This window comes from Mitsuaria sp. BK037, assembly GCF_014193045.1.
Classification (GTDB): domain Bacteria; phylum Pseudomonadota; class Gammaproteobacteria; order Burkholderiales; family Burkholderiaceae_C; genus Roseateles.
The window spans coordinates 1,075,159-1,131,590 of sequence record NZ_JACHYS010000001.1; the positions used below are offsets into that span (position 1 = coordinate 1,075,159).

Genomic DNA, 56,432 nt, shown 5'->3' on the forward strand with positions numbered 1-56,432 from the left:
TCCAGCGCCCGCGCGATTTCCGCCGCCACCGGCACGCCACCGCGCGGCAGCGCCAGCACCGTCACGTCGTCCCGGTGCGCATAAGCGGCCAGCCGCAGCGCCAGTTCGCGTCCCGCGTCGCGCCGGTCAGCGAAGCGACGCCCCGCGGCCGCCGACGGCGAGGCATGCGTCGCCGCATCGGGCATCTCGGGGGACGGGCGGACAGGCAGCATGGCGTGGGTCTCCGGGGTCATGTTGGTCTCGCAGGGACGCTGTTTCCATCCCCAGTTCAGAGCAAGCCGGGTGCCCGCCGCGGCCCGCCGGCTCGGGCGCGTCATTTGCCGCTCCGGCATTCCCAGGACGCTGCCCCGCCGAGGTCCCCATGCCGTCTCGAAGCTCTTCCTCCACGACCCGCACCACTCGCAAGGCGCCGCCGCGTGCGTCCGGTCGCTCCGGCGCGGGCGCGCGCCGCACGCGTGCCTCCAATGCCGACCATGCCGCGCACGGCAAGTCCTCGGGACGCGGCGCGGCGCGCGGCGACAGCGACGACGCGCCGGCCGCCCGGCGAGCGATCTGGAAGGGCGCCATCAGCTTCGGCCTGCTGCACGTGCCGGTGTCGCTGTATCCCGCCTCGCGCGACCAGCGCGTCGACTTCGACTGGCTGGACAAGCGCAGCATGGATCCGGTCGGCTACAAGCGCATCAACAAGCGCACCGGCAAGGACATCGACAAGACGCAGATCGTCAAGGGCGTGAAGCAGGACAACGGCGATTACGTCCTGGTCTCCGACGACGAGATCCGCAAGGCCTATCCCACCACCACGCAGACCATCGAGATCGAGACCTTCGTGCCGGCCACGCAGGTGTCCTTCGTCTACCTGGAGAAGCCGTACTACCTCGAGCCCATCGGCAAGTCCGGCAAGGTCTACGCGCTGCTGCGCGAGGCGATGTCGGACGCCGGCCTGATCGCGATCGCGCGGCTGGTGATCCACAGCAAGGAGCACCTGGCCGCGCTGCTGCCCGCCGGACCGGCGCTGATGATCGGCATGCTGCGCTGGGCCAACGAGATCCGCCCCTGCGACGACCTGAACCTGCCCGCCGAAGGCAAGTCCGCGCACGGCTTCAAGCCCAGCGAGCTGCAGATGGCCCGGCAGCTGATCGACGAGATGAGCAGCGACTGGCATCCCGAGGACTACCACGACGAGTTCACCGCCGCGATCCGCGAGCTGATCGCGCGCAAGGTGGAGGAGGGCGAGACCGAGACCGTCACGCCGCTCGAAGCCGCGCCCGAGGCCGGCGAGGAGGGCGGCAACGTCGTCGACCTGACCGAGCTGCTCAAGCGCAGCCTGGGTGGCAAGTCCAGGAAGAAGTCGGCCTGAGGCCGGCGCTGATCCGCCATGCCGAGCGCCACCCGCCAGGACCCGCTGTCCCGCTACCGCCAGAAGCGGGACTTCCGCATCACGCCCGAGCCGGACGACACCCCGGACGACGCCCCGGCCGCGTCCGCGCGTGCCGCCCGCGGCCGGCGAAGCGGCACCGCCCCGCGCCGCGCGGCGCGACCGCAGGCGCTGTCCTTCGTCATCCAGAAGCACTGGGCCAGTCACCTGCATTACGACTTCCGGCTGGAGCTCGACGGCGTGCTGCTGAGCTGGGCCGTGCCCAAGGGACCGTCCTACGACCCCAAGGAGCGCCGCATGGCGATCCATGTCGAGGACCATCCGCTGTCCTACGGCGGCTTCGAGGGCACCATCCCGCCGCGGCAGTACGGCGCCGGCGAGGTCATCGTCTGGGACAACGGCACCTGGGAGCCCGAGGGCGATCCGGCGCAGGGCCTGCGCGAAGGCAAGCTGGTCTTCCGCCTGCATGGACAGAAGCTGGCGGGGCTGTGGCAGCTGGTGCGGACCTCCCGCGATGCCGCCAAGCGCGAGCAATGGCTGCTGATCAAGAAGCACGACGGCCGCGAGCGCGCGCATGCCGATTACGACGTCACCCTCGCGCTGCCCGACAGCGTGATCCAGCATCCACTGGGGCTGATCGAGGAGCGCGAGGCCGGTGAAGCGGACGCGACCGCCGCCACCCCGGACCTGAGCCGCGCGCGCAAGGCGCGGCTGCCGGCCGAGCTGCCGCCGCAGCTCGCGACGCTGGTGAGCGCCACGCCGCCGGGCGAGTGGATCGCCGAGGCCAAGTTCGACGGCTATCGCCTGATGGCGCGGGTCGACAAGGGCAAGGTGCGCCTGATCACCCGCGGCGGCAACGACTGGACCGATCGCCTGGGCACGCTGGCCGAGGCCGTCGCCGGCCTGGGTCTGGACAACGGCTGGCTCGACGGCGAGATCGTCGTGCTGCGCGACGACGGCGCCCCCGACTTCAACCTGCTGCAGAACGCGATCGGCCATCCGAAGCGCCGCGCGCAGGCGGACCTCGTCTACTTCCTCTTCGACGTGCCCTTCCTCAACGGTCACGACCTGCGCGAGGTGCCGCTGCGGGACCGCCGCGCGGTGCTGCGCGCGCTGATGGCCGGGCAGGAGGACGGGCCGCTGCGCTTCAGCGAGGACTTCGCGGTGCCGCCCGAGGAGATGCTGGCCGCGGCCTGCCAGATGCGGCTCGAGGGGCTGATCCTGAAGCGCCCCGACAGCAGCTACGTCTCCGCGCGCAGCGATGCCTGGATCAAGCTGAAGTGCCAGCAGCGGCAGGAGTTCGTCGTCGTCGGCTTCACCGACCGGTCCGACGGCGCGAAGGCCCTGGGCAGCCTGCTGCTGGGCTACTACGAGGGCCGCGCGCTGCGGTATGCGGGCCGCGTGGGCACGGGCTGGTCGCTCAAGCTCGCCGGCGAGCTGCACGGGCAGCTGGCGGCGCTCGAGGTCAAGCAGCCGCATTTCGACGAGGCCACGATCGCCCGCAGCCATTGGGCCAAGCTCAGCGGCCGCAGCGGCGGCGTGGCCCGGTGGGTGAAACCGACGGTGGTGGTCGAGGTCGCCTTCGCCGAGTGGACGCCGGACGGGCATGTCCGTCACGCCTCGTTCCAGGGCGTGCGCGTGGACAAGGCGCCGCGCGACGTGGGTCGCGAATCGGCGAAGCCCGCCGAGGAGGTCAAGCCCGCGAAGGAGGCCAAGCGCGCGTCCCCAACAGCGAAGGACAAGCGGTCGGCCACCGCCGCCGCCGCGCCGTCGGGCCAGCTGCGCATCACGCATCCGGACCGGGTGATCGATCCGTCCACCGGCCACACGAAGATCGAGCTGGTCCGCTACTACGAGAGCGTCATCGAATGGATGCGGCCGCATCTGGGCCGCCGGCCGGTGGCGATCGTGCGGGCGCCGGACGGCATCGAGGGCCAGCTGTTCTTCCAGAAGCACGTCGAGGGCGACGAGCTCATCGTGATCCCCGACGCCGCGGCGCTGATGCAGATGACGCAGATGAACGCGATCGAGTTCCACACCTGGAACGCGCAGGACGACCGGCTCGACCGCGCGGACCGGCTCATCGTCGACCTCGATCCCGGCGAGGGCGTGGCTTTCGGCGCGGTGGTGGAAGCGGCGCGCATCACCCGCGCGCTGCTCAAGGAACTGGGCCTGCTGAGCTGGCTCAAGACCAGCGGCGGCAAGGGCCTGCACGTGGTGGTGCCGCTCGACCGTCGCCACGACCACGCCACGGTGAAGGCCTTCAGCCAGGCCGTCGTGCGTCACCTGGCCGAGACCTTCCCGAAGAAGTTCTCGGCCAAGAGCGGCCCGCGCAACCGCGTCGGCAAGATCTTTCCCGACTACCTGCGCAACGGGGAAGGGCAGACCACCGCCTGCGCCTTCTCGGCCCGCGCGCGGCCCGGCCTGGGCGTGTCGATGCCGATCGCCTGGGACGAGCTGGGCGAGCTCAAGCGCGCCGACCACTGGACCATCGCCAATGCGCGCGACCGGCTCAGCTTCCAGAAGCAGGATCCCTGGCAGGACTACTGGGGCACGCGGCAGACGCTGACGCGCGGCCTCAAGCTGCTGGGACTGCCCTGAGCGCCCGGGCGTCCATCAGCGGCAGGCGCAGCTCGAAGCGGGCGCCGGTGCCGCTGCCCTCGCTGTGCACGCCGACCTGGCCGCCGTGCATGCCGATCAGCTGCTTGACGAGCGACAGGCCGATGCCCAGGCCGCCCTGCGAGCGATCGAGGGTGCGGTCGCCCTGGACGAACAGGTCGAACATGGTGAGCTGCAGGCTGGGCGGGATGCCGATGCCGTCGTCGCTGACGGTGATCAGCGCCTGGCCCGGGGCGCCGTCGCGGCCGCGCTCCTCGCGCAGCGAGAGCTCGATGCGGCCCAGCGGGTCGGTGTACTTGGCCGCGTTGGTCAGCAGGTTCGCCACGCACTGGATCAAGCGGGCCTGGTCGCCCCAGACTCGCAGCGGCGGGCCGCCGAGCGTCACCGAGAACCGGTGCTGGCGCTCCCGCATCAGCGGCTCGACCGTCTCCACCGCCTGGGCGATGACCTCGGGCAGCAGCACCGGCCCGAGCTGCAGTTCCACCCGGCCCTGGGTGATGCGCGACACGTCGAGCAGGTCGTCGACCAGCCGGGTCAGCGTCTCGACCTGCCGCCGGATGATGTCGACCATCTTGCGCGAGCGCTCGTCCGGCAGGCCCAACCGGCTCAGCACGTCGCCGGCGCTGCGGATCGGCGCGATCGGGTTGCGCAGCTCATGGGCCAGCATCGCCAGGAACTGGTCCTTCTGGCGGTCCGCCGCCTCCAGCCGCCGCCGCGCCCTCAGGTGGGCGGAGATCTCGCGGTAGTAGCAGACGACGCCCGGCGCGCCGCTGGCCAGCGGGATGCGGCTGATCTGCCACTCGTAGGCCTCGGTCACGCCCAGGTCGCTGCGCTCCTGCACGAACTCCGGCGTGTGGTAGGGCTCGCCGGTCTCCAGGGTGCGCTGGAACAGCGCCAGGATCTGGTCGGCCAGCGGGTGGCCCCACTGGCGCTCGACCTGCGCATCGAAGCGCGAGCCGATCAGGTCCGGCGGATCGCCGAAGGTGGCGCGCGCGGTCGGATTGGCCTCGCGGATGCGCAGCGCGGTGCCGTCGTGCTCGACCAGGAAGACGCCCATCGGCGCCTCGTTGAGCAGGGTCTCGAACTGCGCCGTCCGCAGCCGGAAGGCCGCTTCCGCCGCCTGCCGCATCCGGCGCAGTTCCAGCAGCGCGCCCAGCCGCGCGAGCAACTCGCGGGCCGAGAAGGGTTTGATCATGTAGTCGTCGGCGCCGGCATCCAGGCCCTCGATGCGGGCGTCCTCGCCGGCCCGGGCCGACAGCAGCACCACCGGCACGCCGCCCAGCCGCGCGTCGCCGCGCAGCGCGGCCAGCAGCGCCAGGCCGTCGAGCTTCGGCATCATGACGTCGCTGAGGACCAGGTCCGGCGACTCGCGTCGCGCCGCCTCCAGCGCCTCCAGGCCGTCGGCCGCCAGTTCCACCGCGTAGCAGGGCGACAGCAGGTCGCGCAGGTAGGCCCGCATGTCGGCGTTGTCGTCGGCCACGATCACCCGCGCGCCGAAGGTCGCCGCGAAACGTGGGTCGGCCGAGGCCCAACCGCCCGCCTGGATGCGGCCGGGCTCGCCGTCGCTCACCGGCTCGGGCGCCGGGAGCCAGCGCAGCGCCTCTTCCACGAAAGCGCGAGCGCCAGTCGTGGTGGCCGCGCCCGTGGTAATGGCGGTGGCAGCAGCGGCTGCAGTGGTGGCGGCATTGGCGGTGGCATTGGCGCCGGTCGTGGTGGCCGCCGCGGCGACGGGGAGCGGCGCCGATCCACCCGATCGCGCCGGCGACGCGGGCTGCCGGCCCAGCGGCAGCAGCACGCGGAACAGCGAGCCTTCGCCCTGCACGCTGGAGGCCTCGATCCGTCCGCCGTGCAGCTTGACCAGCTCCTGCACCAGCGCCAGGCCGATGCCGGAGCCCTCGTGGGTGCGGCCCTCGGCGCCGGCGACGCGATGGAAGCGCTCGAAGACCCGCGGCAGTTCCTCCGCGGGAATGCCGGCGCCGGTGTCCGCGACCTCCAGCACCGCGAGCCGCGGGTCATGGCCCTGGCCGCGCAGGCGCACCGTGACCTGCCCGCGCAGGGTGAACTTGAAGGCGTTGGACAGCAGGTTCAGGACGATCTTTTCCCACATCTCGCGGTCGACCCAGGCCGCCTGGTCCAGCGGCGCGCAGTCGACCTCGAAGTCCAGCCCGGCGCGTTCCATCGCGGAGCGGAAGGTGCTCGCCAGGTCGCGCGTCAGCGCCGCCAGGTCGGTGGCCTCGAAGCGCGCCAGCGCGCGGCCGGCCTCGATCCGCGAGAAGTCCAGCAGCGTGTTCACCAGGCGCTGCAGGCGCGACGCGTTGCGCAGCACCAGGGCCAGGCGCTCGCGCTGGGGGCCGCTCAGGTCGGGCGCGGTCACCAGGTCCTCGAGCGGGCCCAGCATCAGCGTCAGCGGCGTGCGGAACTCATGGCTGATGTTGGAGAAGAAGGCCGTCTTGGCGCGGTCCAGCTGGGCGAGCTCCTCGGCGCGGCGCCGCTCGGCCTCGTAGGCCGAGGCGTCGGCCAGCGCCGCGGCGAGCTGGCCCGCGACCAGGTTGAGGAAGCTGCGGTAGGCCTCGTCGAGCGGCCGGCGCGGGCTCACGCCGGCCAGCAGGAAACCGGCCGGCTCGCGGCCGGCGCTCTTGAGCGGCAGCAGGACCGCGCGCTCGAGCGGCTCCGGCCACTCCGGCAGCCGCAGCGACACGCCCAGGGCCGCCATCGACGGCAGGTCCTGCGCCGGCGCGCCGTCCACCAGCGCGCGCAGCGGCCAGCCGTCGGGCGGATCGACCAGGTCGAGCCGCTCGGGCAAGGCCTCGGCGGCGCCGCGATGCGACGCCTCGCCGGCCGCGTCGTGGGCGAGCGGTCCGGTGCAGCCGGCGCGACGCGCCCACTGTCCGCCGGGCTCGGTCAGGTACAGCGCGGTGAAGGGCAGGTCCAGCGGGTAGTCGGACAGGACCTCGCAGGTGCGCCGCGCGACGTCGTCCTGCTGCTCCACGCCGACGGTGCGCGTGGCCAGGTCCTTCAGCACCCGCAAGCGGCGCTCGCCGATCACGCGGTCGGTGACCTCGGTAACCACGCACCACATGCCGTTGACGCGCAGTTCGTCGTCGTGGACCGGGCTGTAGGAGAAGGTGTGATAAGTCTCCTCCGGGAAGCCGCTGCGCTCCAGGAACAGCAGCAGGCCTTCGTCCCAGGTCGCCTCGCCGGTGCTCAGCACATGGTGGATGCGGCTGTAGGCGGCATCCCAGACTTCGGCCCAGACCCGCTCGGAGCGCGCGCCCAGCGCCCACTCGCGCTTCAGGCCCAGCGTCGGCAGGTAGGCGTCGTTGCAGAAGAAGGTCATCTCCGGGCCCCACGCCAGCCACATCGCGTAGCGGGAGTCCAGCATCATCCGCAGCACCGTCTTGAGCGAGCGCGGCCAGCCGTCCGGCGGACCGAGCGGCGTGCGGGTCCAGTCCAGGGCCCGCATGCGCGCGCCCATCTCGCCGCCGCCGTCCAGGAAGTGCTCGCGGCGCGGCGCGGCCGGTGCACCGGGCTGCGGCGGGGAGGAGGGCACCAGTGCGGCCGCGTCGTTGCGGCCCTCGGGGGGCATACCGGCGGGACCGGCGGGCAGAACAGGCATCGGCAGGAATTCCCTTGTCGGGACAGGGGCAGTCGAGTCTAGGCGTCGCCTAGCAAGCGGCGCACCCGCATCGGCCCTGCCTGGACGGCGGGGAGCGCCACGGCGATGGGGGACGCGAACCGGCGGTGCTGGGAGCGGCGCTTGCCGCTGCCATCCATCCGCATCCGCATCCGATCCGCACCCGCACCCTGCGCTGGAGAGCCCCGCCCGATGGCCGATTCGATGGACCTGATCCTGTGGCGCCACGCCGAGGCCGCCGACGCCGCGCCCGGTATGGACGACCTGTCGCGGGTGCTGACCGGCCGCGGCGAACGCCAGGCCCGCGAGATGGCGCACTGGCTGGACCGGCACCTGCCGCGCGACACCCGTGTGCTGGTCAGCCCGGCGGTGCGCACGCGCCAGACGGTCCAGGACCTGCGCCGCAAGGTCCTATCCAGCGACGCGCTCGCGCCCAAACGGGACGTGCGGGCGCTGCTCGAGGCCGCCGGCTGGGCCGAGGCGACGGCCCCGGTGATGGTCGTGGGTCACCAGCCGACGCTGGGACTGGCGCTCGCCCACCTGGTCGGCGGCGTGCCGCTGGACCGGCTCGCGGACACGACGCCCTGGCGGCTGCGCAAGGGCGGCGTCTGGTGGCTGCGCTGCGAGCGCGACGCCCGCGACCGGCCTGGCGTGCTGGTGGTGGCGGTGCGTTCGCCGGACCTGCCGTGATGCGCCGCAGGCCCTCGTCGCCGCGCCTTCGCGCCGGGGCGCCGGGGCAGGGGCGCCCGCTACACTGGCGGCTTGCCCACTGCGAAAGCTGCCTTGAGTTCCAGCCTGTTCCTCATCTTCCTGCTGATCGCCGCCAGCGCGTTCTTCTCGATGGCGGAGTTGTCGCTGGCCGCGTCGCGGCGGCTCAAGCTCAGGCAGATGGCGGACGAGGGCGACCCGCGGGCCGCGCAGGTGCTGAAGGTGCAGGAGCAACCCGGCCACTACTTCACCGTGGTGCAGATCGGCGTCAACACGCTGGCCATCCTGGCCGGCGTGGTCGGAGAGGGCGCGCTGACGCCCCACTTCGAATCGCTGCTGCGGCCGCTGATCGACGTCGACACCGCGCAGCGCGTGGCCTTCGCGCTGTCCTTCGGCTGCGTCACGACGCTGTTCGTGGTGTTGGCGGACCTGCTGCCCAAGCGGCTCTCGATGAACGAACCCGAGCGCGTCGCGCTGGCGCTGATCCGGCCGATGCTGTTCCTGACCGTGCTGCTGCGGCCGGTCGCCTGGGCGCTGGGCCTGGTCACGGACGGCCTGCTGCGGTTGCTCGGCCGGCCGATGACGCCGGACAACACCATCACCCATGACGACATCCTCGCCATGGCCGCCGCGGGCCAGCAGGCCGGCGTCGTCGCGGCCGCGGAGCAGCAGGTGATCGAGAACGTGCTCGAGCTCGAGACCCGCACCGTGGAGTCGTCGATGACCTCGCGGGAGCGCGTCGTCTATTTCTCGCTCGACGACGACGAGGCGCTGGTGCGCACGCGGATCGCGGACTCGCCGCACTCGACCTACCTGGTCTGCGATGGCGAGATCGACCAGGTGGTCGGCTACGTCGACGCGACCGACCTGTTCCAGCGCGTGCTGCGCGGCGAGGTGATCTCGCTGCGCGCCGAGCCGGCGCTGGTCAAGAAGGTGCTGATCGTGCCGGACCGGCTGACGCTGGCCGAGGTGCTGACCCAGTTCCGCCAGGCACATGAGGACTTCGCGGTCATCGTCAACGAGTACTCGCTGGTGGTGGGCGTGATCACGCTGAACGACGTGATGAGCACGGTGATGGGCTCGCTGGTCTCCACCGACGAGGAGGAGCAGCAGATCATCCGCCGCGACGACGGCAGCTTCCTGGCCGACGGCATCACGCCGATCCCGGACGTGCAGCGCGCGCTGGGCGTGGACGACTTCCCGCACCCGGGCCAGTACGACACGCTGGCCGGTTTCCTGATGGTGATGCTGCGGCGCATCCCCAAGCGGACCGACGTCGTGGAATGGCACGGCTGGCGCTTCGAGGTCGTCGACGTCGACAGCCACCGCGTCGACCAGGTCATGATCGCCCGCGCGGCACCGCCGGCGACCGACACGGGCGCCTGACCCCCGGCCGCCGGCCCTCCGGCAGCGTGTCCAGGGACGGCCTGACCAACGGCCGCGCGACCGGCCTGCGCCACAATGCGCGGATGACTGCCCAGCCCGCTTCCACTGCCTCCGCGGCTTCGCTTCCCCTCGACCAGGCCGCCGTCCGCGCCGCCGAACTCCGTGACCAGCTGCACCATCACGCCCACCTGTACTACGTGCTGGACGCGCCCGCGCTGCCCGATGCCGAGTACGACCGGCTGTTCCAGGAACTGCAGGCGATCGAGGCCGCGCATCCATCGCTGCTGACGCCCGATTCGCCGACGCAGCGGGTCGGCGGCGCGGTGCTGGAAGGCTTCGAGCCGGTGCGGCATGTGGTGCCGATGCTGTCCATCCGCACCGAGACCGACACCGAGGCCAGCGGCGCCGAGAACTTCGACGCGCGCGTGCGTCGGGAACTGGACCTGGGCGAGCAGGCTGCGCCCGTCGAGTACGCGGCCGAGCTCAAGTTCGACGGCCTGGCGATCAGCCTGCGCTACGAGCGCGGCGTGCTGGTGCAGGCCGCCACGCGCGGCAATGGCGAGACGGGCGAGGACGTGACGCAGAACGTGCGCACGATCCAGCAGATCCCGCTGCGACTGCGGGGCGACGGCGCCAAGGCCGAGGTGCTGGAGGTGCGCGGCGAGGCCTACATGCGCCGCGACGATTTCGAAAAGCTCAACGAGCGGCAGCGCGCCAACAACGAGAAGACCTTCGTGAATCCGCGCAACACGGCCGCGGGGGCGATCCGCCAGCTCGATCCGGCGCTGGTGCGGCAGCGGCCGCTGAGCTTCTTCGCCTACGGCATCGGCGAGACGCGCGGCTGGGACATCCCCGCCACGCACAGCGCGATGCTGGACGCGCTGCAGTCCTACGGGCTGCCGGTCAACGCCGACCGCGCGGTGGTGCGCGGCGCCGAAGGGCTGGTGAAGTTCCACCGCGAGATCGGCGAGAAGCGCGACGCGCTGCCCTTCGACATCGACGGCGTCGTCTACAAGGTCAACAGCCGCGAGCTGCAGCGGCGGCTCGGTTTCGTGTCGCGCGAGCCGCGCTGGGCGGTCGCGCACAAGTACCCGGCGCAGGAGCAGGTCACCAGGCTGGACCGCATCGAGATCCAGGTCGGGCGCACCGGCAAGCTGACGCCGGTGGCCAAGCTGGAGCCGGTCTTCGTCGGCGGCACGACGGTCAGCAACGCGACGCTGCACAACCTCTTCGAGATGCGTCGCAAGGGCATCCGCGTCGGCGACCAGGTGATCATCCGGCGCGCCGGCGATGTGATCCCGGAGGTCGTCGGCAAGGTGGACGCCAGGCGCGCGCACTACGTGCCCAACTTCCGCATGCCCAGGCACTGCCCGATCTGCGGCAGCGACGTGGTGCGCGAGAAGGGCGGCATCGACCACCGCTGCAGCGGCGGCATCTTCTGCCCGGCGCAGCGCAAGCAGGCGATGCTGCACTTCGCCGGCCGTCGCGCGATGGACATCGAGGGCCTGGGCGACAAGCTGGTCGACCAGCTCGTCGACGGCGGCCTCGTGACGAGCCTGCCGGGGCTCTACAAGCTCGGCGTGACCAAGCTCACCGCGCTGGAGCGCATGGGCGATCGCAGTGCGCTGAACCTGATCGACGCGCTCGAGAAGAGCAAGCACACGACGCTGGCGCGCTTCCTCTTCGCGCTGGGCATCCGGCAGGTGGGCGAGACCACGGCCAAGGACCTGGCGAAGCACTTCGGCAACATGGATGCGCTGATGAACGCGACGGAGGAGCAGCTGCTCGCGGTGAAGGACGTCGGGCCGATCGTCGCCAGGAGCATCGCGGCCTTCTTCGCCGAGGCGCACAACCGGGAGGTCGTCGCGCAGCTGATCGCCGCGGGTGTGAGCTTCCCCGAGAGCGATGGCGCCGTCGCCGCGCCGGCGGGACCGCAGCCGCTGGCGGGCAAGACGCTGGTGCTGACGGGGACGCTGCCGACGCTGTCGCGCGACGAGGCCAAGGAGCTGATCGAGGCCGCGGGGGGCAAGGTCAGCGGGTCGGTGTCGAAGAAGACCAGCTACGTGATCGCGGGCGAGGAGGCGGGGTCCAAGCTCGACAAGGCGCGCGAGCTCGGCGTGACCATCCTCGACGAGGCAGGGCTGCAGGCGCTGCTGGCCGGGGAGGGGTGAGGGCCATCAGCCTGCCGCAGTCCGGCGCCGGATCGTCATCGCCATGCCCGCCGCCAGAAGGCAGGCGGCGCCCGCCACGTAGAGCGCGGGCGCATAGCTCAGCAGCAGGCTGCGGCTGAGTCCCGCGCCGTACGCGGCCACCGCGGCGCCGATCTGGTGGCCGGCGAAGATCCACCCGAACACCATGCCGACCTTCGCCGCGCCGAAGCGCTCGGCGGTCAGGCGCACCGTCGGCGGCACGGTGGCGATCCAGTCCAGCCCGTAGAACACCGCGAACAGCGACAACCCGTACAGCGTGAACTCCGCGCTCGGCAGCCACAGCAGCGACAGCCCGCGCAGCGCGTAATACCAGCACAGCAGCTTGCGGGCGTCGTAGCGGTCGCTCAGCCAGCCCGAGGCGATGGTGCCGATGAAGTCGAACACGCCCATCATCGCGAGCACCGATGCCGCCGGCACCGCCGCCAGGCCGTAGTCGCCGCACAGCGAGATGAAATGCGTCTGCACCAGGCCGTTGGTCGACAGCCCGCAGATGAAGAAGGTGCCGAAGAGCAGCCAGAAGGTCGGCTGCGTCGACGCCTCGCGCAGCGCGACGAACGGCGTGCGCCAGGTCACCGCGGCCGCGGCGGTGGCGGCCGGTGCCGGCGTCGACGAGGCCGGCTCGGCGCCATAGGGCGCCAGGCCCAGGTCCGACGGCCGGTCACGCATGAACAGCAGCACCAGCGCCATCACGCCCAGGCACAGCACGGCCAGCGGCAGCAGCGGCGCGCGCCAGCCCCAGCGCTCGATCATCCAGGCGGCGACCGGCAGGCAGATCAGCTGGCCGGTCGCCGCGCTCGCGGTCAGGATCCCCATGACCAGCCCCCGGCGGGACGCGAACCAGCGATTGGAGACGACCGCGCCCAGCACCAGCGCGGTCATCCCGCTGCCCAGTCCCAGCACCACGCCCCACAGCACGACCAGATGCCAGAGCTGCGTGACCAGCCCGGCCATCAGCATCCCGCCGCCGACCAGCGCCAGCGCCACGCTGACCACGGCCCGCACGCCGAAGCGCTCCATCAGCACCGCCGCGAACGGCCCCATCAGGCCGAACAGCGCGAAGCGCAGCGCCAGGGCCGACGAGATCTGGCTGGTGGACCAGCCGAATTCCTGCGCCAGCGGCTGCAGCATCGCGCCGGGCAGGCCCAGCGCGGCCGACATGAACAGCATCGTCAGGAAGGTCAGCCCGGCGATCACCCAGCTGAAATGGAGACCGCGATGGGTCAGGCGGTGGGACAGGGCGGCGGCGGGCATGCGGTTCCTTCGGGTGCCGGCGTCCGCGCCGGGCCGCCATGCGGCGCCGTCGGGACGGTTTTTGATGATGGCCGACATGGTATCGGCCTTGCCGAAGTCGAGCGCAGATTTAATGATGCCCCTACTTAAAATCGAGGATTCCGGCGTGCCGTCGCCGCGCTGGCCGAGCGCGCTTCCTACAATGCCGAGCATCATGAAAGTCACCAAAGAGCAATCGGCCGCCAACCGCCAGGCGCTGGTCGACGCGGCGTCCAAGCTATATCGCGAGCGCGGCATCGCCGGCGTCGGCCTGGCGGAGATCTCGCGCGAGGCCGGCTTCACCCACGGCGGCTTCTACGGGCGCTTTGCGTCGAAGGAAGAGCTCGCGGCCGAGGCCTGCGACCAGGCCTTTGAGGCCTCGCTGTCCCGGCTGGCGACGCAGCTCGAGAAGCACGATGGCGACCTGGGGCCGCTCCTGAAGCGCTACTTCAGCGCCGCGCACCGCGATGCGCCGGGCGGTGGATGCCCGATGGCGGCGCTGGGCGTGGACGCGGCGCGCGAGGGCGGTCTGCTGCGCGAGTCCATGAGCGCCGGCATCGGTGCTTATGTTCACGAACTGGCGACCCACCGGCCCGACGGCACGGTGGTCGAGACGCCGACCGCCGAGGATGAGGCCCGCGCGATCGGCCTGCTGGCCACCATGGTCGGCGGGCTGATCCTGGCGCGGGCCTGCGCGGGCGCGGCGCCGGGGCTGTCGGAGCGGATCCTCAGGACGTCGCTGGCGGCGTCGTCGAAGGCAGCCTGAGCACGCCCACCGCCAGCGCGGTGCCCAGCAGCACCACCAGGCAACCGGCGGCCATGCTGGCGCTCAGGGTCTCGCCCAGGAAGATCCAGCCCCACAGCAGCCCGAAGACCGGGATCAGGAAAGTCACCGAGATCGTGTTGGTCGGCCCCACCCGCTTCATCAGGCGGAAGAACAGGATGTAGGCGACGCCGGTGCACAGCAGCGCCAGCAGCGCGACCGCGCCCCAGGCGTGCGCGCTGGGCATCGCGGCCGGTCGCATCGACCAGGCCGGCGCGGCCAGCAGCAGGGCGGCGGCGAACTGGCTGCCGGTGGCCACGGCCAGCGGGCTGGCGCCGGTGAGGTAGCGCTTGGTGGCGCTGGCGGCGACGCCGTAGCTGAGCGCGGCGATCAGGCAGGCGACGATCGCGAAGCCGCTGCCGCCCGGCTTGAACGAGGCCTTGTCCCAGGCCAGCAGGACCACGCCGGCGAAGCCCAGCGCCAGGCCCAGCATCCGCGAGCCGTCCAGGCGCTGCCCGAACCAGGCCCAGGCCACCAGCGCGCCCCACATCGGCGTGGTGGCGTTGAGGATGCTCGACAGGCCGGCGTTGATCGACAGCGCGGCATAGCTGAACAGCGCGAACGGGAAGGCACTGTTGAGCACGCCCACCAGCAGCAGGCCCTTCCAGTGGGTACGCAGGTCGCCGAGGCCCTCGCGCAGGCCCAGCAGCGGCAGCAGGAACAGCGACGCGCCGGCGACGCGCACCGCCGCGGTGGCCACGGCGCCGAACTCCGGCGCGGCCAGCCGCATGAACAGGAAGGACGCGCCCCAGATGGCGGCCAGGACGAGCAGTTCGATCAGATCGCTTCGCTTCACGCGGATACCCCTGGTGTGTTGTTGTCGTGGCGCCGTGCCGGCGGGCCGGACGGCGAGGGGCGAAGCGTAGCCGGAAGACCGCCCTCGATTGTCAGTAGGGCCTCCTTGCGATGCAGCCCGCCCGCGTAGCCGGTCAGGCTGCCGTCGGCGCCCAGCACGCGGTGGCACGGGATCAGCACCGACACCGGATTGCGCCCGACCGCCGCCGCGACCGCGCGCACCGCCTCCGGCCGGCCCAGGCGCGCGGCCAGCTCGCCATAGGTCACGGTGAGGCCCGACGGGATGTCCAGCAGCGCGCGCCAGACGGCTTGCTGGAACGCGGTGCCGGCCGGTGCCATCGGCGGCAGCGACGGCGGCGTCGAGGCTTCGTCGCGACCGGCGAAATAGGCCGTCATCGCGGCCACGGTCTCGCGCAGCAGCGGATCGGCGTCGTCGCGCGGCGCGTCGATCGTGCCGGGGTGGTACTTCTGGTCCTCGAACCAGAGGCCCGACAGCCCCTGGGCGTTGCGGGCGATCAGCAGCCGGCCCAGCGGGGTGTCGGCCTCGGTCCAGGCGGTGTGCGTGACGGCGGACGTCTTCATGGCGTGGTTCCTTTGCGGGGTTTGAGCGCGGCTTCCCGCCACAGTTGCAACACGGCGTAGCTGCGGTAGGGGGCGAAATGCTCGGCGGCGGCGACCAGCTCGCGCGGCCGCAGCGGCTGCCCGGCGCGTTGCTCCAGGCATTGCTTGAGCACCACGTCGCCCGGCAGAAAGGCATCCGGCCAGCTCCAGCCTCGCATCAGCATGTAGTGCGCGGTCCAGGGGCCCAGGCCGGGCAGGGCGGCCAGCTCGGCGATGGCGTCCTCCACCGTGCCGCGGCCCTGCGCGAAGGCCAGCGTCGGCCAGTGACGCGCCAGGTCGATCAGCGCCTGCGCGCGCCGTCCGGGCATGCCCAGGGTGGCGATCTCGTCCACCGTCGCGGCGGCCAGCGTGGCGGGCGTCGGGAAGGCATGCGTCACGCCGGGCGGCGCATCGGCGGCCTCGGGCAGGGGCTCGCCGAAACGCGCGATCAGGCGGGTCGCCAGGGTGCGCGCCGCGGCGACCGTCACCTGCTGGCCCAGCACCGCGCGGATCGCCAGCTCGAAACGGTCCAGCGAGCCCGGCAGCCGCAGGCCTTCGGCGGCCGGGCCCAGGGTCTCGCCGAGCGCCGCGGCGATCGCCTGCGGGTCGGCGTCCAGGTCCAGCCAGCGGCGCAGCCGCGGCATCAGCGTCGCGATCGCCGGCCACAGCGAGGGGCTCAGCGACACCCGCACCTGCGGGCGCTCGGCGCCGTCCGGGCTCAGGCGCAGCGCCACCCAGCCCAGCAGGTCGGGCTGGCCCGCCCGCGTCAGCCGCACGCTGCGCGCCAGCGACAGGCCGGCCACGTCGACCTGCTCCACGCCAGGCACCGCGCGGGCGGCCAGGAAGCGCAGCAGCTCGGTGCCGAGCAGCGGCGGCCGCAGGTCCAGGCGCAGTTCGGTGGTCTCCGCCGCGCGCTCGGGCCGGGCGCCCTCGGCCTCGGCGCCGCCCTTGCGCAGCGCGGTCGGGCTCAGGCGGTAATGCTCCTGGAAGGCGGCGTTGAAGCGGCGCAGGCTCGAGAAACCGGCCGCCAGGGCGACTTCGGCGATCGGCAGCCGGGTGTCGGTCAGCAGCTGCTTGGCCAGCAGCAGCCGGCGCGTCTGCAGGTACTGCAGCGGCGCCACGCCGTGCACGGCGGTGAAGACGCGCCGCACATGCCGTTCGCTGACGCCCAGGCGGGCGGCCAGCGCGGGCAGCGAGGCCTCTTCCGGCGCGCATTCGTCGAGCCAGCGCGCCGCTTCCCGGGCCAGCACCTCGGCGGCGTCCATCGTGCTCCAGGGGCGTGCGGCGGGCGCCAGTTCGGGGCGGCACTTCAGGCAGGGGCGAAAGCGCGCGGCCTCGGCCAGCGTGGCGCTCGGGAAGAAGCGGCAGTTTTCCCGGCGCGGCGTGCGCACCCGGCAGATCGGCCGGCAGTACACGCCGGTCGAGGTCACGCCGACGAACCACTGGCCGTCGAAGCGCGCATCCCGCGCCAGCAGCGCGGGGTAGCAGTGGTCGGGGTCGAGGAGGAAGTCCATGGCCAGGATGATAGGAGTCGGCCTGCGCCGGATCTGGCCGTTTTCGGACATGTCCCTGCGGGCCGCCGGGGCCCGGCCGCGCGCCCCTTGGTCCGCGAATTGCCTGCGTGCACCGGGTTACACGAACGCCGCATGGGGCCTGCCTACAATGCGCCCCAGTTTTTGAACCATCACCCATTCCTCCAAGGACGCACATGCAAGTTCACGCATCCATCTTCAAGGCCTATGACATCCGTGGTGTCGTGGGCACGACGCTGGACGAGGCGCTGGCCGAGCACCTCGGCAAGGCCTTCGGCACCGAGGCGCTCAAGCTCGGCGAGAAGGCGGTCGCCGTCGGCCGTGATGGCCGCCTGTCCGGCCCGTCGCTGGTGGATGCGCTGATCCGCGGCTTGAAGTCGACCGGGCTGGATGTCGTCGACATCGGCGCCGTCACCACGCCGATGCTGTACTACGTCGCCGCCACGCGCGGCAAGCATGGCTGCAACTCCGGCATCCAGGTCACCGGCAGCCACAACCCGAAGGACTACAACGGCTTCAAGATGGTCCTCAAGGGCGCCGCCGTCTACGGCGAGCAGATCCAGGACCTGAAGCGCCGCATCGAGGCCGAGGACTACGCCACCGGCAAGGGCCGCGTCGCCGCGATGGACATCATCGCCGAGTACACCCAGCGCATCGTCCGCGATGCCAAGCTGGCGCGTCCGATGAAGATCGTCGTCGACAGCGGCAACGGCATTCCGGGCGCGACCGCCCCGGCCATCCTGCGCGCGCTGGGCTGCGAGGTCATCGACATCTTCTCCAAGGTGGATGGCGACTTCCCCAACCACCATCCGGATCCGTCGCGTCCCGAGAACCTCGAGGACCTCAAGCGCGTCGTGCACGCCACCGATGCCGAGCTGGGCCTGGCCTTCGACGGCGACGGCGACCGCCTGGGCATCGTCACCAAGGACGGCACGATGATCATGCCGGACCGCCAGATCATGCTGATCGCCGCGGACATCCTCAAGCGCCTGCCGGGCTCGGAGATCATCTTCGACGTCAAGTGCACCCAGCGCCTGGCCCCGTGGATCCGCGAGCACGGCGGCAAGCCGCTGATGTGGATGACCGGCCACTCGCTGGCCAAGGCCAAGCTCAAGGAAACCGGCGCGCCGCTGGCCGGCGAGCTCTCCGGCCACATCTTCTTCGCCGAGCGCTGGTACGGCTTCGACGACGCGATGTACACGGCGGCGCGCATGCTGGAGATCCTCTCGCGCAGCGAGGACCCGTCCAAGGTCCTGCACGACCTGCCCAACAGCGTCAACACGCCCGAGCTCAACGTCCCCTGCAAGGAAGGCGAGCACCACGAGGTCGTGGCCAAGCTCAAGGAAATCGCCGAGTTCCCGAATGCCAAGGAGATCGTCACGATCGACGGCATCCGCGTCGAGTACGACGACGGCTTCGGCCTGGTGCGCGCGTCCAACACCACGCCGGTGCTGGTGCTGCGCTTCGAGGGCCACACCCAGGAGGCGCTCGAGCGCATCCAGAAGGAAGTCCTGGCGCAGCTCACGCGCGTGAAGCCGGACATCACCTTCACCTCGGGCCATTGAGCGGCGCTCGCTGCCGGTGACGCCGGACTCGTTCAAGGAGCGCATGGCGCGCGGCGTCTTCAGCACGGTGCTGAGGCTCGCCGCGCCGGCGTACTTCCTGCGCCTGTTCCTGCGCGGCCGCCAGGAGCCGCTCTACGCGGTGCATCCGGCCGAACGCTTCGGCTTCGGCGCGGCGATCGAACCCGGCTCGATCTGGGTCCATGCGGTCTCGCTGGGCGAGACACGCGCCGCCGCGGCGCTCATCGAGCAGCTGCGGCGGGAGCGGCCCGGCCTGCGGCTGCTGCTCACCCACACCACGGCGACCGGCCGGGAAGCCGGCCGCGCGCTGCTGCGCGACGGCGACACGCAGCGCTGGCTGCCCTTCGACACGCCGGGCGCGGTGCGGCGATTCCTGCGGCGCACCCGGCCCGCGGTCGGCGTGCTGATGGAAACCGAGATCTGGCCCAACGTCCAGCACGAGGCGCTGAAGGCCGGCGTGCCAATGGTCCTGGCCAATGCGCGGCTCTCCGCGCGCAGCCTGCGCCGCGGCGAGAAGTTCAAGGCGCTGCTGGCGCCCGCGGCGCGCAGCCTGCGCCTGGCGCTGGCGCAGACCGCCGAGGACGCCGACCGGCTGCGCCAGGCCGGCGTCGCCGAGGTGCGTGTCAGCGGCAACCTGAAATTCGACCTGCAGCCCGACGAGGCCCTGCTCGCGCGCGGACGCGCCTGGCGCGTCGGCCTGAACCGGCCGGTGGTGATGCTGGCGGTCTCCCGCGAGGGCGAGGAGGCCGCGATGCTCGCGGCCTGGAAGTCGGCACGGGCGGCGAGGGCGCAAGCGGGTTCACCGCTGCTGCTGATCGTGCCGCGTCATCCGCAGCGCTTCGACGAGATCGCCGCGATGGTCACGGACGCCGGCCTGACGCTCGCGCGCCGCAGCGCCTTCGGCACCAGCGACATCGCGACGCCGCCCCTGAGCGCGGGCGTGGCGGACGTGTGGCTGGGCGACTCGATGCGCGAGATGGCGCTGTACTACGGCCTGGCCGATGTCGCGCTGCTGGGCGGCAGCTTCGAGAAGCTGGGCGGCCAGAACCTCATCGAGACGGCCGCCTGCGGCGTTCCGCTCTTCATGGGCCCGCACACCTTCAACTTCGCCGAGGCAGCGGAGCTGTCGCTGCAGGCCGGCGCCGCGCGCCGCGTAGCCACGCTGACCGAGGGCCTGTCGCAGGCGCTCGCGCTGCTGACGCAGCCCAGCGAGCGGCAAGAGATGGCGGACGCTGCGAGGGCCTTCGCGGCCGCGCATCGCGGCGCTGCGGCGCGAATGGCCGCACCCATCCTGAAACTGGCTGCAGCCTGATCCGGCGTCCTCGGTCGCAAATCCGTCGAAGGACGGTGCTGATCGGGGACGGGATGGCTTGAGGTTTTGGCGCTTGCCGCCAAGGGCGAACCCGACCGAGCTCAGTCCGGTGGACTGAGCGACGCGGGAGAGCGCTGGAGGACCAACGGTCCGACAGCCCCATGCCATCGCGGCCAACGCCCGGGCCGTTGCAGGCGTCTTCTACTGGTTGCTGGTCGACCGCACCTCACCGAGCGTCGTGACCCCCTGCAGCACCTTCGCGATGCCATCCTGACGCAGTGTCCGCATGCCCTCGGCCATGGCCAGGTGCATCAGCTCCTCCGCCCGCCCACCGGTCTGGATCAACCGACGGATCGGCCGCGAGACGGTCAGCAACTCATGCAGCCCCGCGCGGCCCTTGAAGCCGGTGTGGTCGCACTTGTCGCACCCGGGCGAGTGGTAATGCAGCAGGTTGGGCTGGCCGAACTGGCCTTTCCACTCGGCCAGCACCGACTCACGCGCCGGCCGGTTCTCGGCCGAGAACACATGCAGGTAGTCGTCGAGCAGCTCGTTGAGCGTCGCCTCGGGCATCGGCTCGGACTTGCGGCAGGCCGGGCAGATGCGGCGCACCAGCCGCTGGGCCAGCACCGCGAGCAGCGAGTCGGCGAAGTTGAACGGGTCCATGCCCATGTCCAGCAGGCGCGTGACGGTTTCCGGCGCGCTGTTGGTATGCAGCGTGGACAGCACCAGGTGGCCGGTCAGCGAGGCCTCGACCGCGATCTCGGCGGTTTCCTCGTCGCGGATCTCGCCGACCATGATCACGTCCGGGTCCGCGCGCAGGAAGGCGCGCAGCGCCTTCGCGAAGGTCCAGTCGATCTTCGGATTGACCTGCACCTGCCTCAGCCCCGCCTGCGTGATTTCGACCGGATCCTCGGCCGTCCAGATTTTGCGCTCCGGCGTGTTGATGTTGGCCAGCACCGAGTGCAGCGTCGTCGTCTTGCCCGAGCCCGTCGGGCCCACGCACAGCACCATGCCGTAGGGCCGCTCCGACGCCGCCTTGAGCTCGCGCAGGTTGTGTTCCGAGAAGCCCAGCTTCTCCATCGGGATCGGCTTGGCCGAGGCCAGGATCCGCATCACCACGTCCTCGAGCCCGTTGTTGGTCGGGATCGTGGCCACGCGCAATTCGATCTTGTGGCGCTCCGAGAACTTGGCGAAGTTGATCTTGCCGTCCTGCGGCTTGCGACGCTCGGAGATGTCGAGGTCGCACATGATCTTGATGCGCGCGATCATCGCGCTGCGGTAGGTGTGCGGCAGTTCCAGGTGGGGCTGCAGCACGCCGTCCTTGCGGAAGCGGATTTTGACCTTCTCCTTGCCCGGATAGGTCTCGATGTGGATGTCCGACACGTTCTGGTTGTGCGCGTCGATGATCATGGTGTTGATCAGCCGGACCAGCGAGTTGTCGCTCTGCTCGATCTGGCGGTCCTTCTCCTCCTCGCGCGCGGCCTCGCGGGCGACCTGCTCCTGGCCTTCGCGCTCCAGCGTCTCGATCAGCTTGTCGGAGCTGTCGAGCTCGAAGTCCATCGTCAGCGGCGGCAGACCGCCGTCGCGGTTGGCGACCGGCTGGCCGCCGAAGCGTTCGTAGGAGGTCGGGATCGCGAACTGCAGCGAGCCCAGCCGCGCGAGCGCCGGCACGACCTTGAGCTGGGTGATGAACTCGACCTCGTCGATGCAGTCGCGCCGCGTCGGGTCTTCCATCGCGACGATCAGGCGGCCGTCGCGCAGCACCAGCGGCAGCACCTCCAGCCGCTTGGCCACCGAGAACGGCAGCTTGCGCACCGCGTCCGGCTCGATCGCGAAGTTGTCCGCGTCCACCAGCGGATAGCCCATCTTGCGGGCCAGCGCCGATTGCAGCTGCGCGCGCGTGACGATGCCCTTGCGCACCAGCAGCTCGCCCAGCGGCACCGAGCGGTCCTGCTTCTGTTGCGCCAGCGCCTCGTCGAGTTGCGCCTGCGTGACCAGGTCCAACGCGAGCAGCGCTTCGCCGATGCGCACCATCGGCATTTTGGCCTGCTGCTCGATCGCGAGCATCAGCTGCTCGGCCGAGACGATGTGCTGCGCCACCAGGATGTCGCCGACGCGGCGGTCGCGCAGGTCGCGCTGCTCGCCGGCGGCGGCATCGACCTGTTCCTGCGTCGCCACCTGCTGGCGCACCAGCAGGTCGCCGATGCGCTCGCCGACCTCGAAGCTGACCAGCACCTCGCGCGGCACGAACATGCAGCGCACCCAGTCGCTGGTGTCGCTGACCGGCGGGAACAGGAACAGGCCGAGGTCGGTCTCGTGGTGGCCGATGGTCGTGCCCTTCTGCTCCTCGCCGCCCTGGTAGACCAGCTTGAACTCGCTGCGCGGGCGCTGGTCCAGCGACAGCGGGTCGTTGGCGGTGGCCGGATCGCGCGGTGGAACCTCGATCGCGTGCAGCAGCTTGAGCGCCTTGAACTGCGAGAACTTCAGCGGCATCGCGTTGCGCGCCGGCGGCACCACGACTTGCGCCAGGCGTTCGCCCGGCACCATCAGGATCACCTTGCCGACGGTGCGGCTGCCGTTCAGGCCGAGGATCTCGCAGGCCTGCGGCTCGCGCTGGGTGCGCGGCCGGGGATAGGCGGCGAAGGGAGGCGTCGGCCACTCGAACAGCGGTGCCGCCTCAGCCGCCGGCGAGGCGGACGGCTGGGCTTGAGGCCATTGCAGCGGCACGGACGGGTCGGTCATCAGGCGGTCTCCGCGGAGTTCTGTGTCTAGGCAGATATAGGGCGGGAGAGTAACTCGTTTGTGGTGGGCCCACTACTCGGATAAGCAGGTGGCGTGCCTGCCTATCCGGCCTGGCTCGTCGCTGGCCCCAGCCGTCCGCCCGGCTAGACTCGCCGACCATGAACAACCTGCTGGTGACCGGGTTCGAGCCGTTCGGCGGCGAGACCATCAACCCCTCCTGGGAACTGGTCCGGGCGCTCAACGGTGAGGTGATCGGCGGCGCGCGCGTGGTGGCGGTCCAGTTGCCTTGCGTCTTCGGCGAGGCGCTGACGCGGCTGGACGAGGCGCTGGCGCGGGTGAAGCCGTCGGTGGTGCTGGCGATCGGCCAGGCCGGCGGGCGCTGCGACCTGTCGCTGGAGCGGGTGGCCATCAACGTCGACGACGCCCGCATCCCCGACAACGCCGGCGCCCAGCCCATCGACGAACCGGTCGTCCCGGGCGGGCCCGCTGCCTACTTCTCGACGCTGCCGATCAAGGCGATCGTGGCGGGGCTGCGGGAAGCGGGATTTCCGGCGTCGGTGTCGCAGACCGCCGGCACCTTCGTCTGCAATCACCTGTTCTACGGGCTGCAGCATCTGGTGAAGGAACGCCCTGTTCGCAGCGGCTTCATGCACATTCCCTACCTGCCCGAGCAGGCGGCGCGCCATCCCGGCGCGCCCAGCCTGCCCCTGCCGACGCTGGTCGCGGCCACGCGCCTGGCCCTCGAACTGGCCGTGACGGCCGAGGAAGCCCGCCTCGGCGGTGGCCAGCTCGACTGAGCGGCTGGCTCAGTCGGCAGCCGGCGCCTGGCCGGCAAGGGTCAGGAGTTGCCTCGCATGCGATGCGATCTCGCGCGCGAGCGCATCGGGCTCCAGGATGCGGAACGGAAAGGGCAGGGCGGCGAATGACAGCGCCATCCAGGGCAGTTCATCCGCCTGGCAGCGCAGCAGCACGCCGTCCTCCTGCTGCTCCAGGCTGCTGATCGCGGCCAGCGGCTGGCGCGTGAGCGCCTCCAGCGGCGCCTGGACCAGCGCCCGCACCGCATGGGCGCGTGGCATCTCGACCAGCGAGGCGTTCAGGTGCGCGAGCACGTCGAAGCCTTCCGGGCGGCCGAAGCTCTGCGGCAGCGGATCGGCCGATTCGATCCGGTCCAGCCGGAACGAGCGCAGCGCCCGCCGCAGCCCGCAATGGCCCACCGCATACCAGCGCCCGCCGCGGTAGCCCAGTCCATAGGGATCGAACGGCCGCTCGCTGAGCCGGCCTTGCATGTCGCGGTAGCGCATCGCCACGCGCTGCTGGGCCAGGGCCGCCGCGCCCAGCGTCGACAGCGCCGCGGGGTTCGCGGGCACGGCCGGCTGCAGGTCGAGGGCCACGCGCTCGGCGATGCCGCGCTGGCGCTGCTTGAGCGCCGCGGGCAGCACGCGTTCGAGCTTGGCCTGCGCGCTGGCGACCGCCGGCGCGGTGTCGGCCAGTCCCAGTTGCCGCGCGGCGAGCAGTCCCAGGCCCAGGGCCAGCGCCTCGTCCTCGCTGAACATCAGCGGCGGCAAGCGGAAGCCGGTCGCCAGGCGGTAGCCGCCGAAGCGGCCCCGCTCGCGGTCGACGGGGATGCCCAGCGCCTCCAGCGCCACGATGTAGCGCCGCACGGTGCGGCGCTCGACCTGCAGTTCGGCGGCGATGGCGGCGCCGTCGAGCTGCCCGCGCGACTGCAGCAGTTCGAGCAGGGCCAGGATCCGGGAGGCGGGGAGCGACATGCCAGCGAGTCTACGGTGCCTGCGTTCGATATAGGGCTGGATCCGTCCTATATCGGCCCTAGGCTGCGTGCCATTCGCGCCTCGTGCGCAGCCTGGGCGTCACAGCCGCCCTCCAACCAGGAGACCCTCGAATGAATCCCGCCGACCTGACGCTCTACTTCGCCCTGGTGCTCGGCATCGTGCTGATCCCGGGCATGGACATGGCCTTCGTCGTCGGGCACAGCCTGACGGGTGGGCTGCGCGCGGGCCTGGCGGCGCTGGGCGGCGTCGTCGCGGGGGCGTTCTGCCACCTTGCGATGGGCGCGATGGGCCTAGCCCTGCTGCTGCAGACGCTGCCCGGCGCGTTCACGATCATGCTGATCGCGGGCGCGATCTACCTCGGCTGGCTGGGCTGGGGCCTGATGCGCGCCGAACCCAGCGCCACACAGGCGCGGCCGGCGGACGGGCCGCGCGCGCACTCGGCCTTCTTCGGCGCGATGCTGACCAACCTGCTCAATCCCAAGGCCTACCTCTTCAGCCTGGCGGTGCTGCCGCAGTTCGTGCATCCCGAGCGCGGCGAGCTGGCCCTGCAGCTTGGCGCGATCGGCATCGTCACCGCCGCGACGCAGATCGGCGTCTACGGCGGGCTGGCCTGGCTGGCCGCGGGCGGGCGTCGCCGGCTCGGCACCGCCGACGCCGCCGGGCTGCGGCGCCAGCGCCTGCTGCTGCGCGGCGTGGGGCTGCTGCTGTGGGTCACGGCGCTCTATACCGCGTGGCAGGCCTGGCACCAGGCGGGGATGGCCGCGCTGGGCTGAGGCCGTCGGCGACGGGCGCGGACGGCGTGTCGCAGCGTGTCGTCGGCGTGGGGCGAGGGCGTCAATGCGCTTGATCCTTGTCAATGAACTCCGACCCGACGCCAAACGCGCGGGAGAGGTCGACAACTGAGGGCCCCGGCGCGTGGCCGGCGGATCGACGAGATCCGGCGACGCGCCGATCCATCCACCCTCGCGGGGCCAGGCCCCGTCCCATCGGAGTTGTTCATGACCACACGCCACATCATCCTCGCCGCGCTGACGGCCGCGCTGGCGGCGGGCACCTCGGCCCATGCGCCTGACGGTCGCGACACCAAGAGGTGGTATGGCCTCATCAAGGCAAGTCAGAACAATCATGAAGATCTGTCAGTCGAGGCGGCGATCGGTCAACTGCCGAGCGACTGGCAATACCTCCCCGCAGCACCGGCCCGCGTGACGAGCGGGATCGGCCCCGGGTCCATCGGCGCCGAGGGCCGTGGCGGCGCGAAGGCGGCATCGTGAGGTCCGGCGCCCCCTTGTGGCCGGTCGCCGTGGGCGTCGCGTGGCGGCAGCCTCATTACCAGGAGGTGATGGTCCGCGGCGCGCCCGGCATCGATTTCCTCGAGGTCCTCACCGAGGACTTCCTGTCGCCCGGCGGCGCCGCCCGCCAGCTGCTGCTAGACGCCGCGCGCCGGTTCCCGGTGAGCCTGCACGGCGCGGGTCTGGGGCTGGGCTCGGCGGTCGGCATCGACGGCGGCCACCTGCGGCAGGTGAGGGAGCTGGTCGACGCGGTGCGGCCGGGCGCGGTGTCCGAATACGCCTGCTTCAACCGCGTGCATCGACCCGGAGCGCCCATCCACCTGCATGCGCGGCTGCCGATCCCCTTCAGCGAACGCAGCCTGTCGCTGCTGGCCGACCATGTCGACACCGCGCAGGAAGCGCTGGGGCGGCAGATCCTGATCGAGCCGATCGCGGCCTGCCTCGCGTGGGACGAGGACACGCTGAGCGAGCCCGCGTTCTTCAATGCGCTGGCGCGGCGCACCGGTTGCGGGGTGCTGGTCAACCTGGACAGCGTGGTCGTCACTGCGATCAACCGCGGTCATCGGGACGAGGCGATCGTGCGGGCCGGCATCGCCTGGCTGGACGAGATCGATCCGGCCGTCGTGGGCCAGTACCACCTGGCCGGCCATGCGCGGGCGCAGGGCGTGGCCTTCGGCGGGCAGGGCGATCCGGTCGGCGAGGACGTCTGGTCGCTCTACCGCTACGCGCTGGGCCGCATCGGCGCCCGCCCGACGGTGATCGACCGCGGTCGCCCGGCGCCGCCGCTGGCGACGCTGACGGAGGAGGTCGCGCGGGCGCGCCGCGAGCAGCAGGCCTTCGACCGCGAGGTGATCGCGCCGCCGCCACCCCGGCAGGACCGGCGCGGCCGGGACAGCTACCCCATCCAGTTCCAGGAGTCCGACGATGACGCGGCATGAGAGCGACGAACAGAACGGGCAGCGCAAGCTGATCGAACGCCAGGGCCGGCTGGCCGACACCCTGCTCGCGGCCTCCGAGGGCGAGGCGCTGGCCCTGGCGCCGGCCGGCCTGCATGCGCTGCCGGCGCTCCCGGGCGGCCTGGCCCAGGCGCTGCGGCTGTATCGCGTCCAGGCCGGCATCCGCGCCGAGCGCGTGCTGGCCGGGGTCTATCCGCGCCTGCGCGAGCGCATGGAGGCCCACCAGGCAGGCAGCTTCGCCTCGCTGGCCTGGACCTGCTGGCGCCGTCATCCGCCGGTCCAGGGCGACCTCGGCACCTGGGGCGAGGCGCTCATCGGCCTGCTCGCCGAGGCCGAGGCGGTCGGGCTGCCCCCGCTGTGGACCGCGCTGGCGCGCCTCGAATGGAACCTGCATCAGGTCGAGCGCCTGCCGGAGCCGGGGCGGGATCCGGGCTCGCTGGTGCTGCTGGGACGACTGCCCGCCGCGGCGGTGCGGCTGGTGCTGGCGGACCATGTGGCGCTGCATCGCTGCCACGCGCCCTTGCTGCGCGGGCTGCTCGAGCTGCCGACGGAGAGCTTCGGCATCGGCGCGCGCGAGGCGGTGGTCGTCTGGCGCGACGGCTGGCAGGGCCGCGCGATGGCGATCGACGCCGCCGCGCTGCGCTGGTTCGAGGCGCTCCTGGCCGGTCATGACCTCGAGTGCGCGCTCCAGCTGGCCGGCGCCGCCTTCGACTTCAGCGCCTGGCTGCCGGTGGCGATGACGCGCGGCTGGATGGCGCGGGTCGAGACGGTCGAGCAGGGCGGGGGCGCCGACGCCTATGGCGTCGCGTTCCCCCTGCGGTTCACTCGCGGGGTCGGAAGGTGATGATCATCACCCGCGGCACGGTGCCGTCGGTGTCCGTCGGCAGCTTCTCCGTCTTGTCGAGCGCGCGCAGCACCGCGCCGTCGAAGTCGGGCAGGCCGCTGGACTTGACGATCTTGCGCGCCACGATCGTGCCGTCCGGGCCGGCGCGGACCTCGACCTCGGCCTCGGGGTTGGACGGACCGCCCGGGTCGGCGTAGATGATGTTGGGCCGCACGCGGGCCTTGATCCGGCCCGCGTAGTTGGCCGACGGGCCGGAGCTCTTCAGCGCCGTGCCGGTCGAGGTCGGTCCGCCGCTGGCGCCGGCCATGCCCTGGATGCGCCGCAGGTTCTCCTGGCGCTGCGCCTCGGCGCGGGCTTCCGCGTCCTTGCGGGCCTTCTCGGTCTTGGCCTTGTCGGCCTTCTCCTTGGCCTCGTCCTTCTTCGCCTGCTCTTCCTTGGCCTTGCGGTCGCGCTCCTTCTGCTCGGCCTCGTCCTTGCGGCGCTGGTCCTGTTTGCGCTTTTCCTCGGCCTCGCGCTGCTCCTGCTCTTCCTTCTGCTTGCGCTCCCTGGCCTTGGCGATCGCGATGTCCGCGTCGCGCTGCGCCTGGACCTCCTGGGGCGTGGGCTGCTGCGGCTTCGGCGACTCGGGCTGCGGCTTGGGCGGCTCGGGTTGAGGGTCGGTCGGCAGCTGTTCCTTGGGCGCGGCGGCCTGGGGCACGGCCGACCACAGCTCCGCCTCGAGCGCCGGCACCGGCGTCGAGCGCCAGCTCACGCCGAAGCTCAGCGCCACCACCAGCAGCACGTGCGCGACGACCGCGAAGCTGAAGCCGCGGCCCAGGCCCGGCGCCGGCGGAGGACGCAGCGGATCGCGTTCGGGGTGGAATCGGGAGGCGATGTCCATCGCGTTGCTCATCGTCTGGGGCCGCTTCCCGATCTCAGCGATCGGCCGGGGCGCCGTTCTTCACGGCCAGCCCGACCCGCTGGATGCCCGCGCGCTGCAGCACGTCCATCGTCTTGACGACGGCCTCGTACTTCACGTTGCGGTCGGCGGAGATCACGACCGGCGTGGCCGCGTCGCCCTTCTGCGCGTCCCGGACGCGCGCGGCCAGCGCCTTGAGCGGCACCGGCGACGGATCCTGGTCGCCGTCGAGCTTGATCTTGAGCTGCTCGTCGGTGCCCACGATCACCTGGATCACGTGCTGCGGCTGGGTCTTGGCGGTGCCGACGCTGGGCAGGTCGACGACGCCGGTGGTGATGAGGGGCGCGCTGACCATGAAGATGATCAGCAGCACCAGCATGACGTCGATGAAGGGGACCATGTTGATCTCGTTCATCGTGCGGCGGCGCGAGCCGCCGCGGGAGGACATCGCGGGCATGGCCGTTCCTCCGGATCAGCGCTGCGCGGCCGGCGCCGGCTGGCCGGCGTTGCGCTGCAGGATGTTGGAGAACTCCTCGATGAAGGTCTCCAGCGTGATGGCGTTGCGGTCGATCTGGCGGGCGAAGCGGTTGTAGGCCAGCACCGCCGGGATGGCGGCGAACAGGCCGATGGCGGTGGCGACCAGCGCCTCGGCGATGCCCGGGGCGACGGTGGCCAGCGTGACCTGGGTCAGGTTGGACAGCCCCACGAAGGCGTGCATGATCCCCCAGATGGTGCCGAACAGGCCCACGTAGGGCGAGACCGAGCCTACCGACGCCAGGAAGGACAGGTGCGACTCCATCGCGTCGAGCTCACGCTGGAAGCTGGCGCGCATGGCGCGACGGGCGCCGTCCAGCAGCGCGCCGGAATCGACGACGCGCTTCTCGCGCAGCTTCAGGAATTCGCGCATGCCCGAGGCGAAGATGCGCTCCAGCGGCGCGCCGTCCGGGCGGTTGGACACGCTGGTGTAGAGGTCGTTGAGGTTCTTGCCGGACCAGAACTCCTGCTCGAAGCCCTCGTTGCGCGCCTTGACGCGTCCCAGCGCGATCAGCTTGCTGAAGATCACGCTCCAGCTCGCGAGCGACACCAGCAGCAGCGCGGCGATCACCAACTGCACCGTCAGGCTGGCATGGGCGATCAGGGAAATGATGGAGAGGTCTTGGTTCATGAGGTCAACGAAGGGTGATCGCGGGACGGCACCCGGCGCGAAGGCGCGCGGAGGCCGGCGGTGAGCGGTGGCCGGTCGAGGGTCGGGTCGAGATCGAAAGGGGGAATTGTGACAAGACTGGCGGCCTCCTTGGCAAACGGCGAACCAGCCACATGCAAAGAAGCGTGTCAGTGGTGCGAGGGGGAGACCATGCGCACCTGAACGCCGCGACCGTCGGCCTCGGACTACGCGCGCGGCCGCGCCCGCGGCCGGGGCACGCCCGCCGCGTCCGGCAGGGCGCCCAGCAAGCGCGCGACGCATTCGGCGTTGAGCGTCGCGCCCGCCTCGTTGGTGTGGGTGTTGGCGTCGGCGAAGAGCCGGTCCACCTCGGCCCGGCCGAGCGCGCGGTAGGCCTCGGTGACGGCCCCCGTCAGGTCGATGAACCACCCGCCCTCGCGCCGCGCCACCTCCCGGCCCCAGGCGCCGATGTCGGCGAAGTCCACGTCATCCCGCCAGTGATCCCGGTGCGGCACCGGGGAGACGACGACGGGCACCGCGCCGGCGGCCCGCGCGTCGCGCAGGTACGCCGTCAGATAGGCGCCGAAGCTGCGGACCGGCTCGACGCCGCCGTCGGACAGCGCTTCCTCCACGGTCTCGTCGCCGATCCCCGGCAGCACGCCGCGCTGCTTGGCGGCGGGATCGCCGACGCGGCCGAGGTCGTTGTGGCCGAACTGGATCAGCACCGCGTCGCCCGGCTTCAGCAGCGAGCGCACCTCGGCCCAGCGTCCTTCGCGCAGGAAGCTGCGGCTGCTGCGGCCGGCCATCGCGTGATTGGCCACCGTCACCTTGCGGGGGTCGAACCACGGCGCGAGCCGTTCGCCCCAGCCCCATTGGCCATGGCGTCCGGCGCTCCGCACGGTGGAGTCGCCGACGATGAACAGGGTCCTGCCACGATCCATCGGCGCGGGCCCGGCGGCCGGTGTCGCGGCGAAACCGGCCGACGCGTCCGCCCGGCCCGCGCGCCACGACGCCGCTCCCAGCCCCGCCGCCAGCGCCAGCAGTGCGCGGCGGCTTGGCCCGCGAGGCTCCGCGCTCATTGGGCGAAATCGATCGCGTCGACCGCGAACGACGGGCTCAGGTAGCCGGTGGCCGAGCCGCCGCCGGCGACGTTGATCGTCAGCGTGTTGGTGCCGACGACCAGCGCGCTCGCGGGAATCGCGAAGCGGTAGGTGGTGTTGTTGCCGCGATAGGTCCCGACCGTGAGCGTGCGCGTCGTGGGCTGCGTCGAGGCCGCCGGCGTGTCCGAACTCCAGGTGTTGACGCTGATCGACGGCCGGCCGTTGGCCCTGGCCGTCGTGATGCCGATGCGCAGCGTCGCGTCCTTGACCTGGGCGCTGGTCAGGGTGAAGCGCACGACCTGGCCGCTGTTCACGTCGCGCCAGAGATACGCCGGGAAGGCCGTGTCGGCCGAACTGCCCACGGTGAAGGCGCCTGGCGACCAACTGGCCAGGCGCACGTCGGACGGGTGCATCGTCGTGACCTGGGCGCCGTTGCGCAGCTCGGTGGGCGCGCCGTCCCAGCGGCCGATGCGCCAGAGGGCGGGCGTTGCCTCCGGATCGCCGTCGATGGCGATGGTGTTCAGCGAGGCGGTGGTGCCCGCGGTGACCTGCACGCCGGTGCTGTAGACCGCCAGTTCGTTCTTGTAGACGGTCAGCGTGTAGGCGCCGGGCAGCATGCCGGTGGACTTGAAGAAGCCGCGGTTGGCCAGGTCGGCCGAGGCCCAGTACTGCGCCTGGTCGTTGGCGAAGCCGACGGTGTAGGCGTTGCCCGCGACGGTGCCGGTCAAGGCCACGCCGGCGATGCCGCCGCGACCGGACGGCGGCACGTAGCCCTGCAGGCCCGCCACGGAGAACCAGCTGGTGTCGGGCGCGGCCGGGGCGCTGCCGTCGGTGAAGATCAGCGTGTAGGCGTTGAGCACGCCGAGCCGGAAGGGCTCGGTCTGGCCCTCGCTGTAGTTGACGATATAGGTCAGCTCGTTGGTCGTGGTTGTGATCTGGTTGAGCAGGCTGCGATAGAACGGCCCGCCCGAGCCGCCCTCCTGGCCATCGCGGTAGAGCCACAAGCCGACGGTGCCGGCGCTGTTGCGGCCGCCGAAGTACTGCCAGTCCTTGAGCCGCTGGTTGGCGTAGTGCTTGGAGCGCGTCTGCCCCGCGAAGGCGCTGCTCGCGGAGAAGCCGAACACGTCGCCCGACTCCACCGTGGTGTCGGTGCCGCGCAGGTCCTGCGGCCAGGTGCCCGCGCTGGTCTGCCCACCGGGCACGCCCGCCGGCGGGCCGCTGGACAGCGCGCCGATGGGCACGCGCACGATGTAGCGCACCATGTTCAGCGTGTCGGGCTCCTCGGTGAAATAGGTGGCCATGTAGACGCGGGGCTCGCCCGCCTTGATCAGGTAGTAGTGCTTGAGCAGCCCGCCCTTGCCGCTGTTGCTGGTGACCGTGATCTTGATGTAGGCCCCGCCGGTGAGCGCGCCGTTCTGCGCCGTCGAGGCCGGCGTCGACGCGCCGCTGGCAGACAGCATCTCCGCCGAGACGCTCACCGCCGAGACATTGCTGTACAGCCCGTCGAAGCCCGAGTTGAGCTGGGAGCCGCGCGCCGGGTCCTGGTACTGGACGCCGTTGTAGACGAGGCTGGAGATGTCGCCCGCGGACTGCGTGCTGGCGCCGTTGTCATAGGCCATGACGCGCAGGACCAGGCCCGCGTTGGTGTCCACCTCGTACTGGACCTTGGACGCGCTGCCGCTGTCCCAGCGGGTGGTGAGGCTGAACGCGGCCATCGCCGCATGGGGCAGGGCGAGCGCGCTCGCGACGACGGCGGCCTGCGCCAGCCAGGCGCGCCAGGATCGGGGATTCAACATGCTTGCTCCTCGTGGATGAAGGCCGCCCGAGCGATGTCGAGGCGTCGGCCGGGGACGGGAAAGCGCCTCAGGGAGACGCCTCGGGAAGGGCATCGCCGATGAGGGCGAGGTTCTGGATCGCCGCCAGCGCCCATTGCGCGGCGTCGTTGGTGCTCAGGCCGGGCGCCTCGATCACCGGGCGGAGCACGGCGGGACCATCGACGCGCCGCGTCGCCAGCGGCCCGGAGCGGGGATCGCTCAGGAACTCGCGCCAGGCGCGTTGCGCCAGGGCCGGATCGCGGCGGCGCCACGCCGCGTAGGCGGTCAGGCGCGAGTGCCCCACGTACAGCGCCCGGGCCCCGCCGTGCGGCGCGCCCAGCGCGCGGCGCTGTTCCTCGACCGGCGCGTTGAAGAGCGCGCAGTACTGCAGCCAGGCGTCCTCGAAGCCCGGCACGTCGACCAGCGCGATGAGATCGGCCACCATCTCCGTCAGCCCGAACACCGCGCTCAGATGGCTCGCGCCGACGCGCCCGCCCGAGACATCGATCAGCGCGCCGGTCTCGAGTTCATAACCCGCGGTGGCGGCGCTGAAGAAGCCATGCGGCATCGCGGCGACGCTCTGCATGCCGCGTCGGATGCGGTCGCGCCAGCGCGGGTCGCCGCTGCGTTCCCACTCGGTCAGCCAGTTGGCCAGCAGCGCGCCCCAGTCGGTGCCGACGCCGAGCAGCCCGTCGCCGGCACCGCTCGGCCGCGCGCCCAGCTTGCGTCCCGGATCGAGCGTGATCAGCGTGCGGTCCGCGTCGCGCAGCGCGTGCAGCAAGTCGCCGATGCGTTCGTCGGCGGTGAGGTAGTGGTAGTGGCGACGGTAGGCGGCGGTGCTGATGCGCAGCTGCTTGGCGCTGTCGCTCCAGTGCAGCACGCCGTGCCGCGTGCCCAGGCCCTGGAAGCGGCCGAGGTGGTAGGTGTCGACCTCGCTGGTGTGGCGCACCATCGCCTCCGCGAAGCGGAAGATGTCCGCCCGCCCGCTGCGCAGGAAGGCGGACCAGAGCCACAGGTCGGGCGAGAGCTCCGAGTTGTCCCAGGCGAAGCCGCCCACGTCGTAGCGCCACTCGTGGCGGTCCTCGTCGTAGGTGTGGCGGATGTCGCCGTGATCCCAGAAGCCGGTCCAGCGACGTTGCTCCGCCTCGCGGCGGTAGAAGTCGAAGAGGCTGTCGAGCCGGTCCTCGATCGCGGCCTTGGCCGGCGTGCCGCGGTCGGGCAGCGACCACAGCGGGCCGAAGACCTGCGTGTCGAGGTAGCGGCGCGGCGCGGCCACGAGCCGCGGCGGCGTCTGCACCAGCCGCGCCAGCTGCAGCAGGCGCTCGCGCGATGGCGTCGCGGCCAGCGCGAAGAGCGTGATCTCGTGGCTGCGGCCGACGCCCACCGCGGTGTCGAAGCCCGGCTCGTAGTCCTCGTAGGTCAGCTCGAGGCCCTGGCGCTGCTGCTCGAAGGTGTCTTGCCCGAGGCCGTCGTGGTAAGGCCGCAGGTCCATCGCCGGCGCGTCGGGGCTGTGCCACCACAGCCGCACCTGCGCCGTGTCGGTGTGGGCGCCGCGCACCTCCAGCTGCGCCGGATGGCGCTGCCAGAAGTCGCGCAGTCCGAAGGCCAGGCCACCGCCCGGGCCGCCCACGTAGCCCAGGCCGGCGGCGCGCGCGCCGTCGGCGGCATGGATCCAGGTGTGGCCCGGCCGCGTGCGCTTGCGGATCTGGAAGGCATCCGGCGAGTGCTGGGTGAGGCTGAAGTCGCCCCAGGCGGGGATGTGATCCTGGAGCTCGCGCACCGTCCGCTGCCAGGTGCTGTCGGGCGGGCAGGCGCGGCCCTCGAGCTGCGCGGCGCGGACCTCGGCGCCGGGGTCGCGGCGCAGCCCGGTGAGGCCGCGCACGGCCTCGGCCCACAGGCCCGCGTCCGGGCCCTCGGCCGCGCCGGCGAAACGCAGGTGACGGTCATGCAGCGGGTCGCGCAGCGGCACGTCGGCGATGAGGCCGAGGCCGCGCGGGAAGTCGCGCTGCGGATCGCCGTCGAAGACCCAGCTGTGCATGATGCGCAGCGCGTCGCCGCCGGCGTACAGGTAGAGCCGCAGGTCGAAGGGCAGCCACGCGCGCGCGGCGGCATCGGCAGCGGAGCCGGTGGCCGTGGTGCTGGTGGCTGTGGCCGTTGCGGTATCGGTGGCAGTGTCCGGGAGCACGCGATGGCGGCCGCGCAAGCGCAGCACCGCGCGGTGCGGCCCGCGCTGCTCGATGTCGACGGTCTCCACCTCGCCGCAGCTGCGCCGCGTGCGGCGCCTCGGCCCTTCGTCATCGGGCGCGTCGTCGGCATCGGCCACCAGGCGCAGCTCGCGCAGGAGGTCGACGCCGCCGCGCGTGATCGAGGCCACCAGCGTGGCGCCGCGCCGCGGCACGGTGCAGCGGATGACGCCGGTGTCGACGATCACCGCATCGGCCGTCTCTTCCACGCGCAGCGGCGTGATGGGCGAGGGCGCCGCCTTGCCGGGTGGCAGCGCAACGATGCGCCAGGCTTTGGTGGCCTCGCCCGGCGGCGTCAAGGCGGGCGGCAGCGCATGGCCGGACCACTTCACCGAGCCGTCAGGCCACCAGGCCAGCGGCCAGCCTTGCAGCGCGTGCAGCCGACCCTCGCTGTCCCGCAGCGCGAAGGCCTGGCCGCGCCGCACCTCGCCGCGCGGCCATGGCCAGCCCCAGTCCGTGCCGGCATGCCCGGTCGGCGCCGCGCCGTCCAGCCAGCGCAGCGCTTGCGGGTCGAGGTCGTGCGGCAGCGGCGTCGGTGCCGCCGGGGCAGAGGGGAGGTCTCCCGCGTCGGACGGGGGCCGGGGGAGCGCGCGGGGTGGGGCGGGCAGGGCAGTCCCGCCGGTACCGGCTGGCGTGCTTGCCGCGGTGGCGGCTGTCGCGGCCGCGGCGGCGCTGGACAGCGCCAGCAGGGCAGGCCCCCGCAGCAGATGGCGTCGGCTGATCGGCATGGCTCAGCGGAAGGCGTAGCCGAGGGTGATGCCGACGGTGCGCGGGTCGCCGACGTAACCGATCACCGTGCTGCCGCCATTCAGACGGGTGTAGTACAGCTTGTTGAAGGCGTTCGTGATCCAGAGTGCCGCGTCCCAGTCGCCGCCGGCGCCGGGGCGCTTCACGCCGAGCGTGAAGGCCGCCAGGCCGTAGCCCGGCACGCGCGCGGACGCGGCGTTGTCGACCGAGCCGTAGGTCCAGCCGCGGTAGGTGTAGCGCGCGGAGGCGTAGGGCTTGAAGTCGCCCTGCGACCAGTTGTAGCGCGCCGACAGCGCGAGCACCTGCTTGGGCGCGTTGAACACGCGCTGGCCGGTGAGGTCGCAGAAGGTGGCGGTGATCTCGGGCGGGCACAGCGCGCGGCGGTAATCCGTGTAGCGTGCATCGTTGACGATGCCGCTCAGCACCACGTCCAGCCGCTCCAGCGGCTGCGCCCGCAGCGCCACTTCCACGCCCTGGCTGCGGTAGTCGCCGGCGTTCATCAGGTAGCTGGTGGCGTTGGCATCGTCATAGGCCTGCGTCTGGAAGTCGCTCACCTGCGTGCGGAACACGTCGGCCTGCAGCGTCAGCCGGTCCGGCACCAGCGCGCCGATCACGCCGATCTCCACGTTGCGCGTGGTCTCGGGCTTGAGCAGCAGCGTGTCGAGGCCGGCCTTCTTGGCGGCGCCCGCGGACACATTGATCCCGCCGGCCTTGCGGCCGTAGCCGTAGGACAGGTAGCTGCTCCAGTCGTCGTCGATCTGGAATTTCAGGCTGGCCGACGCGGACGGCAGCACCTTGTGCACGCGCAGGTCGCCGGAATCGAAGGCGGCGCGGTTGAGCCGGACGAAGCTCGCGTCGCGATTGTTGTAGGTGGCGCGCGCGCCGAGCTGCAGGTCCAGCCGATCGCTCAGGTGGAAGGTGCCGCGGCCGTAGGCCGAGCTCATCTCGTCTTCCAGGTGCCCGTTGCGGACGATGTCCAGGCCCTTGAAGCCGTTGCCCGCGTAGGTGTTGACGATGTCCGTGCTGGCGTAGCGGGTGTGGGCCTCGGTGTCCTGGTTGTCGCGGAAGTAGCTCAGGCCCACGACGTAGTCGAAGAACTCGCCGCGCGGCGACTCCAGGCGCAGGTCCTGGGTGAAGGTCGAGTCGTCCACCGCCGTGCCGCTGTTGGCGTAGATGCGCACGCTGAGCTCGTCGGCGAACTGCGGGACATAGCGGTAATGGCGCCAGGCCGTGACCGAGCGGAACTTGTAGCCGCCGTCCAGCTTCCAGTTGGCCTCGGCGGACACGCCGCCCTGCTCGGCGGCGGTGGTGGTGACGTCGTCGACGATGGTCTCGCGGCCGCCGGCCACGTAGCTCGCGCCGATCTTGCGCGCCGTCGCCGGGAAGCTGTCCGCCACCGACTTGTAGACGCGGGCTGGCGTGGCCGATTCGGCGCCGTAGTCCGCGGTCAGCTTCAGCTCGAAGCTGGCGCTGGGCCGCAGCAGCACCTGCGCGCGCAGGCCCTTGCGCTCGTAGCCGTTGAGGTGGCCGCCGTCGGCGAGGTTCTTCACCGAGCCGTCGCTGTGCGCGTACAGCGCCGTGACGCGGTAGGCGGCGCTGTCGCTGAGCGGTCCCGACAGGGCCGCCGTCAGCTTGGACGTGTTGCGCTCCGCATACGAGACGCTGACCGCGCCTTCGCGCTGGAAGGCGGGGCCCTTGGTGTGGATGTCGATCGCGCCGCCGGTCGCGTTCTGGCCGAACACGGTGCCGCTCGGGCCCTTGAACACGTCGACGTAATCGATGTCGGTCAGCGAGCGGATGATGCCCGGCCGCGGGAAGTAGACGTTGTCGACATAGGTCGCGACGCTGCTAGGCATGCCGATGTTCTGGTCGCCGCTGGTCTGCCCGCCGCCGTCGCCCACGCCGCGGATCGTGAGCTGCGTGTCGTTCGAGTCCGTGCTTTGGATGTAGAGGCCCGGCACCACGTACTGCAGGTCCTGGATGTCCTCGACATGCAGCTCCGCCAGCGACTCGCCGCGCACGCGCGAGACGGCCGACGCCGGGCGCTGCGGATGCTGCTCCTTCTTCGCGCGGCCGGTGACCTGCACCGCGTCGAGTTCGGTGACGTTGGACGTGGCTCTGGCGGTGTTGCTGTCGTTGACGGTGGTGTTCAGCTTGGCGCTGGCATTCGCACCGGCAGTGGCGTTGGCGTTGGTGTTGACGTTGTCGCTTGACGCGGCGGCCTGTGCCGCATGGGCGCCCAGCAGGAGGCCGGCGGCGCACAGGGCCGCGACGAGCGGAGGACGCGAAAGGGACGGAACGGGAATCGACATGAGGGACCTGGGTTCTTGTTGTGGAAAGAGACGAAAGAGATGAATGAGACGAGGGGCGACAACGTTGTCACGACGGCGCGAAGGATTCGTGGAAGCGGCGTCGCGACGGCGCGGGCGGGAGGACTGTTCAGAGCCGCAGGACGCGGAAGTCCTTGATCCGCAGATGGCTGGCCGTCGTGCGCAGCGCGAGCCAGCCGTGGCGGTACGGCGCGGGATCCGTCCACGCGAACACCAGTTGCTCATCGGCGAGAACACGGAGCTCGGCCGCCTGGCCCGGCGACGCGCGCGACTGGATGCGCAGACGCACCGCCTCGCCGTCCTTCAAGCGCGCGAACGCGGGCGGCGCGCCGAGCTGGTCGTCGGCGGTGGCCAGCGACGGTTCGGCGTAGCCGGCGACTTGCGGCCGGGCGGCGCTGCCGTCATAGCGGCGCAGCCGGGTGCTGCGGTTGCCGTTGGCGCCGAAGCCGAGGTAGTAGAGGCGCAGCGCGTCGTAGCTGGCGAGCGCGCCATCGGCTCGCCTCGCGCCGGGATCGCCGCCCTCGGCGGTGGTGGCGTTCCAGAACAGGTTGAGGTCGGAGACCCGGTCCGGCAGGCCCGGGAACGACGCCTTGAGCGGCGTCGCGGTGAGCTGGATTTCGTAATCGCCGCTGAAGGGCTGGCGATACCAGAGCGTCAGTCCGGCGCTCGCCTGCAGGTCCAGCACGCCGTCCTCGGCGCGCACGAGGCTGTCGGGCGACTGCCGCTCGATGCGCCAGGCGCCGGTGCCGTGGCGGAAGTCGTCCGACGCCAGGACCGTGCCGGGCGCTTCCTGGCCGTGGGCGGCCAGGCTCGCGAGTCCCAGCAGCCATGCGACAGCGCGGGACGGGCGGTGGATCTCTTCCTGGTGCGGCGCATGCGCAGGGGCCGGGCCGCGGCCCTTCGCGCTCAACGGGTGCATCGGTGATTCAAGGCGTGGTGACAGGACAGGGCGCGACTATGTTGGCCGGCCTCCCGCCCCGGCAAATGCGAAATCCCGCCAGCCACATGCCGATTTCGTGCTTGCCCATCGACGGGCGTGACCGCTCGCGCCCAACGACGCGCGCCCATGCGCCGCGGCCTGCGTCTCCTCGCGCGATCCGATATCGATATGCGGGAATCTTGGTTCGCGCCACCGGTCCGCCTGCCTAGGCTTCGCGCCAACTCGTCATGACAGGTTGGACCTGGATGAAACCGAACACGGCCGAACTCATCGCGCTGCCCAGCGCGCCCCTGCATGCGCAGGTCAAGAACACCCTGCGCGCCCGGATCCTGGACGGCACCTACGCGCCGCTGTCCCAACTGCCGTCCGAGAGCGAACTCGGCGCCGCCTTCGGCGTCAGCCGCATCACGCTGCGCCAGGCGCTGGGTGCGCTGCAGCGCGAAGGGCTGATCTACACGCTGCAGGGCAAGGGCAGCTTCGTCTCCCGGCCCAAGGCCTTCCAGAACGTCAGCAGCCTGATGGGCTTCGCCGAGTCCATGTCGGCCCAGGGCCATGAGGTGCTCAACCAGCTGCGCGGGCTGCGCTTCATCGCGGCCGAGCGCGAGGTCGCCCGGCGCCTCGGCCTGGAGGACGGCGCGCCGGTGGCCGAGATCCGGCGCGTGCGGCTGCTCGACCGTGCGCCGGTGTCGCTGGAGCTCACCTACGTGCCGGCCGCGATCGGTCGCAAGCTTGCCCAGGCCGACCTGGTCACCCGCGACATCTTCCTGATCCTCGAGAACGAATGCGGGCTGCCGCTGGGCCACGCCGACATGAAGATCGACGCGACGCTCGCCGACGCCGAGCTGGCCGAGGCGCTCGGCATGAGCGAAGGCGCGCCGGTGCTGCGCATCGAGCGGCTCACCCACGACGCGCAGGGACGCCCGATCGACTTCGAATACCTCCACTTCCGGGCCGACGCCTTCCAGTACCGGCTGCGCGTCGACCGTCACCGCCAGGAGCGCTGAGATGCAGACCTTCGAACATGAATACGACGTGGTCGTCATCGGCGGCGGCACCGCCGGACCGATGGCGGCCGTCAAGGCCAAGCAGGCGAATCCGGCGCTGCGCGTGCTGCTGCTGGAGAAGGCCAACGTCAAGCGCAGCGGCGCGATCTCCATGGGCATGGACGGCCTCAACAACGCCGTCATTCCCGGCCACGCCACGCCGGAGCAGTACGTGCGCGAGATCACCATCGCCAACGACGGCATCGTCAACCAGAAGACGGTGATGGCCTACGCGCAGGGCAGCTTCGCGATGATCGAGGAGCTGGACCGCTGGGGCGTGCGTTTCGAGAAGGACGAGACCGGCGACTACGCCGTCAGGAAGGTGCACCACATGGGCAGCTACGTGCTGCCGATGCCGGAAGGGCACGACATCAAGAAGGTGCTGTACCGGCAGCTCAAGCGCGCCCGCGTGGAGATCACCAACCGCGTCGTGGCGACGCGGCTGCTCACCGCCGAGGACGGCCGCATCGCCGGCGTGATGGGCTTCGATTGCCGCACCGCCGACTTCCACGTGATCCGCGCCAGGTCCGTCGTGCTGAGCTGCGGCGCGGCGGGACGGCTGGGGCTGCCCGCGTCGGGGTATCTCTTCGGCACCTACGAGAACCCGACCAACGCGGGCGACGGCTACGCGATGGCGTACCACGCGGGCGCGGAGCTGTCGGGCCTGGAGTGCTTCCAGATCAACCCGCTCATCAAGGACTACAACGGCCCGGCCTGCGCCTACGTCACCGGTCCCTTCGGCGGCTACACCACCAACGCCGAGGGCCAGCGCTTCATCGAATGCGATTACTGGAGCGGCCAGATGATGTGGGAGTTCCACCGTGAGCTGCAGGGCGGCAAGGGCCCGGTGTTCCTGAAGCTGGACCACCTGGCCGAGGAGACCATCTCCGCCATCGAGACCATCCTGCACACCAACGAGCGGCCCAGCCGCGGCCGCTTCCACGCCGGCCGCGGCACCGACTACCGCGAGCGCATGGTCGAGATGCACATCTCCGAGATCGGCCTGTGCAGCGGCCATTCGGCCTCCGGCGTGTGGGTGGACGAGCACGCGCGCACCACCGTGCCCGGCCTGCACGCCGCCGGCGACATGGCCTGCGTGCCGCACAACTACATGCTGGGCGCCTTCGTCTACGGCAAGCTGGCGGGCGAGAGCAGCGCCCGCTTCAGCGCGGAGCACGGCCTGGCCGCGGTCGACGCGGGCCAGGTCGAGGACGAGCGCCGCCGCGTCTGGGCGCCGCTGCTGCGCGAGGACGGCCTGCCGCCCAACCAGGTCGAATACAAGCTGCGCCGCATGGTCAACGACTACCTGCAGCCGCCCAAGGTGACCCGCAAGATGGAGATCGGCCTGGAGCGCTTCGAGGCCATCCGCGAGGACCTGGACCGGCTCAAGGCGCGCGAGCCCCACGAGCTGATGCGGGCGCTGGAGGTGCACGCCATCCGCGACTGCGCCGAGATGGCCGCCCGCGCCTCGCTCTACCGCACCGAGAGCCGCTGGGGCCTGTACCACGCGCGCGTCGACTTCCCCGATCGCGACGACGCGCAGTGGTTCTGCCACGCCCAGCTGATGAAGGACGGGCAGGGCCGGATGGTCAGCTTCAAGCGCGCCATCGAGCCCTACCTCGTCCCCATCGCCGACGCCGACCGCAATGCCTACCGGCAGCTGCGCATCGCCACGCCCATCGAGGCTCCCACCGAGGCCCTTCCCGCATGACCACCATCGCCCCGCTTGCCTTCCATCCCAGCGCCGTTCCGGTGACCGTCGACGCCGACAAGTGCATCGCCGACAAGGGCTGCACCGTCTGCGTGGACGTGTGTCCGCTCGACGTCCTGGCCATCGACCTGGTCAAGGGCTCGGCCTACATGAAGTTCGACGAGTGCTGGTACTGCATGCCCTGCGAGAAGGACTGCCCGACCGGCGCGGTGCGCGTCGACATCCCCTACCTGCTGCGTTGACACCGGAGAACCCGAGATGCCTTTCAAGCCCTTGAGCGTCCTGCCGACCGCGGCGCTGACGGTCGCACTGACCACCGCGTTGACCGTCGCACTGGCCGGCGCGCCCGCCAGCGCCCGCGCCGAGACCATCCGCGTGGCCATCGGCACGCAGGACACCACGATCAACTGCGCCACCGGCGGCCTGCTGATCCGCGAGCTGAAGCTGCTGGAGAAGTACCTGCCGCGCGACGGCCGCTACAAGGAGGTCCGCTACGACATCCAGTGGAAGAACTTCACCTCCGGCGCGCCGCTCACCAGCGAGATGGTCGCCGACAAGCTGGACATCGGCTCCATGGCCGATTTCCCCGGCTCCAACAACGGTGCGGCCTTCCTCAAGGCTGGCAAGCGCAGCGTGTTCATCACGGTGCTGTCGGGCAGCACGCTGGGCAGCGGCAACGGCATCGTGGTGCCGCGCGACTCCAAGGTCACGCTGCTGTCGGAACTCAAGGGCCACACCATCTCGGTGCCGTTCGCCTCCACCGCCCACGGCATGCTGCTGCGCGCGGTGGCCGCGCAGGGCTGGGATCCGCAGAAGGACGTGACCATCATCACGCAGGCCCCCGAGGTCGCCGGCCCCGCGCTGCAGGCCGGCAGGATCGAGGCGCATGCGGACTTCGTGCCCTTCGTCGAGCTGTTCGAGCACCGCGGCGTCGCCCGCAAGATCTATGACGGCGCGCAGGCCAACGCGCCCACGTACCACGGCTCGCTGGTCAGCGCGGACTATGCGGCCAGGTATCCGGAGGTGGTCGTCGCCTTCCTGCGCGCGGCGCTCGAGGCGGACCGCCTGATCGCCGCCGAGCCGGAGAAGTACAGCCTGCTGATTGAGCAGGTGACCGGCATCGACGCGGCGGTGAACTACCTCTACCACGGGCCGCTGGGCCTGCAGACGCGCGACCTCACCTGGAAGCCGGAGTACCGGCAGGCGCTGAGGACCTCGATCGAGACGCTCAAGCTGATGGGGCGCGACTCGCCGTTGAACGCGGACAGCTTCATCGACGACCGCTACATCCGCGCCGCGTTCAAGCAGTCCGGCCTGGACTACGAGCAGCGGCTCGCCAACCGGGACAAGCTGCCGCTGAAGGCCGTCGATGCGACGACCGGCCGGCCGATCACCGACGTGCAGCGCGCCGCCGGCATCTGGGTCCAGGGCGAGCCCAAGGTGCGCCACTACGCGAGCATCGAGAACGCGCTCGCCGACCTGCGCCGGATCGAGGCGGCCGGCGGCAAGGCGCGCGCCGTCTACGTCCACGACCTGATCCACCGGATCAAGCTGCTGGCACCGACCAGCTGGTACGCGATCGATGCCAAGGGGCAGCTCAGCGCCTTCCTGCAGAAGGACGCCGCCGCGGCCTACGCGGCGGCCAACCGCGGCCGCGTGCTCGACTTCGCCGGCGCGAAGGCGGCCGGGCCGACGGCGCTGTGACGACATGAGCGCCGTTCCTTCCCTGGCCTCGACGGCCTCGCCGGTGACACCGCCGGCGACATCCTCGGCCAACGCGACCGCCGGTGTCCGGTCCGCGCGGTGGCGGCGCGGCGGGCTGCCGATCGCGTCGCTGCTGCTGTGCCTGGCGCTGTGGCACCTGTCGGCGACGACACGCGTGAACCTCGGGCTGATCACCTTCGCCAACGTGCCGGCGCCGGCCGAGGTGCTGAGCGCCGCCTGGGCGCTGCTGCGCTCGCCCAAGCTCGGCGCGCACCTGGGCAGCAGCCTGCTGCGCATCGGACTGGGCTTCGGCGCGGCGGTGCTGGCCGGCGTCGGCCTGGGCCTGCTGATCGGGCGCCTGCGCCTGGCGCGCGAGCTGCTCCTGCCGCCGCTGGAGGTGCTGCGGCCCATTCCGGCGGTGGCCTGGATCCCGCTGGCCATCCTGATGTTCCCGTCCTCGGAAGGCAGCATGGTGTTCATCACCTTCACCGGCGCCGTGTTCCCCATCCTGCTCAACACGGTCCATGGCGTGGAGGCGGTCGACCCGCGGCTGGTGGCCTCGGCGCGCAGCCTGGGCACGCGCCGCTGGCGGCTCTTCGCCGAGGTGATCGTGCCGGCGGCCGCGCCCAGCATCGTCACCGGGCTGTCCATCGGCATGGGCACCTGCTGGTTCTGCCTCGTGACCGCGGAAATGATCGCCGGCCAGTACGGCATCGGCTACTTCACCTGGGAGTCCTACACCGTGCAGAACTATCCCAACATCGTGGTCGGCATGCTGCTGATCGGCGCCCTGGGCATGGGCAGCAGCGCGCTGATCCAGTGGACCGGGCGGCGACTGATGCCGTGGTATCGCCCGCAACGGGAGGCGCAATGACAGCGTCCGTGCAAGCAATGCAGACAGTGCAATCGGTGCCGCCCCTGCAAGCCGTGCCGACCGCGCCGACCGCGCCGCCACGCGGCGGCCGGCTCCAGATCGAGCAGGTCAGCATCGAGGTCGGTCAGGGGAGCGCGCGTGTCGAGGTCCTGCACGAGGTGACGATCGACGCCGCGCCCGGCGAGTTCATCTGCCTGCTGGGCCCCTCGGGCTGCGGCAAGTCGACGCTGCTGGGCGCGCTGGCCGGGCATTTGCGGCCCGCGCGCGGTGAACTGCGGCTCGACGGCGCGCTCATCGGAGGTCCGGATCCGGAGCGCGGCCTGGTGTTCCAGCAGCACACGCTGTTTCCCTGGAAGACGGTGCTCGACAACGTCGCCTACGGGCTGAAGATGAAAGGCGTGGACCGCGCCACGCGCGAACGCGAGGCCCGGCAGCTGATCGGGATGGTCGGCCTGGCGGGCTTCGAGCATCGTTATCCGCGCGAACTGTCCGGCGGCATGCAGCAGCGGGTGGAGATCGCGCGCGTGCTGATCAACCATCCGCGCGTGCTGCTGATGGACGAACCCTTCGGCGCGCTGGACGCGCTGACCCGCGCGCGCATGCAGGAACTGCTGCTGGACCTGTGGGCGCGGCTCTCGCCGACCGTCGTCTTCGTCACCCACGACATCGACGAGGCCCTGTTCCTGGCCGACCGGGTGCTGGTGCTCAGCGCGCGTCCGGGCCGCATCGTCGAGGCGCTGGACGTTCCCTTCGAGCGCCCGCGCCGCGCCACGCATCTCACCGATCCCGCCTTCGTCGCGCTCAAGCGCCGGTGCCTCGCGCTGCTGAGGCACGACGCGCGGGCGCCTGCGCTCGAGCGGCTCACGCCGCTGGGGTCGCCCTCCCTGCCGCCGCAATGGCGCTTCGCCACCTGATGACCATGAGCCTTGTTTCCCCTGACATCGATCCCCGTTCCGCCGATCTGCGGCAACGCCTGACCAGCCCCGACGCAGGCGTGCGGCGCGTCGCGCTGCTCGATTTCGCCGACGTCGAGGACGAGGCGCTGCTGCCGGCCCTCGTCACCGTGTTGCGCGGCGATCCCGATCCGGCGTTGCGCGCCGAGGCGGCGCGTGCGCTCGCCGGCTGGGGCGACGGCGAGGTGGTGGAGGCGCTGGCCGATGCGCTCGCGGACGAGGCGGAAGTGCGCGAGGCCGCGGCGCAGTCGCTGGCCGAGCTCAAGGACGCCGAGGCGGGCGCGCGGCTCGTTCCCCGGGTGGGCCATGCGGACGGCTTCGTGAGCGCCGCGGCCCTGCGCGCGCTGAAGGAGCTGCGCGTGCCGGCGGCCGCGGCGCCGGCGACGGCCGCGCTGGCTCATGTCGATCCGGCGGTGCGCCGCGAGGCCGTGGGGGTGCTGGGCTGGTTGAAGCATGCGGCGGCGCTGCCAGCGCTCGCGCGCCTGGCCATCGGCGACGAGGACGCCGAGGTGCGCCGCGCGGCGGCGGGGGCGCTGGGCCTCGCGGCGGCCGGCGACGCGCCGTCGGTGCTGCCGGCCCTGTGCGCGGCGCTGCGCGATCCGGCCTGGCAGGTCCGCGAGGAAGCGGCGACGACGCTGGGCAAGCTTGGCCAGATCGCGATCGGCCATGGCGGTGATGCCGACGCCATCAACGCCGTCAACGCAGGCGGCACGGCGAACGCACCCGGCGCAGCCAACGACGTCAACGGCGCCATCGACGCCGGTGAAGCCAACTGGGGCAACGAGGGCAGCAGGGCCACCGAACCCGCGGTGGCCTTGCGGCAGGCGATGACGGATGCGTACTGGCAGGTGCGCCTGCGCGCCGCGCGCTCGCTGGGCCGCCTGCGCGACAGGGCGGCGCTGCCGGTGCTCATCGAGGCGCTGGCCCACCGCGCGGGCAACCTGCGCAAGGAGGCGGCGATCGCGCTGGGCGAGATCGGCGACCCGCGCGCGCTGCCGGCGCTGGAGGCGGCCGACGCCGACCCCGATCCGGAAGTGCGCAAGGCTGCGAGGCTGGCGCGCCAGCGCCTGTCATGAGCGGCGACGCGCCCCAGGCGGTCGAGCTCCACGCCGGCCATCTGCGCCTGCGTTGGCCGGATGGCGAGGCCGTGCTGGCGGCTTCGACCCTGCGTGCGGCCTGCCGCTGCGCGCATTGCAGGGCAGCGGCGCTGAAGGGCGCGGTCTCATCGGCCGGGGACCCCGAGGTCGCGCTGAGTCAGGCGGAACTGGTAGGGCACTACGCGCTGCGGCTGAGCTTCAGCGACGGACACGACCGGGGCATCTATCCGTGGTCGCTGCTGCGCGAGATGAGCGCCTCGGAGGCGGGCGACAACCGGTGAAGCGCGGATCTACCCGAAGGCCTGCTCGATCTCGGGCGGGAACTCGGGCCGGCCCTTGGCGTTCAACGCGGTGCCGGTGACCACCGCCTTGAGCATGAGGCGGTCGTCCGCGCGCCGATGGATGGTCTGGTCGAACAGGAAGCGGATCCGTCCCTGGCGCCGCAGCGTGGTGCGCACGACGAAGGTGTCGCCGCTGACCAGCGAGCCCTTGTAGTCGATCTCCACGCGGGTGACGACCAGGCTGATGCCGCGCCGGGAGAGCTCGCCGAATTTCAGCCCGCGGGTTTCGAGCAGCTCGTGCCGGGCGTGTTCCAGGTAGTTGAGGTAGACCGCGTTGTTGACGACATGGTCCATGTCGCATTCGTAGTCCCGCACCTTCAGCTCCAGCTCGAAGATCGGGGACTGCGCGGGCGTCGTCGAGGCGTCGGGCGTGGCGTTCATGCGGCGCGGGCCTTCAGCTGGTCGAGGCGCACGCGGATGCGGGCCAGCGCCTCGCGCAGGTCGTCCATGCTGGAGGCGAAGGACAGCCGCAGGAAGCGCTCGCCGAAAGCGGGGCCGAAGTCGCGGCCGGGCGTGAGCGCGACCTGCGCATGCGTCATCAGGTCCATGCACAGGTCCCAGCTGCCCAGGCCCGTGCCGGAGGCGTCGGCCCAGGCGTAGAAGGCGCCGTCGGGCGGCACCGGCACCGGCAGGCCCATGGCCTCGAGCGCGGGCACGACCAGGTCGCGGCGACGACGCAGTTCCTCGCGCCGGCGCTCGTATTCGGCGATGGACTCGGGCTCGAAGCAGGCGAGGGCCGCCTGCTGCGCGATCGTGGACGGGCAGATGTAGAGGTTCTGCGCGAGCTTCTCGACGGCGCCCACCATCGCCTCGGGCAGCACCAGCCAGCCCAGGCGCCAGCCGGTCATGCCGAAGTATTTCGAGAAGCTGTTGATCGACACCACGTCGTCGCCCAGCGCCAGCGCGCTGCGCGCATAACGGCTGTCGAAGCTCAGCGGCTGGTAGATCTCGTCGACGATCGTGACGCCGCCGCGCTCGCGCACGAAGGCGTGGATGCGGGCGAGTTCCTCCGGCGCGATCGAGGTGCCGGTCGGGTTGCTCGGCGAGGCCAGCAGCACGCCGCGGCTGCGTTCGGTCCAGTGCGGCCGCAGGCGGTCCAGGCTGAGCTGGAAGCGCTCTGCGGCGGTGGAGGGAATGAGCACCGGTGTCGCATCGACCGCGGCGACGAAGTGCCGGTTGCAGGGGTAGCTGGGGTCGGGCATCAGCACCTCGTCGCCGGCCTGGAACAGCGCCAGGCAGGCGAGCTGCAGCGCGGCCGAGGCGCCGGCGGTGATGACGACGCGGTCCGGATCGATCGTCAGCCGCTGCGTCTGCCGGTACCAGTCGGCGACGCGCTCGCGCAGCGTGCGCAGGCCGTTGGCATGGGTGTAGGGGATGCGGCCGGCGGCGGTGAAGCGCGCGGCGGCCTCGCGGACGGCGGGGCTGGCGCCGAAGTCGGGCTCGCCGATGTTCAGGTAGATCATGGGCCGGCCGCCCTGCGCCGGATCGCAGACCGCCGAGCGGGCGATCGCGTCGGCGCGCTTGGCGCATTCCATGACGTAGAAGGGATCGATGGCCTGGACGCGATCGGAGAGTCTCATCGCTGGGTGCAAGTGCTGTGCGGCCGCCATTCTAGTTTTGGCGCGCGCACCGCCGCCGGCTCGCCCCGGGTCACCCCGACGGCATCAGCCGGGCCGGCGAGGCGCCTGGGGTCGGGCCACGCGGGGACCGATCCCTGCCATCGCGGCCAGGCCCGCCAGCACCAGCGCCAGGCTCGCCGGCTCCGGCACGGCCGAGGCGGTCGTGACGTCGAAGCTCAGCGTGCCGCCCAGCCAGCGGCCATCGGCCACGCCGGGCGCGAGGTCCTTGAAGGCCTCGCTGAACTCCAGGCGCAGCAGGCCGTCCGCGCCGGCGCTCAGGCCCAGGCCGCGCAGGTCGAGCATCCCCGTGTAGCGGCCCGTGCCGCTGAGGAAATCGCCGTCGCCCGGCGCGAAGGTGATCTGCTCCAGCCCGCTGGATGCACCGAAGCTCAGCTGCATTTCCGACAGCACGCTCGGCGAGAACGCCTCCAGCGTGACCGACCAGCTCAGCGCGTTCAGCGCCGCGTGGGCGCCGACGTCGACGAACCACACCGTGTTGCCGGCATCGCCCGGCAAGTCCATGCTCTGCGCGCCGCTGACGTCGATGGCGACCGGCGTTGCCTGCGCGCCGGCGGCGCCGAGCGCCATCACCGCGGCCAGCGACCAGGCGGCCAGGGCCGCTGCGGAAGGGGAGCTTGTCATGGGGAGGACTTTCATCGGCGGATGGAATCAGGGGGGGATTCAGCACGTGGATTCAACGGGTGGATTCAGCGCGTGGGTTCAGCGTGTTGAGGCGGCGGGAACGACGAACACGACGGCCGTGCGCGCCGGCAGCTCGAAGCGACCGGTCGCGCGGTCGAAGCGGGCCTGGCGCGCGCGGGCGTCCGCGCCGGTCGCGTGGACCGGATGCGGCACCAGCGCATGGCCCGCCAGCGCGGGCAGTGTCAGCGCATGCGCCGTCTTGTCGACGTTGATCAGGTAGACCAGCTCGTCGAAGTTGGCCCCCGGATAACCGACGCCGTTCAGCCGCCCGACCAGCACCGTCGCCTCCTGCGCCGACCCGGTGTTCAGGAAGCTGAGCCGCGCCTGGATGTCCGCCGCGGTGCGCAGGCGCAGCAGCGTCGAGCTCTTGCGGATGCGCAGCAGGTCGCGGAACGCGTCGCGCGTCCAGGCGATGTCGGCGGCGCCCGGCTTGATCGCCGCGTCGGCCAGCAGCGGTCGCGCCAGGGACCAGTTGTCGGCGTTGTCCCGCGCGGGCGGCAGGCCCACGCCGAAGTGGTTGTCGGCATAGGTCCAGTCCAGCCGGTTGAACCAGTCGCCGCTGTCGTAGCTGTTGCGGTCCAGCGATTTGCTGCGCAGCGTGTCCACGCCCGCATGGAAGTACGCCACGCCCTGGCTGAACGCGTTGATCGCGCTGGCCAGGACCTGCACGCGGGCGCGGTCCTCGCGGCTGGTGCCGGCCGGCAGGCGGAACACGTTGTTGTCGAACAGGGTGAGGTTGTCGTGGTTCTCGACGTAGTTGACGACCTCGCCCGGCTCCAGCACCCAGCCGGCGGGAATGCCGCCGACGTCGATCTGCTCGAGCCGCAGGATTTCGTCCCAGCTCGTCTGCATCTGGAAGCCGCGGATCGAGCCCGCCATCGACGCACGGATCCGGTCGGCCTGCCACATCAGCTCGCCGCGCGTCTGGCCGGCGTTCCAGCCGTTGCTGTCATAGAAGAAGCCGTTCACGTAGCCCTGGTTGGCCCGCAGCGCCGCGCCCGAATCGCAGCAACCGCCGCCGCGCACCGCGTCGCGGATCAGCGGATTGAAGCTGCCGATGCCCGAGCCGTTCAGCGACAGCATCTCCGCCTGCACGAAGCGCGCGCCGTTGGCGACCTCGCCGAAGTTCCAGCCCTCACCGACGATCTGCACCTCGCGCCCCGCGGCCTGCGCCACGCGGGCCTTGAGCGTCTCCATGGCCGCGCGCGGATGGTGGCCCATGATGTCGAAGCGCAGCGAGCTGATGCGGTAGTCGCGCGCCCAGATGACCGCCGAGTCGATCATGAGCTTGCCCATCATGAGGTTCTCGGACGCGGTGTTCTCGCAGCAGGTCGAGCGCTCGATGCCGCCGCTGGCGTTGTAGCGGAAGTAGTAGTTCGGCACGACCTTGTCGAGCACCGAGGTGGCGCTCTGGCCCGACGAGGTCGTGTGGTTGTAGACCAGGTCCATGCCCACCCGCAGGCCCGCCGCGTTGAGCGCCTGCACCATGCGGCGGAACTCGACCACCCGCGCCACCGGATCGCTCGCGTTGCTCGAGTAGCTGCCCTCGGGCGTCGAGAAATGCTGCGGGTCGTAGCCCCAGTTGAAGCAGTCGGCGGCGGCCGAGGCGGCCACGGCGGCCTGCTGGGTCTCGCCGTCGGGCGCACCGGTGGGCGAGGGCGTCACGCAGCCCTTCTCGTTGACGGTGGCGAAGTCGAACGCCGGCAGCAGGTGCACGTCGGTCAGGCCCGCCGCGGCCAGCGCCGCCAGATGCCGCATGCCGTTGGAGCCGGTTTCGGCGAAGGCCAGGTACTTGCCGCGCCGCGCCGCGGGCACGGTGGCGTCGTTGATGGAGAAGTCGCGCACGTGCAGCTCGTAGATGCTCAGGTCCGATGGCGCGTTCACCGTCGCCGGCGGCGCACCGGCGTCCCAGCCGGGCGGCTTGGTGGCGCCAGCGTCGAGGTCCATCACCACGCTTTGCTGCCCACCCAGCGTCACGCCTCGCGAGTAGGGATCGGCCACCAGCTGGCGCACCAGTCCCACGCCCTTGACGAACACCTGCACTTGGTAGCGATAGGTCGCCCCGTGCAGGCTGCCGGGCTTGCTCAGGTGCCACACGCCGGTCGCGGCATCGCGGGTCATGGACTCCGTCGTCGTGCGGGTCAGCGTGGAGGCGCCGATCGGTGTGGTCAGCACCAGCTGGACGTTCTGCGCGGTCGGGGCCCAGACCTTGAAGCTGGTGCTCCCCCGGGCCACGACGGCGCCGAGGTCCGGCACCTCGTAGGCGGCGGCATAGAGGTCGTCGAGCGCGCCGGCGATCTGGGCGGTCGTCGCGTTCAGCACCCGGCCGTCGGCGTCGACCTGCGCCAGCACCAGTTGCTGCTGATGCAGGGCGGGCAGGCGCGCGATGTCGTCCGGGCGGACCGCGAAGACGCCGCCGCTGGCCACGTACTTGAAGCGCCGGGCCGCGGCCTCCGGCACGGTGCCGGTGAAGGCGTCCAGCGTGATGAAGCCGTCGGCGCCCGTCACCGTCGCGCTGGCGGCCACGGCGATCTGGCCGGTGGCCGAGTGGTACAGCCGCACGCCGCCGCTGGCGCTGGCGCGGGGCCACTTGACCAGCGTCCTGTTGAGCCACACCGCGCGCGCATCGGTGCTGGACACCTGGCGCAGGTCCGGCGGCGCGGTGTGGACGGTGGCGTCGCCCTCGACCAGCCAGATCTGGCCGACGCGGTTCTGCACCGTCAGCGCGCCGAACTCGACGCGCAGGTTGTTGTCGCGGCCGTCCTTGTCGTTCTCGTTGGGCGGCATGCCGTGGATGATGAATTCCAGCCCCTTGCGGCTGGCGTCGTCCCGCGGATTGAGCACCGGCAGGTCGAAGACCACCTCGTCGCTGCCCACCGAATGGCCCGGCATCGCGCTGAATGGCACCGGCTGGTTCCACCGGTCGATGGTGACGCCGGACGGCAGGGCGGCCGTGTCCAGGCCGCTGCCGCTCCACAGGTGCAGGCCCCAGGCCGCGTAGTTGGCGTCGAAGCGCTTGTAATGGACGCGCACCGTCGTGAGGTCGGGCGCCGGCTGGCCCAGCGGGTTGCTGGTGTAGGTCGTGCCGTCGCCCTGCAGGCGCCAGACTTCGTTGGCCCCGGCTTGCAGGACCAGGGACTGGTCGGCGCCGCCGTTGTCCTTCTCGTCGCCCTTGTGGAAGAGGAAGCCGACCGTGCCGCTGCCGGCCGCGAGCGGCACGTCGTAGTACACGCCGAAGTCGTCGCTTCCGCTGGCGTTCCAGCCTTCGTTCCAGTTGGGACTGCGGGCCGCGTCCCAGGTGTGGATCTGCCAGCCGGCCGCGTTGCCATCGGCGCGGCGGTAGTGGACGCGCAGCGAGGTGGCCGGCGCGTCCGGCGAGGCGACCGCGGCGGCGCGTGCGCGGCTGGTGCCGCCGCCGTTGCCGCCGGGATCGGGAACGGCGGCGAGCACGGTGACGCCGAGCTCGCTCGCGGCCGAAGCGGCTGCGCCCGCTGACTGGGCGCGGGGCGTATCGGCCTCGCCGCTGCCGCCGCCGCACGCGCTGAGCAGCCCGCTCAGGGCGATCACCCAGCTGCCCAGCACCGCTCGCCAACCTGCCCCAGTTCCGATGCGCATTGCCTTGTCCCCCTTCAAAAGGTCGGCGGATGCTAGTGAAGTAAAACTACGGAATCGAATAGTGAAACCCCGAAGTTCCGCTACATGTCCTGATTGAATGGGACAGCGTGGGGGACAGGGTCGGCCTCGCCGGGCCCAAGTTCCGCGTGGTGGTCGTAGTTTTGTTTCACCGCCGCGTATCGGGCAGGCCGTGCCGTTGTCGGCCGCCCACGTTGGCGCAGCGAATCCAACACGAGCTCGCAGCCGGGCGCCCCGGGCCCTTGTTGAGCCGCGTCAAGGCGCGTCGGCGCCCGAGCCGCCACCATCCGGGCTTTCGTTTTTTCCGGAACCCCGACCATGACCATGGCTACGCTCCTCGACCGCGTCCGCGCCGCCGGATTGCGCCCCTTGCGCCTCGCCGGCCGCGACCTGCTGCCCATCGTCCAAGGAGGCATGGGGGTGGGGGTCTCGGCGCACCGGCTCGCCGGCAGCGTCGCGGGGCAGGGCGCCTGGGGCACGATCGCGTCGGTGGACCTGCGCCGGCATCACCCCGACCTCATGGCCCGCAGCGAGTCGATGCGCGATGGCGACGAGAAGAAGGCCGTGATCGAACAGGCCAACCAGGAGGCGCTGGCGCGCGAGATCGGGGCGGCTCGCCGGCTCTCCGAAGGGCGCGGCCTGCTGGCGGTCAATGTGATGCGCGCGGTGAGCGACTACGCGTCCTCGGTGCGGACGGCGCTCGAGTCCGGCATCGACGCGCTGGTGGTGGGCGCGGGGCTGCCGCTGGATCTGCCCGAGCTCGCGCAGGACCATCCGCGCACCGCCCTGGTCCCTATCCTGTCCGAGGCCCGCGGCGTGACGCTGCTGTGGAAGAAATGGGAGCGCCGGCAGCGGCTGCCGGCGGCCGTGGTCATCGAGCATCCCGGCCATGCGGGCGGGCACCTCGGCGCGGCGCGGGTCGCGGATGTTGGCGATGGCCGTTTCGATTTCGAGACCGTGCTGCCCGCGGTCCGGCGCTTCCTGCGCGATGCGGGCGCCGAGGGCCAGGTGCCGCTGATCGCCGCCGGCGGCGTGCGGCGCTGCGAGGACATCCAGCGGCTGCAATCGCTGGGCGCCGACGCGGTGCAACTCGGCACGCCCTTCGCCGCGACGCTGGAGTGCGATGCGCATCCGTCGTTCAAGCGCGTGCTGGCCCAGGCGCGCGAGGAGGACCTCGTCGAGTTCTGCAGCGTCGCGGGCCTGCCGGCGCGGGCGGTGATGACGCCGTGGCTGAAGAAGTACCTGGGCGCGGAGGCGCGCCTGCAGTCCGTCGCGCAGCTCAAGAAGCGCTGCACCCTGGCCTTCGACTGCCTGAGCCAGTGCGGCCTGCGCGATGGCCTGAAGGACTGGGGTCAGTTCTGCATCGACCAGCGACTGGCCTCGGCGTTGCGCGGCGAGACCGCGAGAGGCCTGTTCTTCCGCGGTCGCGGCGCACTGCCGTTCGGCGACCAGATCGCCAGCGTGCGGCAGCTGCTGGAACGCCTGCTGACGCCCGGGGTTCCCCTCGGCACGCCGGCGGCCTGAGACGCCAGGCAATGACAAAGGGCCCGCGGACGGATCGTCCCGGGCCCTTGCAGCTTTTGGCGCCTGAGGCGCCGCGCGCTCAACCGCGGGCGGCCTTCACCTCGACCGGCCGCAGGTCGATCGCGGCGCGGTCCAGTACGCCGTTGACGTACTTGTGGCCGTCGGTGCCGCCGAAGGACTTCGCCAGTTCAACGGCCTCGTTGATCGCCACCTTGTACGGAATGTCGATGCAGTTCTTCAGCTCGTAGGCGCCGATCATCAGGATCGCGTGCTCGATGGGCGAGAGCTCGGTCGTCTTGCGGTCGGCGTGGCGGGCGAGCACGGCGTCCAGGTCGGCCGCTTCCTCGATCGCGCCGTGGAAGACCTTGTCGTAATGACCGCGGTCGGCCTTGTCGAAGCCGTCCTGCTCACGCGTGTGCGCGTCGATCACGCCGAGGTCTTCGCCGGTGACCAGCCACTGGTAGATGCCTTGCAGCGCATGCTCGCGCGAGCGGCGGCGGGCCGACTTGGCCGGCGCCTTCCTGGCGGCCGGCTTGCCGCCGTTCTTGGCCGCGGGCTTGCCGGCGGGGGAGGAGGTGTCCTTGGTGTTCACTTGAGTTCTTTCAGCAGCTGCGCCATCTCGACGGCGACGGTTCCGGCATCGCGGCCCTTTTCTTCGGCACGGGCCCAGGCCTGTTCCTCGTTCTCCACCGTCAGGATCGCGTTGGCGATCGGCAGGCGGTGGTCGAGCGTCAGGCGCGTCACGCCGGCACCGCTCTCGTTGGCGACCAGTTCGAAGTGGTAGGTCTCGCCGCGGATGATGCAGCCCAGCGCCACCAGCGCGTCGAAGCGGCCGCTGACGGCCATGGCCTGCAGAGCCACCGGCACCTCGAGCGCGCCGGGCACGGTGACGTGGCGGATGTCGGCGTCCTGGACGCCGAGCCGGTTCAGTTCAGCCCGGCAGGCCTGGGCCAGCGCGGTCGTCAGTTCGTCGTTGAAGCGTGCCTGGACGATGCCCACGCGCAGGCCGCGTCCGTCGAGTCGGGTCGACTGACCCTTGTCAGATCCTTGCATGCGGTCCTCGGATTCAGCAGTCGTTGGGAGTGGCCTGGGCGGCCTGGAAACCGGTCACTTCCAGCCCGTAGCCGGTCATGCTGGGCATGCGGCGCGGGCTGCCGAGCAGCTTCATCCGATGCACGCCGAGCTCGCGCAGGATCTGCGCGCCGACGCCGTAGGTGCGCAGGTCCATGGTCTGGCGCGGTTCCTCGCCGGTCGCCGGCTGCAGCCGCGCGAGCAGCGCGTCGGCGTCCTCGCCGCAGTTCAGCAGCACCGCCACGCCCGAGCCTTCGCGCTGGATGGCCGCCAGCGCCTGCGGCAGCGGCCAGCTGTGGCCGCAGCGGCCGGCGTCCAGCAGGTCCATCGCGGAGAAGGGCTCGTGCACCCGCACCAGCACCTCCTGGTCCTTCTGCCATTGACCCAGCGCCAGCGCCATGTGGACGTTGTTGGAGCGATCGCGGAAGACGTGGCATTCGAACCGGCCCTCGCGCGTCTCCAGCGGACGCTGGGCGATGCGCTGCACGATCGATTCGTTGCGGCTGCGGTATTCGATCAGGTCGGCGATGGTGCCTATCTTCAGGCCGTGCTCCTGGGCGAAGACCTCCAGATCCGGCAGACGGGCCATGGTGCCGTCGTCGTTCATGATCTCGCAGATGACGCCGGCGGGCGTCAGGCCGGCCATGCGCGACAGGTCGCAGCCCGCCTCGGTATGGCCGGCGCGCATCAGCACGCCGCCGTCCTGGGCCTGCAGCGGGAAGATGTGGCCGGGCTGCACCAGGTCGGACGCCACGGCGCCCTTCGCGACCGCGGCCTGCACGGTCCGCGCGCGATCCGCGGCGGAGATGCCGGTCGTGACGCCGGTGGCGGCCTCGATCGACACGGTGAAGGCGGTGCCGTGCTTGGTGCCGTTGCGGGTGGCCATCGGCGGGAGCTGCAGCTGCTCGCAGCGCTCGCGGGTCAGCGTCAGGCAGATCAGCCCGCGGCCGTGCTTGGCCATGAAGTTGATCGCTTCCGGCGTGACGTGGTCGGCGGCGAGGACGAGGTCCCCCTCGTTCTCACGGTCTTCCTCGTCGACAAGGATGACCATGCGGCCGGCCGCCAGTTCGGCGACCAGCTCGGGAATCGGTGAAATAGGCATGGGCGCGATTGTAGGCGGGGCGGGCCTGGCGGGCCGGAGGAGGGCTGGGTCTAGGCGCTCGTGGCCGGTCTCAGGCGCAGGCGCAGGTCGCCGCCGACCGCCAGGCTCTCGACCAGGCGGAAGCGGGGGGCCTGGGCGAGTGCCGTCAGCCCGCCCAGGTCGACCATGCCCCGGCCCTCGCCGAGCAGCGTCGGCGCCAGGTACACCAGCAGTTCGTCGACCAGTCCGGTGCGCAGCAACGAGCCGTTGAGCTTGTAGCCGGCCTCGATGTGAAGCTCGTTGACCTGTCGGCGGCCCAGGTCGTGGATCGCCGCGGCCAGGTCCACCTTGCCCCGCGCCGGATCGGCCAGGCCGACG

General features: G+C 71.6%; 46 protein-coding genes (2 of these 46 only partly in view). 22 read left to right on the forward strand and 24 right to left on the reverse strand.

The features are described from left to right. Positions 1-212 carry the 5' end (the start) of a phosphoribosyltransferase gene (locus tag FHT37_RS04720; RefSeq protein ID WP_255489486.1) on the reverse strand. 520 nt of this gene lie to the left of the window's left edge, so the window shows 212 of its 732 coding nt (coding positions 1-212); the start codon lies at positions 210-212; its stop codon lies beyond the left edge, outside the window. A gap of 149 nt (positions 213-361) precedes the next feature. Here FHT37_RS04720 and FHT37_RS04725 point away from each other — a divergent pair, with 149 nt between their 5' ends. Then, on the forward strand, positions 362-1,357 hold the full coding sequence (locus FHT37_RS04725; RefSeq protein ID WP_091724342.1) for a Ku protein: 996 nt from the start codon (positions 362-364) through the stop codon (positions 1,355-1,357). 18 nt (positions 1,358-1,375) lie between these two features. Then, positions 1,376-3,976 (forward strand): DNA ligase D, encoded by a 2,601-nt coding sequence (ligD, locus tag FHT37_RS04730; RefSeq protein ID WP_183479143.1) that lies wholly within the window; start codon positions 1,376-1,378, stop codon positions 3,974-3,976. On the opposite strand, the gene FHT37_RS04735 is transcribed toward ligD, so the two are convergent. Beyond that, complete coding sequence (locus FHT37_RS04735) at positions 3,954-7,610, reverse strand: ATP-binding protein (RefSeq protein ID WP_183479145.1); 3,657 nt, start codon at positions 7,608-7,610, stop codon at positions 3,954-3,956. The two genes, ligD and FHT37_RS04735, sit on opposite strands and share 23 nt — an antisense overlap. Before the next feature lie 210 nt (positions 7,611-7,820). Here FHT37_RS04735 and FHT37_RS04740 point away from each other — a divergent pair, with 210 nt between their 5' ends. The 3 genes from FHT37_RS04740 (at position 7,821) to ligA (ending at position 11,893) form a co-directional block, all read left to right on the forward strand. Then, positions 7,821-8,318, forward strand: a complete 498-nt coding sequence (locus FHT37_RS04740) for a histidine phosphatase family protein (protein ID WP_255489487.1) — start codon at positions 7,821-7,823, stop codon at positions 8,316-8,318. 93 nt (positions 8,319-8,411) lie between these two features. After that, complete coding sequence (locus FHT37_RS04745) at positions 8,412-9,722, forward strand: hemolysin family protein (RefSeq protein WP_255489488.1); 1,311 nt, start codon at positions 8,412-8,414, stop codon at positions 9,720-9,722. An 83-nt stretch (positions 9,723-9,805) separates the two neighbouring features. Further along, entirely contained in the window at positions 9,806-11,893 is a 2,088-nt protein-coding gene (ligA, locus tag FHT37_RS04750; RefSeq protein ID WP_183479147.1) for an NAD-dependent DNA ligase LigA, read from the forward strand. 6 nt (positions 11,894-11,899) lie between these two features. Here ligA and FHT37_RS04755 read toward each other — a convergent pair whose 3' ends face one another. Further along, positions 11,900-13,183, reverse strand: a complete 1,284-nt coding sequence (locus FHT37_RS04755; protein ID WP_183479149.1) for an MFS transporter — start codon at positions 13,181-13,183, stop codon at positions 11,900-11,902. A gap of 193 nt (positions 13,184-13,376) precedes the next feature. On the opposite strand from FHT37_RS04755, the gene FHT37_RS04760 reads away from it, so the two are divergent. Further along, positions 13,377-13,967, forward strand: coding sequence for a TetR/AcrR family transcriptional regulator (locus FHT37_RS04760; RefSeq protein ID WP_183479152.1), 591 nt, complete (start codon positions 13,377-13,379; stop codon positions 13,965-13,967). Here the strand turns inward: FHT37_RS04760 and FHT37_RS04765 are convergent. From FHT37_RS04765 to FHT37_RS04775, 3 genes are read right to left on the reverse strand one after another with little or no spacing between them, the layout of a single operon-like run. Next, positions 13,930-14,820, reverse strand: a complete 891-nt coding sequence (locus tag FHT37_RS04765) for a DMT family transporter (RefSeq protein WP_091724349.1) — start codon at positions 14,818-14,820, stop codon at positions 13,930-13,932. The genes FHT37_RS04760 and FHT37_RS04765 overlap by 38 nt on opposite strands. Further along, entirely contained in the window at positions 14,817-15,401 is a 585-nt protein-coding gene (locus tag FHT37_RS04770; RefSeq protein ID WP_183479154.1) for a methylated-DNA--[protein]-cysteine S-methyltransferase, read from the reverse strand. Before FHT37_RS04770 ends, FHT37_RS04765 begins: the two co-directional genes overlap by 4 nt. Beyond that, entirely contained in the window at positions 15,398-16,933 is a 1,536-nt protein-coding gene (locus tag FHT37_RS04775; RefSeq protein WP_255488632.1) for a DNA-3-methyladenine glycosylase 2 family protein, read from the reverse strand. Before FHT37_RS04775 ends, FHT37_RS04770 begins: the two co-directional genes overlap by 4 nt. Positions 16,934-17,127: 194 nt before the next feature. Here FHT37_RS04775 and FHT37_RS04780 point away from each other — a divergent pair, with 194 nt between their 5' ends. After that, the gene (locus tag FHT37_RS04780) at positions 17,128-18,516 is read left to right on the forward strand and encodes a phosphomannomutase/phosphoglucomutase (protein ID WP_183479158.1); all 1,389 of its coding nucleotides are present in this window, start codon (positions 17,128-17,130) and stop codon (positions 18,514-18,516) included. A 43-nt stretch (positions 18,517-18,559) separates the two neighbouring features. After that, a complete protein-coding gene (locus FHT37_RS04785; RefSeq protein ID WP_183481263.1) occupies positions 18,560-19,846 on the forward strand; it encodes a 3-deoxy-D-manno-octulosonic acid transferase in 1,287 nt (428 codons plus the stop codon). Positions 19,847-20,047: 201 nt separating this feature from the next. Here the strand turns inward: FHT37_RS04785 and FHT37_RS04790 are convergent, their stop codons facing one another. Beyond that, entirely contained in the window at positions 20,048-22,588 is a 2,541-nt protein-coding gene (locus FHT37_RS04790) for a GspE/PulE family protein (RefSeq protein ID WP_183479160.1), read from the reverse strand. A 158-nt stretch (positions 22,589-22,746) separates the two neighbouring features. Between FHT37_RS04790 and pcp the strand changes: the two genes are divergently transcribed. Then, a complete protein-coding gene (pcp, locus tag FHT37_RS04795) occupies positions 22,747-23,385 on the forward strand; it encodes a pyroglutamyl-peptidase I (protein WP_183479162.1) in 639 nt (212 codons plus the stop codon). Positions 23,386-23,394: 9 nt separating this feature from the next. Here pcp and FHT37_RS04800 read toward each other — a convergent pair whose 3' ends face one another. Continuing rightward, positions 23,395-24,357 (reverse strand): YafY family protein, encoded by a 963-nt coding sequence (locus FHT37_RS04800; protein ID WP_183479164.1) that lies wholly within the window; start codon positions 24,355-24,357, stop codon positions 23,395-23,397. A 131-nt stretch (positions 24,358-24,488) separates the two neighbouring features. Here FHT37_RS04800 and FHT37_RS04805 point away from each other — a divergent pair, with 131 nt between their 5' ends. The 4 genes from FHT37_RS04805 (at position 24,489) to FHT37_RS04820 (ending at position 27,467) form a co-directional block, all read left to right on the forward strand. Next, positions 24,489-25,151 (forward strand): LysE family translocator, encoded by a 663-nt coding sequence (locus FHT37_RS04805; RefSeq protein WP_183479166.1) that lies wholly within the window; start codon positions 24,489-24,491, stop codon positions 25,149-25,151. Between the two features lie 225 nt (positions 25,152-25,376). Next, positions 25,377-25,649 (forward strand): hypothetical protein, encoded by a 273-nt coding sequence (locus FHT37_RS04810; RefSeq protein ID WP_091724357.1) that lies wholly within the window; start codon positions 25,377-25,379, stop codon positions 25,647-25,649. Continuing rightward, positions 25,646-26,605: a DUF692 domain-containing protein gene (locus FHT37_RS04815; protein ID WP_183479168.1), complete on the forward strand. Its 960-nt coding sequence runs from the start codon at positions 25,646-25,648 to the stop codon at positions 26,603-26,605. Before FHT37_RS04810 ends, FHT37_RS04815 begins: the two co-directional genes overlap by 4 nt. Continuing rightward, on the forward strand, positions 26,592-27,467 hold the full coding sequence (locus tag FHT37_RS04820) for a hypothetical protein (RefSeq protein ID WP_183479170.1): 876 nt from the start codon (positions 26,592-26,594) through the stop codon (positions 27,465-27,467). The genes FHT37_RS04815 and FHT37_RS04820 overlap by 14 nt, the downstream gene beginning before the upstream one ends. Here FHT37_RS04820 and tolA read toward each other — a convergent pair. The 8 genes from tolA to FHT37_RS04860 form a co-directional block, all read right to left on the reverse strand. Beyond that, entirely contained in the window at positions 27,445-28,347 is a 903-nt protein-coding gene (gene tolA, locus FHT37_RS04825; RefSeq protein ID WP_183479172.1) for a cell envelope integrity protein TolA, read from the reverse strand. The genes FHT37_RS04820 and tolA overlap by 23 nt on opposite strands. Positions 28,348-28,381: 34 nt before the next feature. Beyond that, complete coding sequence (gene tolR, locus FHT37_RS04830) at positions 28,382-28,822, reverse strand: protein TolR (protein ID WP_183479174.1); 441 nt, start codon at positions 28,820-28,822, stop codon at positions 28,382-28,384. A 15-nt stretch (positions 28,823-28,837) separates the two neighbouring features. Beyond that, on the reverse strand, positions 28,838-29,530 hold the full coding sequence (gene tolQ, locus FHT37_RS04835) for a protein TolQ (RefSeq protein WP_183479176.1): 693 nt from the start codon (positions 29,528-29,530) through the stop codon (positions 28,838-28,840). Between the two features lie 224 nt (positions 29,531-29,754). Then, positions 29,755-30,606 (reverse strand): GDSL-type esterase/lipase family protein, encoded by an 852-nt coding sequence (locus FHT37_RS04840; protein ID WP_183479178.1) that lies wholly within the window; start codon positions 30,604-30,606, stop codon positions 29,755-29,757. After that, entirely contained in the window at positions 30,603-32,423 is a 1,821-nt protein-coding gene (locus FHT37_RS04845; RefSeq protein WP_183479180.1) for a rhamnogalacturonan lyase B N-terminal domain-containing protein, read from the reverse strand. Before FHT37_RS04845 ends, FHT37_RS04840 begins: the two co-directional genes overlap by 4 nt. 67 nt (positions 32,424-32,490) lie before the next feature. Beyond that, the gene (locus FHT37_RS04850; protein WP_255489489.1) at positions 32,491-35,412 is read right to left on the reverse strand and encodes a Tat pathway signal sequence domain protein; all 2,922 of its coding nucleotides are present in this window, start codon (positions 35,410-35,412) and stop codon (positions 32,491-32,493) included. A gap of 3 nt (positions 35,413-35,415) precedes the next feature. Further along, complete coding sequence (locus tag FHT37_RS04855) at positions 35,416-37,743, reverse strand: TonB-dependent receptor (protein ID WP_183479182.1); 2,328 nt, start codon at positions 37,741-37,743, stop codon at positions 35,416-35,418. A gap of 127 nt (positions 37,744-37,870) precedes the next feature. Then, the gene (locus tag FHT37_RS04860; RefSeq protein WP_183479184.1) at positions 37,871-38,680 is read right to left on the reverse strand and encodes a DUF6250 domain-containing protein; all 810 of its coding nucleotides are present in this window, start codon (positions 38,678-38,680) and stop codon (positions 37,871-37,873) included. Positions 38,681-38,946: 266 nt separating this feature from the next. On the opposite strand from FHT37_RS04860, the gene FHT37_RS04865 reads away from it, so the two are divergent. Genes FHT37_RS04865 through FHT37_RS04900 form a run of 8 tightly spaced genes read left to right on the forward strand, consistent with a single transcriptional unit; the run spans position 38,947 to position 46,364 of the window. Beyond that, entirely contained in the window at positions 38,947-39,705 is a 759-nt protein-coding gene (locus FHT37_RS04865; protein ID WP_147242119.1) for a GntR family transcriptional regulator, read from the forward strand. 1 nt (position 39,706) lies between these two features. After that, the gene (locus FHT37_RS04870) at positions 39,707-41,455 is read left to right on the forward strand and encodes a fumarate reductase/succinate dehydrogenase flavoprotein subunit (RefSeq protein ID WP_183479186.1); all 1,749 of its coding nucleotides are present in this window, start codon (positions 39,707-39,709) and stop codon (positions 41,453-41,455) included. Beyond that, a complete protein-coding gene (locus FHT37_RS04875) occupies positions 41,452-41,697 on the forward strand; it encodes a ferredoxin family protein (protein ID WP_091724367.1) in 246 nt (81 codons plus the stop codon). Before FHT37_RS04870 ends, FHT37_RS04875 begins: the two co-directional genes overlap by 4 nt. Positions 41,698-41,713: 16 nt before the next feature. Beyond that, positions 41,714-43,159 (forward strand): ABC transporter substrate-binding protein, encoded by a 1,446-nt coding sequence (locus FHT37_RS04880; protein WP_183479188.1) that lies wholly within the window; start codon positions 41,714-41,716, stop codon positions 43,157-43,159. A gap of 4 nt (positions 43,160-43,163) precedes the next feature. Then, on the forward strand, positions 43,164-44,033 hold the full coding sequence (locus tag FHT37_RS04885; protein WP_183479191.1) for an ABC transporter permease: 870 nt from the start codon (positions 43,164-43,166) through the stop codon (positions 44,031-44,033). Between the two features lie 53 nt (positions 44,034-44,086). After that, on the forward strand, positions 44,087-44,947 hold the full coding sequence (locus FHT37_RS04890) for an ABC transporter ATP-binding protein (protein WP_409072703.1): 861 nt from the start codon (positions 44,087-44,089) through the stop codon (positions 44,945-44,947). A gap of 5 nt (positions 44,948-44,952) precedes the next feature. Then, on the forward strand, positions 44,953-46,062 hold the full coding sequence (locus tag FHT37_RS04895) for a HEAT repeat domain-containing protein (RefSeq protein ID WP_183479194.1): 1,110 nt from the start codon (positions 44,953-44,955) through the stop codon (positions 46,060-46,062). Beyond that, positions 46,059-46,364 carry a DUF971 domain-containing protein gene (locus FHT37_RS04900; RefSeq protein WP_183479196.1) on the forward strand — a complete coding sequence of 102 codons (306 nt, stop codon included), beginning with the start codon at positions 46,059-46,061 and terminating at the stop codon, positions 46,362-46,364. The genes FHT37_RS04895 and FHT37_RS04900 overlap by 4 nt, the downstream gene beginning before the upstream one ends. Positions 46,365-46,373: 9 nt before the next feature. On the opposite strand, the gene FHT37_RS04905 is transcribed toward FHT37_RS04900, so the two are convergent. The 4 genes from FHT37_RS04905 to FHT37_RS04920 form a co-directional block, all read right to left on the reverse strand. Continuing rightward, on the reverse strand, positions 46,374-46,805 hold the full coding sequence (locus FHT37_RS04905) for a thioesterase family protein (RefSeq protein WP_183479198.1): 432 nt from the start codon (positions 46,803-46,805) through the stop codon (positions 46,374-46,376). Then, on the reverse strand, positions 46,802-48,004 hold the full coding sequence (locus tag FHT37_RS04910; RefSeq protein WP_183479200.1) for a pyridoxal phosphate-dependent aminotransferase: 1,203 nt from the start codon (positions 48,002-48,004) through the stop codon (positions 46,802-46,804). The genes FHT37_RS04905 and FHT37_RS04910 overlap by 4 nt, the downstream gene beginning before the upstream one ends. A gap of 84 nt (positions 48,005-48,088) precedes the next feature. Next, positions 48,089-48,685 (reverse strand): PEP-CTERM sorting domain-containing protein, encoded by a 597-nt coding sequence (locus tag FHT37_RS04915; RefSeq protein ID WP_183479202.1) that lies wholly within the window; start codon positions 48,683-48,685, stop codon positions 48,089-48,091. Between the two features lie 78 nt (positions 48,686-48,763). Beyond that, on the reverse strand, positions 48,764-52,360 hold the full coding sequence (locus FHT37_RS04920) for an alpha-1,6-glucosidase domain-containing protein (protein ID WP_183479204.1): 3,597 nt from the start codon (positions 52,358-52,360) through the stop codon (positions 48,764-48,766). A 342-nt stretch (positions 52,361-52,702) separates the two neighbouring features. Between FHT37_RS04920 and FHT37_RS04925 the strand changes: the two genes are divergently transcribed. Further along, positions 52,703-53,902: a nitronate monooxygenase family protein gene (locus FHT37_RS04925; protein WP_183481269.1), complete on the forward strand. Its 1,200-nt coding sequence runs from the start codon at positions 52,703-52,705 to the stop codon at positions 53,900-53,902. Between the two features lie 79 nt (positions 53,903-53,981). Here FHT37_RS04925 and nusB read toward each other — a convergent pair whose 3' ends face one another. The 4 genes in view from nusB to ribD are tightly spaced (at most 50 nt apart) and all read right to left on the reverse strand, a layout consistent with a single transcriptional unit that may run on beyond the window. After that, positions 53,982-54,494: a transcription antitermination factor NusB gene (gene nusB, locus FHT37_RS04930; RefSeq protein WP_091724376.1), complete on the reverse strand. Its 513-nt coding sequence runs from the start codon at positions 54,492-54,494 to the stop codon at positions 53,982-53,984. Beyond that, positions 54,491-54,955 (reverse strand): 6,7-dimethyl-8-ribityllumazine synthase, encoded by a 465-nt coding sequence (gene ribH, locus FHT37_RS04935; protein WP_091724377.1) that lies wholly within the window; start codon positions 54,953-54,955, stop codon positions 54,491-54,493. Before ribH ends, nusB begins: the two co-directional genes overlap by 4 nt. Positions 54,956-54,968: 13 nt before the next feature. Beyond that, on the reverse strand, positions 54,969-56,075 hold the full coding sequence (gene ribBA / locus FHT37_RS04940) for a bifunctional 3,4-dihydroxy-2-butanone-4-phosphate synthase/GTP cyclohydrolase II (protein WP_183479206.1): 1,107 nt from the start codon (positions 56,073-56,075) through the stop codon (positions 54,969-54,971). A gap of 50 nt (positions 56,076-56,125) precedes the next feature. Further along, positions 56,126-56,432, reverse strand: the final stretch of a protein-coding gene (ribD, locus tag FHT37_RS04945) for a bifunctional diaminohydroxyphosphoribosylaminopyrimidine deaminase/5-amino-6-(5-phosphoribosylamino)uracil reductase RibD (RefSeq protein ID WP_183479208.1). 1,370 nt of this gene lie beyond the right edge of the window; only the last 307 of its 1,677 coding nucleotides appear in the window; the start codon falls outside the window, past its right edge — the gene reads right to left on this strand; the stop codon is at positions 56,126-56,128.

What these genes read in the sequence shown, in the direction of transcription:
- FHT37_RS04725 (WP_091724342.1), top strand. Translation starts at nt 362, where the DNA reads ATGCCGTCTCGAAGCTCTTCCTCCACGACCCGCACCACTCGCAAGGCG.
- ligD (WP_183479143.1), top strand. Translation starts at nt 1,376, where the DNA reads ATGCCGAGCGCCACCCGCCAGGACCCGCTGTCCCGCTACCGCCAGAAG.
- FHT37_RS04735 (WP_183479145.1), bottom strand. Translation starts at nt 7,610, where the DNA reads ATGCCTGTTCTGCCCGCCGGTCCCGCCGGTATGCCCCCCGAGGGCCGC.
- FHT37_RS04740 (WP_255489487.1), top strand. Translation starts at nt 7,821, where the DNA reads ATGGCCGATTCGATGGACCTGATCCTGTGGCGCCACGCCGAGGCCGCC.
- ligA (WP_183479147.1), top strand. Translation starts at nt 9,806, where the DNA reads ATGACTGCCCAGCCCGCTTCCACTGCCTCCGCGGCTTCGCTTCCCCTC.
- FHT37_RS04755 (WP_183479149.1), bottom strand. Translation starts at nt 13,183, where the DNA reads ATGCCCGCCGCCGCCCTGTCCCACCGCCTGACCCATCGCGGTCTCCAT.
- FHT37_RS04760 (WP_183479152.1), top strand. Translation starts at nt 13,377, where the DNA reads ATGAAAGTCACCAAAGAGCAATCGGCCGCCAACCGCCAGGCGCTGGTC.
- FHT37_RS04770 (WP_183479154.1), bottom strand. Translation starts at nt 15,401, where the DNA reads ATGAAGACGTCCGCCGTCACGCACACCGCCTGGACCGAGGCCGACACC.
- FHT37_RS04775 (WP_255488632.1), bottom strand. Translation starts at nt 16,933, where the DNA reads ATGGACTTCCTCCTCGACCCCGACCACTGCTACCCCGCGCTGCTGGCG.
- FHT37_RS04780 (WP_183479158.1), top strand. Translation starts at nt 17,128, where the DNA reads ATGCAAGTTCACGCATCCATCTTCAAGGCCTATGACATCCGTGGTGTC.
- FHT37_RS04785 (WP_183481263.1), top strand. Translation starts at nt 18,560, where the DNA reads ATGGCGCGCGGCGTCTTCAGCACGGTGCTGAGGCTCGCCGCGCCGGCG.
- FHT37_RS04790 (WP_183479160.1), bottom strand. Translation starts at nt 22,588, where the DNA reads ATGACCGACCCGTCCGTGCCGCTGCAATGGCCTCAAGCCCAGCCGTCC.
- pcp (WP_183479162.1), top strand. Translation starts at nt 22,747, where the DNA reads ATGAACAACCTGCTGGTGACCGGGTTCGAGCCGTTCGGCGGCGAGACC.
- FHT37_RS04800 (WP_183479164.1), bottom strand. Translation starts at nt 24,357, where the DNA reads ATGTCGCTCCCCGCCTCCCGGATCCTGGCCCTGCTCGAACTGCTGCAG.
- FHT37_RS04805 (WP_183479166.1), top strand. Translation starts at nt 24,489, where the DNA reads ATGAATCCCGCCGACCTGACGCTCTACTTCGCCCTGGTGCTCGGCATC.
- FHT37_RS04810 (WP_091724357.1), top strand. Translation starts at nt 25,377, where the DNA reads ATGACCACACGCCACATCATCCTCGCCGCGCTGACGGCCGCGCTGGCG.
- FHT37_RS04820 (WP_183479170.1), top strand. Translation starts at nt 26,592, where the DNA reads ATGACGCGGCATGAGAGCGACGAACAGAACGGGCAGCGCAAGCTGATC.
- tolA (WP_183479172.1), bottom strand. Translation starts at nt 28,347, where the DNA reads ATGGACATCGCCTCCCGATTCCACCCCGAACGCGATCCGCTGCGTCCT.
- tolR (WP_183479174.1), bottom strand. Translation starts at nt 28,822, where the DNA reads ATGCCCGCGATGTCCTCCCGCGGCGGCTCGCGCCGCCGCACGATGAAC.
- tolQ (WP_183479176.1), bottom strand. Translation starts at nt 29,530, where the DNA reads ATGAACCAAGACCTCTCCATCATTTCCCTGATCGCCCATGCCAGCCTG.
- FHT37_RS04840 (WP_183479178.1), bottom strand. Translation starts at nt 30,606, where the DNA reads ATGAGCGCGGAGCCTCGCGGGCCAAGCCGCCGCGCACTGCTGGCGCTG.
- FHT37_RS04845 (WP_183479180.1), bottom strand. Translation starts at nt 32,423, where the DNA reads ATGTTGAATCCCCGATCCTGGCGCGCCTGGCTGGCGCAGGCCGCCGTC.
- FHT37_RS04850 (WP_255489489.1), bottom strand. Translation starts at nt 35,412, where the DNA reads ATGCCGATCAGCCGACGCCATCTGCTGCGGGGGCCTGCCCTGCTGGCG.
- FHT37_RS04855 (WP_183479182.1), bottom strand. Translation starts at nt 37,743, where the DNA reads ATGTCGATTCCCGTTCCGTCCCTTTCGCGTCCTCCGCTCGTCGCGGCC.
- FHT37_RS04860 (WP_183479184.1), bottom strand. Translation starts at nt 38,680, where the DNA reads ATGCACCCGTTGAGCGCGAAGGGCCGCGGCCCGGCCCCTGCGCATGCG.
- FHT37_RS04865 (WP_147242119.1), top strand. Translation starts at nt 38,947, where the DNA reads ATGAAACCGAACACGGCCGAACTCATCGCGCTGCCCAGCGCGCCCCTG.
- FHT37_RS04870 (WP_183479186.1), top strand. Translation starts at nt 39,707, where the DNA reads ATGCAGACCTTCGAACATGAATACGACGTGGTCGTCATCGGCGGCGGC.
- FHT37_RS04875 (WP_091724367.1), top strand. Translation starts at nt 41,452, where the DNA reads ATGACCACCATCGCCCCGCTTGCCTTCCATCCCAGCGCCGTTCCGGTG.
- FHT37_RS04880 (WP_183479188.1), top strand. Translation starts at nt 41,714, where the DNA reads ATGCCTTTCAAGCCCTTGAGCGTCCTGCCGACCGCGGCGCTGACGGTC.
- FHT37_RS04885 (WP_183479191.1), top strand. Translation starts at nt 43,164, where the DNA reads ATGAGCGCCGTTCCTTCCCTGGCCTCGACGGCCTCGCCGGTGACACCG.
- FHT37_RS04895 (WP_183479194.1), top strand. Translation starts at nt 44,953, where the DNA reads ATGAGCCTTGTTTCCCCTGACATCGATCCCCGTTCCGCCGATCTGCGG.
- FHT37_RS04900 (WP_183479196.1), top strand. Translation starts at nt 46,059, where the DNA reads ATGAGCGGCGACGCGCCCCAGGCGGTCGAGCTCCACGCCGGCCATCTG.
- FHT37_RS04905 (WP_183479198.1), bottom strand. Translation starts at nt 46,805, where the DNA reads ATGAACGCCACGCCCGACGCCTCGACGACGCCCGCGCAGTCCCCGATC.
- FHT37_RS04910 (WP_183479200.1), bottom strand. Translation starts at nt 48,004, where the DNA reads ATGAGACTCTCCGATCGCGTCCAGGCCATCGATCCCTTCTACGTCATG.
- FHT37_RS04915 (WP_183479202.1), bottom strand. Translation starts at nt 48,685, where the DNA reads ATGACAAGCTCCCCTTCCGCAGCGGCCCTGGCCGCCTGGTCGCTGGCC.
- FHT37_RS04920 (WP_183479204.1), bottom strand. Translation starts at nt 52,360, where the DNA reads ATGCGCATCGGAACTGGGGCAGGTTGGCGAGCGGTGCTGGGCAGCTGG.
- FHT37_RS04925 (WP_183481269.1), top strand. Translation starts at nt 52,703, where the DNA reads ATGGCTACGCTCCTCGACCGCGTCCGCGCCGCCGGATTGCGCCCCTTG.
- ribH (WP_091724377.1), bottom strand. Translation starts at nt 54,955, where the DNA reads ATGCAAGGATCTGACAAGGGTCAGTCGACCCGACTCGACGGACGCGGC.
- ribBA (WP_183479206.1), bottom strand. Translation starts at nt 56,075, where the DNA reads ATGCCTATTTCACCGATTCCCGAGCTGGTCGCCGAACTGGCGGCCGGC.